This is a genomic window from Streptomyces antioxidans, assembly GCF_000968685.2.
GTDB lineage: Bacteria > Actinomycetota > Actinomycetes > Streptomycetales > Streptomycetaceae > Streptomyces > Streptomyces antioxidans.
Map to the genome: position 1 here is coordinate 1 of NZ_LAKD02000064.1, position 55,870 is coordinate 55,870.

Sequence of the window (55,870 nt, forward strand, 5' to 3'; positions counted from 1 at the left end):
GTCCGGGTGTCCGGGTGTCCGGGTGTCCGGGTGTTTTGGTGTCCGGGTGTTCCTGTTGCCAGGTGGCCTCCGCTCTCAGTGTGGGGGCTTGCGGGGGTGGCCGCCCCGTGTGTGTCGCACTGCGCATGCGGCACTGGGCGCTGCGCATGCGGCACTGGGCGCTGCGCATGCGGCACCGGCCGGATTCTGGGCACCCTGGGGGCGGGGGAGCGATCGCGGTGAGGAGTCGGCGATGCCTGTGCGGCGGCTGGTCCTGGATATCGACAAGACGGTCAACGAGCCCGACCTGATCTATCTCGCTTCGGTGATCGAGGCCGTACCCGGGGTGAAGGCGGTGAACATCGCGGTCACCGAGATCGACATCGAGACCGTCGGCACCAATGTCACCGTGGAAGGCGACGCCATCGATGTTCAGGCGCTGACCCGGGCCGTGGAGAAGACCGGTGCCGTGGTGCACAGCATCGACGAGGTCGTGGCCGGTGCGTACATCCTGGAGAACAAGCCACGATCGCGATGACCCGGCGCCTGCGGAGCCTGGCAGCGCAGTCCACCCGGCCGCTCGTCCTGGGTCTCGTGGACGGTCTGTTGAACGCGCTGACCCTCGCCGCGGCCTCGCTGGTGGGCTCCGGATCGCCGGTCAGCTACTCATTGGCGTTCCGGGTGGGGCTGGTGGCGTTGACGACGGCCGCGTTCGCGGTGTTCGTGGCCGACTACGCCGACCGCCGGGCCTATCTGATGCGCGCCTCGCGGCAGCTGAACCTGACCCGGCGGGGGCAGTTGGCCACGACCCGTCTGGGCCGCCTGGCGGTGGCGCGCTCGCTGCTGGCCACGGTGATCGCCTGCACCGCGAGCTTCACCGGTGCGACGCTGCCGCTGCTGGCCGGAGCCGCCCTGCCGGGCCTGTCGTGGATCGTGGTCGTCCTGGCCGTGCTCGCCCTCACGGGGCTGGGGACCGCGCTGGGGCACTTGTTCGCCAGCAGCCGGGTCCGGTGGGCGGCCACGCTGGGGTGCGGTGGGGTGGCCGTGACCTGGATCGGCGTCTGGCTGCACATTGCCTGACCGGCGGCGCGGTGCGGGCCCAAGCGCGGGCCCGGTGCGGGAACACCGTCCGGCGTACCTTGCAGGCTTTGGAGGCCCTGGAAGCCCTGGAGGTGTGTTCCGGCGATCCGCCGGGCACATTGTGAGTGCGCCGAGCGCGTCGGTGATGGGGCTCACCGCAACCGCGGCACGATGCCGCTGACGGTCCCTGGTCCAACGGATGTGACCAGGAGGAATCATGCCCACGCCCGCCGATCCGCGCTCCCCCGGTACCGACGAGCGGCACCCCACACCCGCGCTGCCAGCTGGCGCCCCCTGTCAGGAGGACACCGTGGAGTTCGACGTGACCGTGGAGATCCCCCAGGGGTCCCGCAACAAGTACGAGATGGACCACGAACTGCACCGCATCCGGCTGGACCGGCTGCTGTTCACCTCCACTCAGTATCCGGCGGACTACGGCTACGTCGAGGGCACCCTGGGCCGGGACGGCGACCCCCTGGACGCGCTCGTGCTGGTCGGCGAGCCGACCTTCCCCGGCTGCACCATCCAGTGCCGGGCGGTGGGCATGTTCGTCATGAAGGACGAACACGGCCCGGACGAAAAGGTCCTGTGCGTACCCGCCCACGACCCGCGCTACGCGGATGTGCAGGACATCGATGACATCCCCGAGTTCGACCGGCTGGAGATCACCCACTTCTTCGAGGTCTACAAGGATCTGGAACCCGGCAAATCCGTCGAGGGCTCCCACTGGGAGGGGCGGCAGCAGGCGTACGCGGAGATCGGCGCCTCCCGCACCCGGGCCGCGGAAGCCGCGACCTGACCCATGAGCGGGCGGCCGCTCCCGGCACCCGACAGGCTGCCGAAGGCCGCCGCTGAGCCCCATCCCCCGCGTCCGCCTGCCGCTGTTGGAGGGAGAAGCCATGACCCTGCGGATCACTCAACTGCAGGCCGTCGAGATCCTCGACTCCCGCGCACGCCCCACCCTCGCCGTCGCCCTCACCACCGGCGACGGCACCCGCGTCCGGGCCGGTGTCCCCTCCGGTGCGTCCACCGGCAGCCGGGAAGCCGTCGAACTGCGCGACGGTGACCCGGCCCGCTACAGCGGGCAGGGCGTGCTGGAAGGCGCCGGGAACGTCAACGGCGAGATCGCCCGGGCCCTGACCGGCCGGAGCTTCGCCTCGGCCACCGACATCGACCGGGCGCTGATCGAACTGGACGGCACCGACACCAAGTCCCGGCTGGGCGCCAACGCCGTCACCGGTGTCTCCCTCGCCGCCTGGCGCGCCGAGGCCGCCGTCGCCGGGCGGGAGTTGTGGCAGCTTCTCGCCCGGGCCGCGGGCACCAGCCCGCGCCTGCCCGTACCGCACTTCAACGTCGTCAACGGCGGCGTCCACGCCGCCAACAGCCTCGACTTCCAGGAATTCATGCTCGCCCCGCTCGGCGCACCGAGCCTGTCCGAGGCCGTCCGGGCGGGCGCCGAGGTGTATGCGCGGCTCAAGGCCCGGCTGTCCGCCGACGGCCACGCCACCGGCCTGGGCGACGAGGGCGGCTTCGCCCCCGCCCTCGACCGTCCCGAAGACGTCCTGCGGATCCTGACCGAGGCCATCACCGACACCGGCCGCACCCCTGGCCGGGAGGGCGTCGCGATCGCCCTGGACCCGGCCGCCAGCGAGCTGCGCGGGCCGGACGGCCGGTACCGGCTGGCGGGCGACCAGCTGAGCGGCGACCAGCTCATCGACCGCTACGAGGCGATCACCGAGCACTACCCGGTGTGGTCGATCGAGGACGGTCTGGCCGAGGACGACTGGGACGGCTGGGTCCGCCTGACCGCACGCCTCGGCGACCGCGTACAGGTGATGGGGGACGACATCTTCGTCACCAACCCCGCCGTCATCGCCGAGGCGGTCGGCAGGAAGGTGGCCAATTCCGCTCTCATCAAGGTCAACCAGATCGGCACCGTCACCGAAACCCTCGATGCCATGCGGACCTGCCGCGAGTCCGGCTACACCCAGATGGTCTCCCACCGCTCCGGCGAGACCGAGGACACCTTCATCGCCGACCTCGCCGTGGGCACCGGCTGCGGCCAGTTCAAGTCCGGTGCCCCGGCGCGGGGTGAGCGAGTCGCCAAGTACAACCGGCTGCTCGAGATCGCCCACGCACACCCCCGGCTGCCGTTCGGCCTCGCGGCGGGCTGACTCCGGGGGCAGCCACCGTCTTGACCCCGGGGCAGCCATCGCCTGACTCCCGGGGTCGCCACCGTGACGGAGAGTATCCGCCACTTATCCTCCCGTACCCCGTGCCGCGAGGGCCACCCCGCCCGGGTCCCGAGCGGGTCCCGGGCGGTTTCCGCTCGACGGCCCCGGCGGGAGACCACGCCGACCTCGCGCTATCCTAGAACCCTGCGGTCCCGTGGAAGGGCCGCACGGCGGTGGGGCTCGCCGTACCCAACCGCGGCAATGTCGCCGCCAACGGTCTCTGATTGCGACGGAGCGCATCCGGGCGTGCCCGGGTGCCGTGCGAGTAGGAGACCCGTATGGGACAGTCTCAATTCCCCGTGCTCAACGATCCCATCGATCCCGATGTCGATCTGCGCGTGCCCGCGCAACGGCGCGCGCTGCGGCGCGGACAGTGGCCGGTCCTCGCGGCCGTGGCCGTCGGCGGCGCCATCGGCGCCTGTACCCGCTATGGCGCGGCCCTGCTGTGGCCGACCGCACCGGGCACCTTCCCCTGGACCACGTTCTGGGTCAACGTGATCGGCTGCGGCGTCATCGGCGTCTTCATGGTGATCATCACCGATGTGTGGGCCGCGCACCGACTGGTACGGCCCTTCTTCGGCACCGGGGTCCTGGGCGGCTTCACCACGTTCTCCACCTACGCCGTGGACATCCAGCGACTGGTCGAAGACGGCCGGGCCACCACCGGCCTGCTCTACCTGGCGGCCACCATGCTGGCGGCGCTGGCGGCGGTGTGGGCGGCGGCGAACCTCACCCGCCGCGCGATCGAATGGAGGCAGTCATGACGAGGCTGACCGGCGCCGCCCTGCGGGTGACCATCTTCATCGGCGAGAACGACACCTGGCACCACAAGCCCCTCTTCTCCGAGATCGTGCACCGGGCCCACAAGGCGGGCCTCGCCGGGGCCAGCGTGTTCCGCGGTGTCGAGGGTTTCGGGGCGACCTCCCTGATCCACACCAGCCGACTGCTGTCACTGAGCGAGGATCTGCCGGTGGCGATCGTCATCGTCGACACCGAGGACCGGGTCCGCGCCTTCCTGCCCGAGCTGGACGAACTGGTCGGGCAGGGCCTGGTGATCCTCGATGACTGCGAGGTCATCCGCTACGCCGGAGGCGACAAGACAGGACGCGACAAGAAGGAGAGCACGTGACCTGGCCGCTGGTCATCGTCGGCGCGGCCGTCGGAGCCCCGCTGCGCTACCTCACCGACCGCACGGTGCAGTCCCGACACGACACCGTCTTCCCCTGGGGCACCTTCATCGTCAACATGGTCGGCTGCCTCGCCCTCGGTCTGATCACCGGGGCGGCGCTCGCCGGCGGGGTCTCCTCCGACGTCGAGCTGCTCCTCGGCACAGGACTGTGCGGAGCCCTGACCACGTACTCCACCCTGTCCTACGAGACGCTGCGACTCGCGGAGGAAGGCGCCCGTTTCTACGCCGTGGCCAATGCGATCGCCAGCATCACCACCGGTCTCGGCGCGGCCTTCACCGGAGCCGCCCTCGCCCAGGCGATCTGGTCCTGAGGACCGCCCAGTCCGGGCCGTCCAGTGCAACGGCTGCCGGTCCCGAGGGCCTACGGGGGAAGGTCACCGGGACCGGCAGCACTCCTGCGCCTTACGGCGTGTAGGTGGCGTCGCTGCCGTACAGCTCCCTGGTGAACGCGGAGACGTCGGCGCTGCGATCGGAGCCGTCGAGGTTGTACGTCAGATAGACGCCGTATCCCTCGCTGACGGTGCGGCGGGCGAGGTCGGCGGCCGTGCTCTGCGAGGTGCGGCCGATCTCGACCGCCGCCGGTGACAGCTTCGACTTGGGCAGTGCCATGCCGGGAACCTGCCAGGTGCCGTAGTACGGGTTCCAGGCGTAGTCGAACTTGGACGAGACGTCGACGCCGCCGTAGGAGAGGCGTGACGCCGCCGGGCCGATGTTGTAGAGGCTGATGATCTTGTCTGGCATGTTCGTGCGCAGCGCCGTCACCAGGTGCACGAACGAGCTGTCGTTGGGCTGGCCGGTGCCGTTGTTGCCGTACTCGGCGTACTCATCGTCGAAGTCGACGCCGTCGAGGCCGTACTTGGCCACGGTGTCCGACAGTTCCTTCGCGAACGCCGAAGCCTGCTGCTGGGAAGGGAAGTTGGCGAAGCCCGCGCCCTGGTGGTTGCCGAGCACCGAGAGGACGACCTTGATGCCCTTCTGCTGCAACGGCCGTATCTCCGTGGCGGCGTTGTCGAGGACGCGCTGCACGTTCTCGTTGAAGTGCAGATACGCCGCCTTCGTACCCGTGTCGTAGTTGATGTTCGCCGCGAAGATCACGGCGACGTCGAAGACGTTGTCGCCGCCGTTGGCGAGGGTGTACTTGCCGACGTTCAGCATGCTGTTGTTGTTCACCTCGACGTACGCCACCGAGGTCGGCCCCTGTTTCGCGGGAGCGGGGGCCGCCGCCGCGCCGGTCGCGGCGGTCGCGGCGGTCCCGGCGATGGCGAGGGCCGCGACCGCCGAGAGTGCGAACACGGCCTTCCGTACTCTGCTCCGCACCAGAGTGAACATCGTTGACCGGTCTCCCCTCGCATGGGTCGGCGCCCGACCTGTTCGAAAGCGCCGAGTGAGCTCCCCAAGTCTTCCGCTCATGTAACCGAATCCCGATGATCGCGCACCAACTCTTCACGATTCCCACGCACCGGGTAGGGGACGAGAGCATGCCGATCGGGGTGGCGATGTGCGGCCCCGTCGTCGCGGTGCCCTCACGGCCGAGGGCCGTTCCGCTCCTGGCTGCGCAGCAGATAGGTGTCCATGATCCATCCGTGCCGGTCACGCGCCTCGGCCCGCAACCGCCGGATGCGGCCGGACACCTCGCGCAGGGGGCCCGCGACCAGCAGTTCGTCCGGGGTGCCGAGGTAGGCGCCCCAGTAGATCCAGACGTCATCCCCTTCGACCCGGGTGAACGACTCATGTGCGTCGAGCATCACCACGATGTCCCCGTCGTCGTTCTGGGCCACGTCGGAGAGCCGGCGGGCCGGGGTGATGTGCACCGGCCTCCCCACCTGGTTCAGTGGAACGCGGTGCCGCGCGGCGAGCGTGGAGACGCTGCTGATGCCGGGGATGACCTCGATGCTCGGGGAGACGGAGCCGCGTGCCTCGATGTCGGCGAGGATCCCGAGGGTGCTGTCGTACAGCGACGGGTCGCCCCATACGAGGAACGCGCCGGTCTCGTCGGCCGTCATCTCCTCGCGCAGCAGGCGCTCGAAGATGTCCGCGCGACGGGTGCGCCAGTCCCGGACGGCGGAGGTGTAGTCGCTCCGGCCCATCGGACGCCGGTCCCGGCCCGGGTCGTCCACCTCCACGACCCGGTGGGGCGCCCGGGCGTGCTCGTCCAGCATGCGGTGGCGAAGATCCGTGAGGGCGGACTTGTCGTCGCCCTTGCCGACGATGAAGAAGACATCGGCGCGGCCCATCGCCTTCACCGCCCCGAGGGTCAGGTGGTCGGGGTCACCCGCTCCGATACCGATGACGAGAATCCGGCGTTGCTGCGTGGTCATGGGATGCATTCTCGCAGGCGGGGGCCAGGTGGCAGAGGTCAGTCGGCTACGGAACGGTGGGCACGGGCCGCTGGCCGGGGCCGGTGTATGAGGCGAGCGGGCGGATGAGCGCGTTGTGGGCGAGCTGTTCGGTGATGTGGGCGGTCCAGCCGGTGATGCGGCTCATCACGAAGATCGGGGTGAAGGTGGGGGTGTCGAAGCCCATCAGGTGGTAGGCGAGTCCGGCCGGGTAGTCGAGGTTGGGATGGATGCCCTTACGGGTCAGCACGGCGCGGCGCAGGGACTCGTGCAGAGTGGCCAGGCGGGTCGCCTCGGAGTCGGTGGCGCGGGATACCAGGCGGTCCAGGGCATCTTGCATCATCGGCACCCGGGAATCGCCGTGCCGGTAGACGCGGTGGCCGAAGCCCATGATCTTCCGCTTGGCGGCCAGGGCCCCGTCCAGCCACTCCCCGGCCCGGGCCGGGTCACCGATCTCCTCCAGCATGTGCATCACGGCCTCGTTGGCTCCGCCGTGCAGCGGGCCCTTGAGGGCTCCGATAGCCGCCGTCACCGCGCTGTAGAGGTCGGAGAGGGTGGAGGTGACGACACGGGCGGTGAACGTCGAGGCGTTGAAGCTGTGCTCGGCGTACAGGACGAGCGAGATCTCGAAGCAGCGCACTACCTCCGGCTCGGGCACGGCGCCGAAGCACATCTGGAAGAAGTTCTCCGCGTAGCCGAGGTCAGAGTCGGGTGGGATCGGTGACAGGCCGCGGCGGCGGCGCTGGTCGGCGGCCACCACGGTGGGCAGCTTCGCCAGCAGGGCCAGGGATTTGGCGCGGTTGGCCGCCGTGCCGTCGTCGTCCTCGATGGGGTCCTCGGCGCCGAACAAGCTGACGGCGGTGCGCAGCACGTCCATGGGGTGGCAGGTCTCTGGCAGCCGGGCCAGCAGTTCGGAGGTGGTGCGACCCAGGGGCCGCAGGGCGCGTTCCCTGGCCCGGAACTCCCGCAGTTGGGCCGGGTCGGGGAGGTCACCGTGCCACAGCAGATGTGCGACCTCCTCGAAGGAGCGGCTGGCGGCGAGGTCCTGGACGGGATAGCCGCGGTAGGTGAGGGAGTTGGTCTCCCGGATGACGGTGGAGATCTCGGTGGTGTCTGCGACGACACCGGCCAGGCCGCGGCGGATCTCGGGCACGGTGGTGGTCATGGGCGAATGCCTCCGGGGGTCAGGTGCCGGGCGGGAGGGTGAAGTCGAAGACGGCCGAGTCGAAGGCCGAGTAGTCCTCGTAGCCGAGGAGTTCGTACAGCCGGGAGCGGGTCTGCATCCGGGGCAGCAGGGACTCCTGGGTGCCCTCCGCGGCGATGGTGCGCAGGCCGTCCTCGACGGCTCCCATGGCCAGGCGCAGCAGGGTGACCGGGTAGAGCGCGATGTCATAGCCGAGGTTGTCCAGGGTGCGCGCGTCCAGCAGGCGGCTCTTGCCGAACTCGGTCATGTTGGCGAGCAGTGGGACGGGGACCGCCGTGCGGAACACCTCGAACTCGGCCTCGTCGGCGAGGGCTTCGGGGAAGATCGCATCGGCGCCGGCGTCCACGTACGCCTTTGCCCGGTCGATCGCCGCGGCCAGCCCCTCGACGGCGCGGGCGTCGGTGCGGGCCATCAGCAGGAAACCGGGGTCGCGGCGGGCGTCGACCGCGGCCCGGATCCGGCGGACCATCTCCTCGCGGGGCGTGATGGTCTTGCCGTCGAGGTGGCCGCACCGCTTGGGGTTGACCTGGTCCTCCAGATGCAGTCCGGCCAGGCCCGCGTCCTCCATCAACTGCACCGTGCGGGCGGCGTTCATCGGCTCGCCGAAGCCGGTGTCGGCGTCGATGAGGACCGGCAGATCGGTCGCCCTGGTGGTCTGCTGGGCGCGGGCGGCGATCTCGGTGGAGGTGGTCAGCCCGATGTCGGGCAGGCCCAGATCGGCGGCGAGAACGGCACCGGAGAGATAGGCGGCCTCGAAACCGGTGTCCTGGATGAGCCGGGCGGAGAGCGGGTTGAGGGCACCGGGCATGAGCAGGAGACGGCCGGTGGCCAGCCGCTCGCGCAGGGCACGGCGGCGCTCGGCCGGGGTGGTGCGGGTGTGGAGCATCAGAACAGGCCCTTCGGGAGGGTCGCGTCGTACGCGGCGACCGCCTCCGTGTCGACGGCCGGGAACAGCCCGTCCAGGTCGGCCGCCGACAGCTGGGCAAGCCGCTCGGCGGTGTGCAGGAACTCGTCCTGTGCGGCCCGGGTGACCACGCCCTCGGCGAGGGTGCGGAACTTGCCCGCGTAGGCCGGGCGGTCGAACGGCCGGGCCCCGGCCGGGTGGGCGTCGGCGACCGCGAGCTCGTCCTCGATCACCGACCCGTCCTCCAGGGTGATCACGGCGCGTCCGCCGAAGGCACGGCGGTCCGGATCGGGGTCGTGGTAGCGGCGGGTCCACTCCGGGTCCTCGACCGTGGTGATCCGCCGCCACAGCTCCACGGTCCGCGGGCGCCGCGCGCGCTCGGGCGCGTACGAGCGCTCGTGGTGCCAGGTGCCGTCCTCCAGGGCGACCGCGAAGATATACGGCACCGAGTGGTCAAGGGTCTCGCGGCTGGCCGTCGGATCGTACTTCTGCGGATCCATCGCACCGGAGCCGATCACCTGGTGGGTGTGGTGACTGGTGTGCAGGACCACCGAGCGCACCCGCTCCAGCGGGCCGGTCTTCTCGCGCAGCCGCCGCGCCAGATCGATGATCGCCTGCGCCTGGTACTCGGCGGAGTGCTCCTTGGTGTAGGTGTCGAGGATCGCGCGCCTCGGCTCGCCCGGCGCGGGGAGCAGCACCCCGTATTCCGATTCCGGGCCGTCCAGCAGCCAGGCCAGAAAGCCGTCCTCACCCTCGTAGATGGGGGACGGGGAGGTCTCGCCGCGCATCGCCCGGTCCACCGCCTCGATCGCGGCCTTCCCCGCGAAGGCGGGTGCGTACGCCTTCCAGCTGGAGATCTCGCCCTTGCGGGACTGCCGGGTGGCGGTCGTGGTGTGCACCGTCTGCTGGACCGCCTGGTAGACGGTCTCGGTGGGCAGCCGCAGCAGGGCGCCCAGACCGCAGGCGGTGGCCGCGCCGAGGTGGGCCACGTGGTCGATGCGGTGCTTGTGCAGACAGATGCCCTTGACCAGGGCGACATGGACCTCGTACGCGGCGACGATGGCGCGCAGCAGATCGGCGCCGGTGCGGCCGGTGTGCTGGGCGACGGCGAGCAGGGGCGGGATGTTGTCACCGGGGTGGGAGTAGTCGGCGGCGAGGTAGGTGTCGTGGAAGTCCAGCTCACGCACGGCGGTGCCGTTCGCCCACGCGGCCCACTCCGGGGAGACCCGGCCGCGCGCGCCGAAGACCGAGGCACCGGGCTCGGCGGCCGGATGGGCGGTGGCCTGGGCGCGGGCGACGGCGACCGGGCGGCGCGGCAGGGACGCGACGGCGACCGAGGCATTGTCGATCAGCCGGTTGACGGCCATCGCGGCGCTCTCGGCGGCCAGCTCCTCAGTGCCCGTGGCCACGGACGCGAGCTTCCAGGCGAGCTGGTCCTCGCGCGGCAGCCGGTCGGCGCTGGGGTGGACACGGACGTGGTGCTCGATCACGGGACTCCTCGCACGGTCGGGTGGTGGTGCCGCTGACGTGACTGAGCCTTCCCGCCGAACGGCCGCCAGGCCACCGCTCCAAGCGGCGGAATCCATACATGGCAGACGTGCGAATCTGCGAAAGCTGCGAATTGTGCGGATGCTATCTTCGCAAGGAGACAGCTGAGGACGAGGGGGTGTGCCGATGGCCCGACGCCCGGCCGAGCGGAAGATCTACGCCCATGCGAAGCTGCGGCGGCTGCGGCGCGAGCAGGGCATGAACCAGGTCGACATGGCCCGTGCGCTCTCCATCTCCACCAGCTACGCCAACCAGATCGAGCAGGGTCAGCGCCCGCTGACGGCGCCGGTGCTCCTCCGCATCGCCGAGGTCTTCGGCGTCGACGCGGAGTTCTTCTCCGAGGCCGACGAGGACCGCCTCGCCGCCGATCTGCGGGCCGCGCTCGCCGACGAGGCGTGTGGGGCGGAGCTGCCCGCCGATGTGGAGATCACCGAGGCCGCCCGCGACCATCCCGAGGTGGCCCGCGCCCTGGTCGCCCTGCACCGCCGCTACCGCGACACCGCCGAGCAGGCGGCCGCCCTGGCCCCGCCGGACACGGAAGCGTGGCTGCCGCCCTCCGAGCCGCACGACGAGGTGCGGGACCTCTTCTACGCCCACCACAACCACTTCGATCCGCTGGAGACCGAGGCCGAGCGCACCGCCGACGTGCTGGAGCTGAGGCCGGGCCGGGCCGCCGACCCGCTCGCCGCCCATCTCGCCGACCGGCACGGCGTCACCGCCATCCAGGTGTCCCAGGGCCGTTCCGCCGACGCCCGGCGCTTCGACAAGGACACCGGGCTGCTGTTCCTCTCCCCCTGGCTCAGCGACGGCCAGCGCGCCTTCCAACTCGCCACCCAGCTGGCCCTGCTGGAACACGGCCCGCTCATCACCCAGCTCGCCGACGGCGCGACCGGGCTGACCTCACCGGAGTCGCGGGCGCTGGCCCGCATCGGGCTCGCCAACTACTTCGCGGGCGCCCTGCTCATGCCGTACACCACCTTCCACACCACCGCCGAGGACGTGCGCTACGACATCGAGCTGCTGTCCGCGCGCTTCGGCGTCGGCTTCGAGACCGTCTGCCACCGCCTGAGCACCCTCCAGCGCACCGGCCGCCGGGGCGTTCCCTTCTCGTTCCTGCGGGTCGACCGGGCCGGAAACATCTCCAAGCGGCAGTCCGCGACCCCCTTCCACTTCTCGCGCATGGGCGGCACCTGTCCGCTGTGGACGGTGTACGAGGCGTTCTCCGCGCCGGGCCGGATACTGACCCAGGTGGCGGAGATGCCGGACGGGAAGAAGTACTTCTGGATCGCGCGCACCATCACCCGTGGCGGTTTCGGCCATCGGGCGCCACGCGCCGAGTTCGCCGTGGCCCTCGGCTGCGAGCTGCGCCACGCCCAGCGGCTCGTCTACGCCGAGGGTGTCGCCCTGGACGACCCGCGCGCCGCCACGCCGATCGGCCTGGGCTGCCGCATCTGCGAGCGCCGCGACTGCGCCCAGCGGGCCCGTCCCCCGGCCGGGGGACGGCTGGCCATCGACCCCGACCGGCGTGCGTATGTGCCCTATCCGGTGGAGACCGGCGCCCCCTGACCCCGCCGGGCCGGTACCACCGCCACCCGGGGGAGTCCCGCACGGCCGGGACCGGCCATCTGGCGTGATGTCGCTCGCGCACCAGATGGCCGGTCCAGTGGGATCGCTGGGTCAGCGGTGGCCGAACTCGGGCGGCCGTTTGTCCACGAAAGCGCCCATGCGCTCCTTCTGGTCGGCGGTGGCGAACACCGCGTGGAACAGGCGCCGTTCGAAGCGGACGCCCCCGGCCAGGGTGGTCTCGAACGCCCGGCCGACCGCCTCCTTGGCCATCATCGCCACCGGCAGCGACGTGCCCGCCACGGTCTCGGCGACGGCAAGGGCCTCGCCGAGCCGGTCATGTCCGCTCTCCGCTCCGCTCCCTGATGGTCCGGACGATGCCAGAGAAGTCCTTCCCCGCGCCGCCGCCCTCGGCGAAGGCGGCGTACAACTCGGCGGCACGCAGGCCGAGTTGCGCGTGCACGCCACCCGCGCGGGCGGCGTTGGCTGCGAGACCCAGGTCCTTGGCCATGAGGGAGGCGGCGAACCCCGGCCGGTAGTCGTGATCGGCCGGGCTGGTCGGGACGGGGCCGGGGACCGGACAGTTGACACTCAGCGCCCAGCACTGCCCGGAGGCGGTCGAGGCCACGTCGTACAGCGCCTGGTGGGACAGGCCAAGGCTCTCACCGAGGACGAACGCCTCGCTGACGGCGATCATGGAGATGCCGAGGATCATGTTGTTGCAGATCTTCGCGGCCTGCCCGGCGCCCGAGCCGCCGCAGTGGACGGCCTTCTTGCCCATGGCCTCCAACAGGGGTCGTGCCTCGGCGAACTCCTCCTCTCCCCCACCGGCCATGAAGGTCAGCGTGGCCGCCTCGGCGCCCACGACCCCGCCGGAGACCGGGGCGTCCAGGGCGCGCATTCCGGCCGCCGCGGCACGCTCGTGGGCCGTGCGCGCGTCGGCCACGTCGATGGTGGAGCAGTCGATGAAGAGGGTGCCGGGGCGGGCCAGCCCAAGGATCTCGCCGTACAGACCGAGGACATGGCGGCCCGCGGGCAGCATGGTGATCACCACCTCGGCGTCACGGACGGCCTCCTCGGCGGATCCTGCCGGTTCGACGCCCGCGCCGGTGGCGTTCTTCAGTGCCTTGGCGTCGAGGTCGTGGCCCCGCACGCGGTGACCGGCCTTGATGAGGTTGGCGGCCATGGGGCCGCCCATGTGTCCGAGTCCGATGAACGCGACGATTCCGCTCACCAGGCCACCTCCGGTGTGGTGTCGGGTCCGGCCAGCCCGAGTTCGCGCGGGCCGAGTGAGGCGAAGAAGCCCGCGACGTCGGCCCCGGTGACCTCGGCGAGCGTCGCCGGGGACCACCGCGGGTCGCGGTCCTTGTCGATGACCTGGGCGCGGATGCCCTCCACCAGGTCGGGAGTGGTCAGGGCCCGGCAGGAGACGCGGTACTCCTGGTCCAGGACCCGCTCCAGCGCGCCCAGCCGCCGGGCGCGGCGCAGAGCCGCCAGGGTGACCTTGAGGGCCGTGGGCGCCTTGGTGAGCAGGGTCTCCGCGGCCTCCTTGGCGGCCGGGTCGCCGTGGCCGGAGAGCCGGTCGACGATCTCCTCGACGGTGTCGGCGCCGTAGCAGGCGTCGATCCAGCCCTGCCGCTCCGCCAGTTCTCCTGGCGGTGGCGGCTGCACATAGCGGGCGAGGACGTCCCGTACGGGCGTGTCGGCGAGGTCGGCGATGAGACGGGGAAGCGAAGCGGACGGTACGCAGTGGTCGGCGAGCCCGCACAGCAGGGCGTCCCCCGCGCCGATCGGCGCGCCGGTCAGCGCCAGGTGGGTGCCCAGCTCGCCCGGGGCGAGGGCGAGCAGATAGGTGCCGCCGACGTCCGGGACGAAGCCGATGCCGGTCTCGGGCATCGCGATCCGCGAGCGTTCGGTGACCACGCGGACGGCGCCGTGGGCGGAGATCCCGACCCCGCCGCCCATGACGATGCCGTCCATGACGGCCACATACGGCTTGGGGTAGCGCGCGATACGGGCGTTGAGGTGGTACTCGTCGCGCCAGAACGCGGCCGACGCGGTGCCGTCACCGTCGCGGGCGTCGTCGTGGACGGCGCGGATGTCGCCGCCCGCGCACAGCCCGCGGTCGCCCGCGCCGGTGATGACGACGGTCTCGACGGCCGGGTCCTGCGCCCAGGCGGTGAGGGCCGCGTCGATGCCGCGCACCATCGCGTGGGTCAGGGCGTTGAGGGCCTTGGGGCGGTTGAGGGTGATGTGGGCGGCCCGGCCGTCGGTGTGCAGCAGGACGGGTTCGTCGGTGTGCGGCAGGACTGGCTCTTCACGGGCGGTCATCCGAACGCCTCCGTCAGGCCGCGGGCCACGATGACGCGCATGATCTCGTTGGTTCCTTCCAGGATCCGGTGGACCCGCAGATCGCGGACGATCTTCTCGATGCCGTACTCGCTGAGGTAGCCGTAGCCGCCGTGCAGCTGGAGCGCCTGGTCGGCCACGTCGTAGCCGGTGTCGGTGGCGAACCGCTTGGCCATCGCGCACAGGTACGGCGCCCCCGGGTCGCCGCGGTCCAGGGCCTGGGCGGCCTGCTGGACGAGGGCGCGCGCGGCGGCGAGTTCGGTCGCCATGTCGGCGAGTCGGAAGCGCAGTGCCGGTGCGTCGAGGAGCCGGGCGCCGAACGCCTCCCGGTCCGCGAGGTGGGCCAAGCTGCGGTCCAGGGCACTGCGGGCGCCGCCCAGCGAGCAGGCGGCGATACCCAGGCGGCCGCCGTTGAGGCCGTTCATGGCGATGCGGAAGCCCTCGCCCTCGCGGCCGAGGAGCCGGTCGGCGGGCAGCCGGACCCCGTCCAGGATCACCTGACGGGTGGGCTGGGCATTCCATCCCATCTTCCGCTCGTTGGGTCCGAAGGACAGTCCGGGGTCGTCCTTGTCGACGACGAAGGCGGAGATGCCGCGCGGACCGTCCTCGCCGGTGCGCGCCATGACGACGTACACCTGGGAGGTCCCGGCGCCGGAGATGAACTGCTTGGCCCCGGTGAGCCGCCAGTGGCCGCCGTCGCGGACGGCCCGGGTGGTCAGGGCCGCGGCGTCCGAGCCCGCGCCCGGTTCGGTCAGGCAGTAGCTGGCGAGGTCGTCCATGGCGCACAGTCGGGGCAGCCAGCGTTCGCGCTGTCCCTCGTCGCCGTACTGGTCGATCATCCAGGCGACCATGTTGTGGATGGAGAGGTAGGCGGCGATCGCCGGGCAGCCGGAGGCCAGGGTTTCGAAGACGAGGACGCCGTCGGCCCGGCTGAGGCCCGAGCCGCCCGCCGTCTCCCGGACGTAGACACCGCCGAGGCCGAGCCCGGCGGCCTTGCGCAGGACGTCGACGGGGAAGTGCTTGTCACGGTCCCAGTCGAGGGCGTGGGGCGCGATGTGGTCCTGGGCGAAGTCCAGGGTGGTCTCGACGAGGGCCTGCTGGTCCTCGGTGAGCAGGGTGGTGGTCATCGTCGGTCAGCCCATCGTGGGGATCGTGAAGCTGGCGCCCTCGCGCAGCCCGGCGGGCCAGCGCGAGGTGACGGTCTTCGTGCGGGTGTAGAAGCGGATGGCGTCCGGACCGTGCTGGTTGAGATCGCCGAAGCCGGAGCGCTTCCAGCCGCCGAAGGTGTGGTAGGCGACCGGCACCGGGATGGGCACGTTGACGCCGACCATGCCCGTGTTCACCCGGCGGGCGAAGTCCCGGGCGGTGTCCCCGTCCCGGGTGAAGATCGCCACGCCGTTGCCGTAAAGGTGCTCACTGGGCAGGCGCAGGGCCTCCTCGTAGTCCTCGGCGCGTACGACGCACAGGACCGGACCGAAGATCTCCTCCTGGTGGATCCGCATGTCCGGGGTGACCCGGTCGAAGAGGGAGGCGCCCGCGAAGAACCCGTTCTCGTGGCCGGGCAGCACGAAGTCCCGTCCGTCCACGACGAGTTCGGCGCCCTCCTCGACACCGAGGCCGACGTAGGCGCGGACCCGGTCGACGGCGTCCCCGCCGACCAGCGGGCCGAAGTCGGCGTCCGGGTCGTCGCTCCGGCCGATCCGCAGCCCGGCGATGCGCTCCTTGAGCCGGGCGACCAGCGCGTCGGCGGTCTCCTCACCCACGGGGACGGCCACGGAGATGGCCATGCAGCGCTCGCCCGCCGAGCCGTACCCGGCCCCGATCAGGGCGTCGACGGCCTGGTCCAGGTCGGCATCGGGCATCACGATCATGTGGTTCTTGGCGCCGCCGAAGCACTGGGCGCGCTTGCCGTGGGCGGCGGCCGTGGCGTAGACGTGCGCGGCGACGGGCGTGGAACCGACGAAGCCAAGGGCCTCGACGCGGGGGTCCTCCAGCAGGGTGTCGACCGCTTCGCGTGCCCCGTTGACCACGTTCAGGACCCCGGGCGGGAGACCCGCCTCCAGGAAGAGCTCGGCCAGCCGCAGCGGAACGGAAGGATCGCGCTCCGACGGCTTGAGGATGAAGGCGTTACCGCAGGCCAGCGCGGGCGCCGCCTTCCACAGGGGAATCATCGCGGGGAAGTTGAACGGGGTGATACCGGCCACCACACCGAGGGGTGCGCGCAGGGAGTGCACATCGATGCCGGTCCCGGCGTTGTCGGTGAACTCGCCCTTGAGCAGATGGGGGATGCCCGCGGCGAACTCGACCACCTCCAGGCCGCGCTGGATGTCGCCGTGTGCGTCGGCCACGGTCTTGCCGTGCTCGGCGGACAGCAGCCGGGCCAGGGAGTCCTTCTCCCCCTCCATGAGCTGGAGGAAGCGGAGCAGGACGCGGGCGCGGCGCTGTGGATTCCATTCGCCCCACTCGCGCTGCGCGCGGGCCGCGTCGGCGATGGCCGCCTCGGTCTCGGTGCGGTCGGCGAGGGGGACCCGGGCCTGGACCTCGCCGGTGTTGGGGTCGTACACGTCGCCGTACGCGCCCGAGGTTCCCGGGGTGCGTTTGCCGCCGACAAAGTGGGTCAATTCGCGCACGTGGGCGCGTTCGTGGCCGCGGACCATGGGTGCCTGCTCTCATCAGGGAATGCGGGATGGCGCGCCGTTCCCGGGCACCGACGCACGAGGCGTGCGGGTGCGGGCGGCGCGGATCGCGTATGGCCTTGAAGCCCCGTCAGATGACAGGCTCACCAGGGTCATGGGGATACACCGGTGCCATGCGTGTCAGCTCCATCCTCGTGGACAACACGGAACATCCCGCGGCCGGTATCCTGACTCCCGGATCAGCGTGCGCCGTCCGCCTTCCCGACATCCAGCTCGTCAGTGGCGTTGTGCTCGACGGCGTACTCCCCGGTCACAGTGGCGGGACCGTGCCGGAATCACACCGGCTTCCCTGCACCGCGGGCCTTTGCTTCCCGACTATATAGTCGGACGTCCTAGCAAATCCACCAGGCGCGCTCACCTCCGCGATTCACCGGGTCAACGTGGTTCGAATTCGGCCGTCCGGTGTGCTTCGAAGCACACCGGAGCCCGGAAGCGGGCGCGGCGGGCGGCGCGCCGGAAGGTGGTCAGCACGGCCGGTCCCGCCAGCAGGACGCAGACGAAGTTGGTGACGGCGCGTCCGGTGTCCCAGCCCAGGGACGTGGCGAGGTCGAAGGCCACGTAGCGGTGCCACTGCTCGGTGAAGGGCAGTCCGGGCAGATAGGCGATGGAGCTGTTCGGGTCCAGGGAGAACGGCCAGAAGGAGAGGTTGAGCAGGAAGCCGAACAGATAGCCGGAGAGCGACCCGTAGACCGCGAGCAGCAGCACCTCGCGCCGCCCGGTGGCCCGGGGCAGGAACCCGGCGAGCATGCCGACGAACGCGCAGCCGAACATCTGGTACGGCATCCACGGCCCGACCCCGCCGGTGATGAGCGCGGAGGCGAACAGCGAGGTGCAGCCGAGTACGAAGCCGAAGCCGGGCCCGTAGACGCGCCCGGCCAGGACCAGGACGAAGAAGACGGTCTCGACACCCGCCGTCCCGGCGCCCAGTGGGCGCAGGGCCGCGTTCACTGCGGACAGGACGCCCAGCATGGCCAGCGCCTTGGAGTCGATGCCGCCCTCGGCGATCTCGGAGAGCACCACGCACAGGACGAGCACCAGCAGCACGCCGAAGATCAGCAGGGGTGCGTAGGTGGAGCCGAACGTGCCGGGGGCGACGACGAACGGCCAGAAGAACGCGACCAGTCCGAGGAAGGCGGCCAGCGCCATGACCACTCCGGCGCGCGGGGTCAGCCGGACGGCCGTCGCGGTACGTGAGGTCATGGGCCCGTCTCCCGTCCGTCTTCCGGCAGCAGCGCGTCCTGGACCTGCCCGACCGTCAGATAGGGCAGCGGAGCGAGGATCTTCGCCGTCTGGGGCGCGAAGACGGGCGATGCCACGATGACGTCGGGCGTTCTGCCGTCGGCCACGATGTCCCCTTCCGCCATGACCACCACACGGTCGGCGGCACGGGCGGCGAACTCCACGTCGTGGGTGGAGATGACGACCGCGCGCCCGTCGGCCGCGAGGGCGTCGACAATGCCGATGAGTGCCGATTTCGCGCGGTAGTCGAGGCCGCGGGTGGGTTCGTCCAGCAGCACGATCCGCGGTGCGGCGGTGAGCTGGATGGCGAGCACCAGGGCCAGCTTCTGCCCCTCGGACAGGTCGCGGGGATGCGTGGCGCCGTCGATACCGGGCGCGAGCCGGTCCAGGACGGCACGGGCCCCCGGTCCCGCGGCCGATTCGGTGTCGGCCTGGTCGAGTTCCTGTGCCACGCTCTCCAGGTAGAGCAGGTCGGCGGGGGTCTGCGGGACCAGCCCGACCAACCGGCGGGCCTGGTCCGCGGGCACGGTGTGCGGGTCAGCGGCCGTGCTCCGGTGCGGGTCGGCCACCTCGACGGTCCCGGCCCGGCGCGGGCCGGTGCCCTGGAGGGCCCACAGCAGTGAGGACTTTCCGGAGCCGTTACGGCCCATCAGGGCGGTGACCTCACCGGTGTGCAGTTCGAGGTCCACCTCCCGTACGGCGGGGACGCCGTGGTACGTGACGGTCACGCCACGGGCGGCCAGCAACCGTGGCCGGTCCTGGGCGGACAGCGGGCGGACGGGACCCGGTGTGCGGCCGGTCAGCCGGGAGCGCAGATGTGCCGCGGCCCGGCGGGCGTCTCGGATGGACAGCGGCAGCGGTGACCAGCCCGCGGCCCGCCCCAGTTCCACGATCGGTGGCGCGATCGTGGACGTCCGGAGGATGTCGGCGGGCGTGCCGATGCGGGCGTGGCCGTCGCCGGGCAGATGGATGACACGGTCGGCGTACTGGACGACCCGTTCGAGGCGGTGCTCGGCCATCAGGACGGTGACACCGAGGTCGTGGACGAGGCGGGTGACGGCGGCGATGACCTCCTCGGCCGCCGTGGGGTCGAGCGCGGAGGTCGGCTCGTCCAGGACGAGGACGCGGGGATGGGCGGTGAGGACGGAGCCGATCGCGACGCGCTGCTGCTGGCCGCCGGAGAGTTCATACAGGGCGCGGTGGCGCAGCTCGGCGAGGCCGAGCAGGTCGAGGGTCTCCTCGACGCGCTTGCGCATGGTGGTCGGTGGGATCGCCAACTGCTCCATGGCGTAGGCGAGTTCCTCCTCGACGGTGTCGGTGACGAAGCCGTCGATGGGGTCCTGGCCGACCACGCCCACGACGTCCGCGAGTTCCCGGGGCGGGTGGTCGGCGGTGTCGCGGCCGTCCACGGTGACGCGGCCGTACAGCGTGCCGCCCGTGAAGTGCGGCACCAGGCCGTTGACGGCACCGAGGAGGGTGGACTTGCCGACGCCGGTGTGCCCGACCACGAGGCAGAGTTCGCCCTCCTCCACCGTGAGGTCGACATCGCGCAGCGCGGGTTCGGCCGCGTCGTCGTAGTGGACGGTGACCTGCTCGAAGGTGATCACGAGGCATCGGCCTTCCGGACGGGTCCGGGCGGCGGTGCGAGGAATCCGGCGGTCCCGGCGAGCAGGATCACGGCGGTGGGCACCAGGGGCAGCCCGGGCCAGGTCAGCGGGTAGAAGGTGGGGTTGAGCTGGGCGGGGTCGTAGCCGAGGTCGGTGAAGAGCAGGACGGCGGAGAGCACACCGCTCCCGGCCACGGCCCACTCCGGCAGCCGCCACGGATCGGGGCGGTAGGTGGTGCGGGTGACGCGCCGTCCGCCCAGCCGCAGACCGGCCACGCACAGCACCGCGCCCACCGTCATCGCCGGTATGCCAAGGAAGGCGGGCGCGGTGGCGTCCAGCAGACCGTACGCACCGGTACACAGTCCGCACATGCCGAGCAGCATCAGCGCACCGGTGGCCCGGCGGGAGCGGCGGGTCGCGGAGCCCGCCCGGCCGTAGCCACGGGAGTCCATGGCGGCGGCCAGCCGCAGCGAGCGCTCGAGGGCGTCCTCCAGAACGGGGACCACGATGCCCCGCAGCGCCCGCATCCCCTGTGCGCGCCCTGCGCGCAACTTCCTTGCCCTGGCGACGCGTTGGACGCTCTGCACGAGCTGCGGCGCCACGCTGATGGCGACGGTGACGGCGACCCCGAGCTCGTAGAGGGCGCCCGGCAGGACCCGCAGCGCTCGCTTGGGGTTGGCGAGGGTGTTCGCCGCGCCGACGCAGCACAGCATGCACGCCAGCCGCAGCCCGTCGGTGGCCGAGGAGAGCAGCGCCTCCAGGGAGACCGGGCCGCCGATGCGGATGCCCGCGTACCAGTCGGGGGTGGGGACATGCGGCAGTGAGAAGAGGAAGTGGTCCCGTGGGGTGATCCCGGTGGCGAACACGGCCCGGAAGACGACACGGATCGCGACGACCGTCAGGGCCAGATACAGGTAGTACGCGAAGCCACGCGCCCACGGAGCCTCGGTGCGCCGGGCCGTGATGACGTAGCCGAGGACGGCGAGGACCAGGAACAGCAGCAGCGGGTTGTTGGTGCGGCTGACGGCGGTGGCGAGGGCGAGCGCCCACACCCACCAGGCCACCGGGTGGAGCGCGCGCGGCAGGCGGCGGCCGCCCCGGTCCGGACGCGGTGCGGAAGGGGCGGCCGCGGGCTCGACGGTCGTACGGGCCACCGCGGTCACTCGGTACGGCGGCGCCGCCGCGCCACGAACGCCGCCGCCGCGCCGATCAGCGCCACGAGGGACACACCGGCGGCCACGGGCACGATCGAGCCGGGGTCGTGCTTCGCCTCGCCCGCGGGGGCCGCGTCGACCACCTTGGTCTTCGGGCTCGGTGCCGCTTGGGCCGAGGGGCTGTCGGTGGGACCGGCCGTATGCGACGGGGTCGGGCTCTTGCTCGGTTTGGGCTCCTTCGGCTCCGGCTTCGGTGAGCCGGATCCGGCCGGTGTGGTGGCCCGGCGCTCGGGGGCGGGGCCGGTGTCGACGTCCGGGGGCAGCGGGGGTGCCTTCGCGGTGGAGGAGGGCCTGGTCCCGCCCCCCTGCGGGCGGGTGTTGTGGGCGCGCAGCTGGTCGGGGGTGACGGTGGGCCGCCCCTCGGTGCCCTCGATATTCGTACCGCCGAAGATCCACAGGTCGACGCTGCCGGGCTTCGGCTTGTAGAGCATCGCGCCGAGCTGGCTGTACTGCCAGTCGTTCGTCCCGGGGTCCGCGTGCCAGTACGACCAGTACGCCGACGCGGGCGGGGTCAGGACGCAGTCGTCCTCGCCCGGGGTCGGGTACTGCTTGCCGTTCTTGTAGCCGCTGTAGCCGATGCGGCAGATGAACGCCGGTCCGTCGTGCCCGGTGCCGGTGGTGCGCCAGCCGCCCTGGTTGAGCAGTTCGTAACCGGTGGTGGGGGCGGTGCCGCAGGAGCGGAAGAGGGGGCCGCCCCAGTCGCTGAAGTCCACGGCGAGCACCACTCCGGAGGTGGTCGTGCAGCGGCCCATGGGCTGGGGGGCCGCCGCGGCCGGGGCGGCGGTCACGCCGAGGGCGGCGGCCGTCAGGCCGAGCGCCGCCGCCACGCGGACCGCCGCGTGTGCGAGACGTGCGGGGATCACCTCGCGCTCCCGGCGTCCGGGCGGCCGGTGCGCCTGCGCGCGACGACCGCGGTGCGCCACCCGGCGACCACCAGCAGCGCGGCGATGACGGCCAGGGTCCCGAGCCGCACCCCGGTGGAGGCCAGCGCACCGCCGCCGTCGTCACCACTGCCGCCGTCGGCCGTGTGTCCGCCATCGGCACCGCCCGTGTCGTCAGGGGTGACGATGTCCGGGCCGCTGTCGCTGGGGCTCGGCGTGGGCTGCGGCGACGTGTCGGCCAGGCTGCGCTTCAGCTCACCGAAGGGGATGCCCGTGGCACCGCCGACCGCCTGGGTGGAGGCCCGCAGATCGGAGCCGCGCTGGCCCTCCTCCGCCACGTTGAAGCCGCCGTCGGTGTTCTGCTGCGAGGCCAGGAACGTCCGGGCCTTCGTGATCTCGTCGGTGTACGTCGCCGCGTCCAGCGACAGGCCCTGCACCGCGAGCGCCGCGGAGTTGACCGAGTTGCCCGCCGCGCCCGGGAAGCCGCCGTCGGAGAGCTGCTTCGAGGCGATCCACTTCAGGGCCTTGCCCACGGCCGCGTCCGCCTTCTCACCACCGGCCAAGTCCAGGGCCATGGCGGCGATGGCGGTGGAGTCCACATCGGAGTCGCCGGTGGCGGGGATCAGGCTCGGCCAGGCCCCGCTCGTGTGCTGAAGGCTCTCCAGATAGGCGATCGGCTCCTCCGCCACCGTCTTCTCTCCCGCGCGCACCTGTGCCATGACCGCGAGCGACTGGGCGAAGACGGACGGGGCGTAGGCGTAGGCGCCCTTGGCGGCGCAGGAACGGTCCGGTGGAGCACTGGGCTCCGCGCAGACAGCCTTGCCGAGCGCGGCGATGAGGTCATGGCCGCCGAAGTCGCGCGGATCACGTCCGACCACCTCGGCGAGCAGGGCGGTCTTGCCGAGGGAGCCGCCCGCCGCGTACGCGGTGCCGATGCCCGTCCAGTCGTCGACCGTGCGCCCCTCTCCGTCCTTGCCGCCGTGGTCGAGGTGGTCGACGATGCCGCGGAGCTTGGCGTTGTTCAGGCCGGTGGCGGCCAGCGCGTAGGCGCCGTCGATGGTGAGGCCGAAGTCGGCGCGGGATGAGGAGGGTCCGGCGGTGTAGTACTGGCCCTGCTTGAGGTTGGCGGCACTGGTGAGATACGCGACGCCCTTCTTCAGATCGGGTCCGACACCCGGCGGCGGGGTGGTCGGGGTGCCCGGTTCCGTGGTCGGCGGCTGGGTGGGCCCGGACTTTTTCGCCGTCAGGGTGACCAGGCTGGTGCGGGCACCGGCGAGCACCGCCACCGCGGCCGGGTAGACGGCCGGTTCGGCGGCGCCCTCCTCGAATCCGAAGCCGCCGCCGTCGAGTTGCTGCCTGGACAGCCAGCCCACCGCCGCGTCGGCGCGGTCGGTGTCGCCGAGCGCGCGCAGCGCCTGGGCGGCGTAGGCGGTCGCGGTGACGCTGCCGGTGGTGGCCCCGGAGTAGCCGGGGAAGGAGCCGTCCTCGCGCTGGGCCTCCGTCAGGTAGGCACGGGCCCGTGTCACGGCTTCGCCGTGACCGCCCGCCTTGTGCAGCACCAGGGCGACGATACCGGTGGTGGCGGGGTCGCCGTCGCAGTTCTCGCCGGGCCGGATGAGGATGCTGGTGACGCCACCGTCCTTGCACTGGAGCTGCGTCAGCCGGTCGACGGTGGCGGCGGGGGGCGTCGCCCCGGCGCGCAGCAGGGCCAGCACGGACAGCGCCTGGCCCTCGGCGTAGGTGGCGTTGCGGACGTCGCCCTTGGCGGTGCAGCCGGGAGTCGGCTCGCCGGACTCGGGGCCCGCCGCGCACACGTTCTTCCGCAGATCGCCGACGAGGTCGTGGCCGCCGAAGTCGGCCGGGTCCGCCCCGGTGATCTCCGCGAGGAGGGCCAGGCGGGCGGCGGCGGGGGCATCGGGCGCTTGGTCCCGGCCCCCGGGGTAGGCGTAGTCGGCGGTGTGCGCGGCCAGGAAGGCGGTGACCTTGTCGAGGTCGGCGCCCTTGCCGTCGGCGGCGGCGAGGGCATACCCGGTCTCAGCGGTCAGCGCGTAGTCGGGGGTGCCGTCGTTGTCGATGCGTGTCCCGTCGGTCAGACGGCCCTTGAGCCACGTCGCGGCGGCGGTGATGTCGACCTCGCCGGACGGCCCGGTGGGCGTGCCACCGCCGGGGCCGGGGGTGCCCCCGCCACCGCCCGCGCGGACGTCGTCGGGACTGAACTCCGGCTCGCCCGTGCTGCCGCCGACATCGGTGCCGCCGAACACCCAGGCGTCGACGTCGCCGTTCTTCAGCTTGCGGTCCATGGCGCCGTAGGGGCTGTAGGTCCACTCGTCCTGGCCGGGCGGGGCGGTCCAGTACGACCAGTAGGCGGTGGCGGGCGGGGTGAGGACGCAGGACTCCTTGTCCGGAGTGGGGTACTGCGTACCGGAGTTGAACGGCCCGAAGCCGATGCGGCAGATGAAGGCGGGACCGTCGTGCTCGGTCCCGGCGGTGCTGAAGCCGCCCTCGTGGAGCAGCTCGTAGCCGGTCGTCGGAGTGGTGTCGCAGCCGCGCTCGACCTTGCCGCCGAACGGCCCGAAATCGACGGCGACCACCGCGCCCTTGGTGGCGGTGCAGTCGCCGATGGGGTCCGCGGCGGCGGATGTCGGCGTGAGAAACGCCAGACAGGCGCCTAGCAGTACAAGCGCCAGGGACAGCGCCGCCAAAGGCCCCGGTCTCGCACCCGTCCGCGCGCTTGTTCGTCCGTAGGTCCCCGCCACGGCCCCCGCCCCCTCGCTGTGTGACCGCCGGGGGTCGAGCGTGGCTGAGGGGCCTCCCGCGCGGGGAGACCCGCGTGGGGAAGCTGTCGAACCACGCCGTAGTCCGCGACGGCGTTTGTCGCTGAAGAACACGTCCCAGGCATTCCGGCTCGCCCAGCGGTGCCGGGCCTACGGTTGCGGGTCAGCGCCGGACTTCGACCGGCTTCCCCTGGAACGACTCGTGTGTCAGCCGGATTTGAGCACGGTTCCCAAGCGGCGTCAAGGTGGTGCCGGGGCGGCGCTGGGGCGGCGCCGATCCTGCCGCGCGACCGCTGGCGGGGCGGGGGCGCGTCCTGTACCGTCCCGCACTGCCGAGTGGGGGAACCCGGTGGGAGTCCGGGGCTGACGCGCAGCGGTATGGGACGGCAGGGGGCCGTCCCGAGCCCGAATGCCCAAGCGGTGACGCACCTTCGGAAGCCGGTCCACGCGATTTCGGACGGCGGCCACACCCGCTGCTCCGCAGGCCGCCAGGGCCCGGCACGGGCCGGTCGGCGTCCCTCACCACAGGAGCAGGCCATGTCCTCCCGTCCCGTGTCCCTCCGCCGCCTCGCACTCACCGCGGCGGCGTCCCTCAGCGCATTCGCCCTCTCGGCGCTGCCCGCCGTGGCGACCTCCAGTCCGGCACAGATCGCCACGTCGAAGACGAACGGCGTCACCTACCTCAAGTCCCTCCAGGCTGCGGACGGTTCGTACGCCGGGTCCGGGCTGTCCAACGAATGGGCCTTCAGCGCGCTCGCCGCGGCCGGAACCGCCGCCGTGGACGTCACACCGGACGGCGATACCAGCAAAAATGCGAGATCCGTCTACCGCGGTCTGCTCTCCACCAGTGGCTGGCCGTCCTCCTCCCCCGTCGTCACCGACTACGAACGCGCCGCGCTCAACGCGTACGCGGCGGGCATCGACCCGGGCCGGGTCTCCGCCTCCCGCAACCTGATCGCCGACATCTACGGCTACTGGCAGACCGCAGAGACCGGCTACTTCGGCCCGTCGGCCAACTTCAACGGCACCGTCTTCGCCGCGCTCGCCCTGAACGGCGCGAAGACCCGGTCCGGCGGCATACGTGTCCCCCAGGCCCTGCGCGACGCGATCGTCACCCGCATCCGCGCCAACCAGCACAACGACGGCGGCTGGAACTACGGCAAGGCCGAGGGCAACGCCACCGAACTGGCCACCCCCGGGGACATCGACATGACCGGCGCGGCGATGGCCGCGCTGTGCGTCTCCGGCGTGCCGAACACCGACACCGACATCGCGCAGGCCAGGGCGTTCCTCAAGAGCAAGCTGATCGCCAACAGCGGCGCCTTCAACGCCATGTTCGGCGCCAACACCGACTCCAACGGCTGGGCCGTCTCGGGCCTGAACGCCTGTGGCGTCAACCCGCAGACCGGTGACTTCCTCACCTCCCTGGGCAAGACCCCGGTCGACTTCCTGATCGCCCAGCAGTTCAACCCAGGCGGCGGCTTCAAGTACCTGCCCAGCGACACCACACCGTCGGCCTACGCCTCGATCGACGGGCTGCGGGCGGTCGCGGGCGGCGGCTTCACCGCCACCCCGCCGACGCCCACCACCGCGGGCGCTCCACAGTGGGTGAGCCAGGGCTCCTTCACCTCGGGCACGGCGGCGAAACTGGCGCTGACCGTGGACGACGGCACCGGTCGGCTGAAGGTGTGCTCGGTCGCCCTCACTCCGACCGGCACGACGACCACCCTGGGCGCCGTCCTCGACGCGGCCACCGGCGCGGCCACCCCCGCGGGCTGCGTGACCTCCGTGACCCCGTCGTCCGGCACGGGCGCCATCACCTCGCTGAACGGCAAGGCCAACAGCGGCTCGAACACCTGGAAGGTCAGCACCGACGGCTCGGCCTTCACCGCGGCCACGCGGGGCAAGGCCGTGGGGGTCGGCGACACGATCGCCCTGCGCTGGGGCGCTTGAGGGGGCGGTAGTCTCTGTGCCCAGCTGGATGTTCCACCGGGCAGTCGAAGGGTACGGGGGCGATGGGCGTCGCGCGGCAGGTCAGGACGCGGATGGGGGCGAGGCCGGGGCCGGGGTCGGAGCGAGCTCCGAGTCCGCTGCCGGTCCTCGGGCTGTTCATCGTGGGGGTCGCGGTGCTGGAGCGCTGTCTGTCGCTGATCGATGGACCGGAGACGTACGTACTCTGCCCCGACGTCGCGGACCTGTCCGCACGACTCGACCGGGAAGAAAGCGTCAACCGGTGGCTCCTGCTGGCCGCCATCGTGCTGGCCGTGGCGGCACCGGCCGTCTCACGCGTACGCCACGGACGAGTCCTCCCCGTGCTGACGCTGTGCTCGGTGCTGATCCTCGTGGTCCTGGCGGACGGCTACGCGACGCGCGCGGATGCCGTCGCACTGCGGATCTTTACATCCCAGACGTGCGACGAACCCACGGACCTCTACGACACGTCCCGGGGCTGGTTCGACTGGAGTCCACTCGGCTAGCTGCCGTGCCGAACCCCTGGTCTCAGCCCCCGTCGCCCCGTGCGCCACAATGAGCCCACGAGGCGACGGGGGCCAGGAAGCCGGTGCGAGTCCGGCGCGGTCCCGCCACTGTGACCGGGGAGCGGTCCTCCCGCATGTCACTGTCCGCGGACGCGGATGGGAAGGCGGAGGTGAGCGACGATCCGGGAGCCAGGAGACTGACCCGTCGCCGGTCCGATGGCAGGGGCGAGGACACCCCGGAGAGGATCGACTGTGACGACGCATGCCCGGACGGGGCCCGGCAGACGAGCGGTGCTTTCCGCGGGGGGCGCCCTGGCGCTGGCCTCCTCAGGACTGCTCACCGGGTGCGGCGCGGACACGAAGGACGGGGGTGGCGGCGACCGGTTCCGGGCCGCGTTCACCGCCGGCGGCTCGCAGGAGACCCTCGATCCCCATGTCGCCCCGAACTTCGTCGACCAGGCCCGCGCCAAGGCCCTGTACGACACCCTGGGCACTTACGCGGACGACATGTCCGTGCGCGGGCGGCTCGCGGAGTCCTGGGAGAGCGACGCGTCCGGCACCCGGTGGCGGATACGGCTGCGCACCGCGGAGTTCCACGACGGGAAGCCGGTCACCGCCAGGGACGTCCTCTACAGCTACCGCCGCGCCGCCGACCCCGCCACCGGCTCCCCCTCGCAAGTGCTGCTCTCCGCGATCGACTTCGGGGCCAGCAAGGCCGATGGCCAGCGGTCCGTCGTCTTCGTGCTGAAGGCTCCGAACTTCGAGTTCCCCACCGTCTTCGCGGGCCCCGGCACCGAGATCATCCCCGATGGGACGACGGACTTCGGCAAGCCCATCGGCTCGGGCCCCTTCACCCATGTCTCGTTCACGCCCGGTGGCACCGCCCGCTACCGGCGCTGGGCGGACCACTGGGACGGCGCCCCGCACATCGCCGAGCTGGAGATCGTCCCCGCGAACGACGAGTCGGCACGGCTCAACGCGCTGCTGTCCGGACAGGTCCACTACGCCGCCGACATGGCCGGGGCCTCCGTGAACCGGCTGAAGCAGGACGGCTCCACGCGGCTGCTGACCGTGGAACGGGCCACCGCCCAGCAGTTGCTGCTGCGCACCGGCCGCAAGCCGTTCGACGACCCGCGGCTGGTGCGCGCCGTACAGCTCGGGCTCGACCGGGAGGCGCTGGTGCGGGTCGCCCTCGCCGGTCACGGCGAGCCGGGGAACGACCTGTTCGGCATGGGCCTGCGGGGCTACCCCGACGATCTGGAGCCGCGCGAGCGCGATGTCGACGAGGCGCGGAGGCTGGTGAAGCGGGCCGGTGCGGACGGGCTGAGGATCACCGTGGAGACCAGCCCGGTGGACGCCGCATGGGAGCCGGCCGCGGACCTGATGGCGCGGCAGCTGCGCGAGGTGGGGTTGCGGCTGACCGCCAACACCCGCGCCGCCAGTACGTACTTCAGCGAGATCAAGACGAAGGGCGTGGCCGCCTTCAACACCACCTCCACGCTGCCCGTCTCCGACTTCCTCCAGCAGCGGGTGCGGGGCGGAGCGGCCCGCAACCAGACGCAGTACGCCTCGGAGACGTTCGACGGGCTGCTGGAGCGCGCCCGCACCACCCGCGACGAGCGGGACCGGCTGGCCCTGCTGACCCGCGCCCAGAAGCTCGCCCGTGCCGGGTCCGGGCTGCTGGTGTGGGCGTTCTCCGATGCCACCGACGCCATCGGCGCGTCGGTCCGCGGTCTGCGCGCCGCCCCACCGAACTCGCACGACTGGGCGCGGTTCGACCGGGTCCGCGTCGGCTGACGTGCGTGGCTACGTCCTGCGGCGCACACTGCTGGCCGTCCTCCAGTGCCTGGTGGTGCTCGTCGCCGTGTTCGCCGTCGGTTCGCTGCTGCCCGGCGACACGGCCGACGTCCTCCGCGGCGAGCTCGGCACGCCCGCACAAGTGGCGGCGCTGCGCGCCCAGTTGGGGCTGGACGAGCCCGCCTGGGCGCGCTTCGGCCACTGGCTCGGCGATCTGCTCACCGGCGACCTCGGGAACTCCCTGACCACCGGGGTGCCGGTGGGCGACGACATCGGCCGCCGCGTCGGGGTGACGCTGCTGCTGGGCGTACCGGCGCTGGTGCTGGTCACGGTGGCGGCGCCGCTGCTGGGCACGGTGTCGGGGCTGCGGGAGGGCAGCCGCCTCGACCGGACGCTGAACACCGTGGCCCTCGTGCTGCACGCCGTCCCGGAGTTCGTGCTCGGACTGCTGCTGGTCGCCTCGGTGTCGCTGGCGGCCGGGCTGCTCCCGGCCACCGCCGTCGGCATGGACACGGCCGCGCTGCTGGCCCAGCCGGCCGTTCTGGTGCTGCCCGTCACGGTCCTGGCGGCCCGGCACCTGTGTGATCTGGCGCGGCAGATCCGCGCGGGCGTGGCGGCCGAGCGGCACGGGCCCGTCGCGGAACACCTGCGGCTGCTGGGGATGCGGGAGCGGACGGTGGTGCTGCGCCATGTGCTGCCGGGTGCCCTGGGGCCCGCCGCGCAGCAGTACGCCCGCTGTGTGGAGGGGCTGCTGGGCGGTGCCGTGCTGGTGGAGGCGGTGTTCGGCTTCCGCGGGCTGGGCAGCGGTTTCGTCGAGGCGGTGCAGAACCGGGACATGCCGCAGGTGCAGACGTACGCGCTGCTGTTCGCGGGCACCGCCATCGTGGTGAACCTCGCCGCCGACCTGGCCGCCCACCGGCTGGCACCGGGCCGGGAGGTGACGGCGTGAGCTCGGCCGAGGAGGCGGGGGCGCGGCCGGAGGGGCCCGGGGCCGTACGCGGCGACCGGCCCCGCCGTCCGTGGATCGCTCTGGTGCTGCTCGGCGTGCCGGTGCTGGTGGCCCTGCTGGGACCGTGGCTGGCCGGGGATCCGGCGTCGGAACAGGGCGCGCTGCCGTCGCGGCCGCCCGGTGCGGGGCATCCGCTCGGTACGGATGTCCTGGGCCGCGATGTGCTGTGGCTCGTGCTGCACGGCGGGGCCTCGGTCCTGGGGAGCGCCCTGGGCGCGCTGCTGATCGGCATGGCCGCCGGGGTGCCGCTGGGACTGCTGGCCGCGGGGCCGCGGCGCGGGCTCGACGAGACGGTGATGCGCGGCCTCGACCTGCTGCTCGCCTTCCCCGGACTGCTGGTGCTGATGACCCTGGCCGCGACGGGACACCGCGATGGGTACTGGCTGGTGACGGTGGCGGGGGTGCTCCAAGTCCCGGCCGTGGCACGCCTGGTGCGCGGCGCCGCGCTCGCGCCGGGCACCCGGTCGGTGGTCGAGGCGCTGCGGATGCAGGGGCGCGGCTGGGCGTACATCCATCTGCGGCACCTGGCGCGGCAGTTGGCCGCTCCCCTCGCCACGGACGCGGGCGGCCGGTTCTCCGTGGTGCTGTACCTGCTGGCGTCCGCCAACTTCCTCGGTCTGGGGCTGCCCGTGTCCTCGCCGGACTGGGCGGTGCTCATCGAGCGCAACAGCGACGCCCTGTTCACCCAGCCCGCGGCGGTGCTGGTGCCCGCGGGTCTGCTGACGGCGCTGTGCGTCGGCGGCAATCTGCTCGTGGACCGCGTCGTCGCACGGAGGAGGGGCCGGTGACCGGAGAAGGTGAGCAGCCGGTGGCCGGGGGAGGCCGGGGACCGGTGACCGGCACCGCGCATGTCCTCCCACTGCACATCCCGGAGATCTCCGCGCACGCCGACGGGGCGGAGCGCCCGCTGCTGGACCGGGTCGGGCTGACCGTTCCGGCCGGTGCCGTCACCGCCGTCGTCGGGCCGTCGGGCAGCGGCAAGACGACGCTCGGGCTGGCGGCGCTCGGTGCCTCCCGCAGCGGTGTGCGGCTGACCGGACGCGTTCTGCTGGCGGGTACGGACCTGCTGCTCCTGGCACCGGCCCGGCGCCCCGCGGCACGGGCGGGCCGGGCCGCGCAGCTGCCCCAGCACCCGGAGACGGTTCTGGATCCGGTCCGCCGGGCCGGTGGCGCGCTGATGGAGCTGGCCGCCCTCGGGCACCCGCTGCGGGCCGCGCGCAAGCCCGCAGCGCGCCGGGCACTCGCCCTGGCCGGGCTGGAGTGGCAGGCCGTACGCCGACGCTTCCCGCACCAGCTCTCCGGCGGCCAGCAGCAGCGTCTGGCGCTCGCCTCCGCCCTGGTGACAGGGGCCCGGCTGCTGGTGCTCGACGAGCCGACGAGCGGTCTTGACCCGGCCCTCGCGCACGCCCTGGGCCGTACGGTACGGGCGCTCGCGGACGGCGGCGCGGGCGTGCTGCTGCTCAGCCATGACCTCCAGCTGGTGCGGGAGACGGCCGACCGGGTCATCGTGCTGGAACACGGCCGGGCCGTGGACGACGGGCCGACGGCGGACGTCCTCGGCACCGGTGGCCCCGCACCCGACGGCCGCCCCACCACCGCCGGGCCTCCGGCCTTCCGCCACCGGGCCACCCGGGAACTCCTCGCCGCGGAACGCCACCCCAGCACGAGCGGGGAGGCGGTCCCGACCACGGCGGCCCCGGCCGCGGTGGCCCCGGCCGCGGTGGCCCCGGCCGCGGTGGCCCCGGCCGCGGTGGCCCCGGCGTCGGAGGGCCGTGAGGGGGTCGCCGCCACGGGGCTCGCCGTCCGCCGCCGGTCCGGCGATCCCCTGGCCGGGCCGGTGTCGATGGCGTTCCCGCCCGGCCACACGATCGCGCTGCTCGGGCCCTCCGGCTCGGGCAAGACGACCTTCGCCCGGGCCCTGGCCGGGCTGACCACGCCGTCCCGCGGCGAGGTGCGGCTCGACGGCCGCCCCCTCCCCCGCCGTATCGACCGGCGCACGCCCGCCCAGCGCCGCGCCATTCAGTACGTGCACCAGAACAGCGCGGGCTCCTTCGAGGAACACCGTCCGGTCCTCGGCCAACTCGCGGACACCGCACGGCTGTTGCGCGCCCTGCACCCCGAGGAGGCGGCAGCGGAGGCGATCGAGGTGGCCGGTGCGCTGGGCCTCGACCGGGCGCTGCTGCACCGGACCCCGGACCGGCTCTCCGGCGGCCAGCTCCAGCGCTGTGCGCTGGTACGGGCGCTGACGGCGCGTCCTTCCCTGCTCGTGTGCGACGAGGTGACATCGGCGCTGGACACCGTCTCCCGACAGCGGCTCCTCGACGCCCTGCCCGGTCTCCTCGCCCCGGCCGCGACCACCTTGCTGCTCATCAGCCACGACCTGCCCGCGGTCCGCGCCCTGACCGAAGAGGCCGCGCTGTTCGAGCACGGCCGCTGCGTACGGCGCGGACCCGTCGCCGATGTCCTTCCCGCCGCGTGGTCCGGCGCGCCCGGCTTAGGCGGCGCCGACGCATGAGGAGATGCTTCAGCTCAGCAGCAGCGACCTGGGCTGAGCGGACAGGGTGCGGTCCAGGACCAGGGATGCCGCGCCGATCGCCGCCACGTTCTCGCCCAGGGTGGTCGATGTGACCGTCGTCGGGTGGGTCGGTCTGACGAAGGGGCTCCGCTCCACCATCGGCTCGATCGTGGCCAGGAGGCGGTCGGACAGCAGCTGCCACACCGGACCGCCGAACACCACCGTGTCCACGTCCAGGAGTGTCGCCGCCGCGCAGACGCCGCGGCCGATGCGGATGGCCAGGCGCTCGATGGTGCCGTCCGCCGGTGCGTCCCCGGCGGCGGCCAGCGCCGCCAGGCGTTCCAGCCCGCGCTGGGCGTCGGCCGGGTCGAGGCAGGTGTACTCGGTGCCGAGCACGCCCAGGCCGATGGCCTCGTCCACGAGCGTGCGGGCCGAGAAGGACGCGCCGAGGCCGCCGACCTCGCCCGCGTTGCCCGACACCCCGCGCAGCACCGTGTCCTCCACCGCCAGGCCCATGCCCGAGCCGGTGCCGAGGTAGAAGAAGAGCAGGTTGCGGCTGTCGGTGGCCGCGCCCGCCCAGCGCTCGGCCACCACCGCCGCCGTCACGTCCTTGTCGAGCAGCGCCGGGAAGCCGGTGGCCTCGCTCAGGCGGTCGCGCAGCGGGTAGCGGCCCCAGCCCGGCAGCTCCGGCGGGTCCACCACCCAGCCCGACGCCGCGTCGATGGGGCCGGGGGCGGCGATGCCCAGGCCAAGCACCCGGGCGTCGTCGATGCCGGACTCGGCCAGCAGCGCCGACACCGACGCCGCCATGTCGGCGGTGGTCCGGTCGGTGTCACCGCCGCTCGGGGTCTGCCGGCTGCGCTGGGCGACGACGGTACCGGCCAGGTCCACCACGACCGTGGTGATCACGGCGGGGTCGAGGTGCACGCCGATCGCATGGCGCGAGCTCGGCACGACCTCCAGCAGGGTGCGGGGCTTGCCGCTGCCGGTGTGCTGCTTGCCCGACTCGCGCGCCACCCCCTGGTCGAGCAGCCGGCGCGTGATGTTCGAGACGGTCTGCGCCGACAGGCCGGTGGCCTGGGCGAGTTCCACCCGGCTGAGGCCGTCCGCGTGCCGGCGGATGGCGTCCAGGATCACGGACTCGTTGAAGTCCGCCATCCGCGGCAGGTTGGTACCGCGCCTGATGGACGGCTTTTCGGGCTTCGCGGTCGTCAACGTGTCTCCCCCTGGCTCCTCGGGGGCATCGTAGGCCGCGGCCGCGGCGTGCGGATCGGGAACGGGCGGAACCCAAGGGCCACGGCCCCGTCCTCGGACGCGGCCAGCCGCGCGCCCGGCCGCTCCGGCAGATCGCAGTCGTACGCGGTGGCAAGCCCGAACCCCGCCGTGAGCCGCCCCGCCACATCCCCGATCAGCGCCTGAAACTCCTCGCGGATCTCCCCGTACTCCCGCCCGGCCCGCTGGTGTGGCACGGGCTCCCCGGCCACGGACCAGCCGCTGAGCGAGAGCGACCTGGGGCAGGGCGGCGGGACCGGCGCGACGGCGCCGGGACCAGCCGGACCGTCTCGGCCAGCTCATCGCGCGGCTCCGTCGGCAGGACGAGACCGGCGACGCCGGGGTCCGTCGCGCACACCGCGGTGGGGCGGTCCGCGCGTGTCGCTGGGGCAAGTCATCGCGAATCCGGTCCTCTCAGGCGCGTGGCAGCCGCAGGGTCACCATCTGGAACGGCCGCAGTGTGAGCGCCACGCCGGCGTCGGCCGGGGTCGGCCGTTCGGCGCCGGGGAGCGGACGTTCCAGCAGGTCCGTGAGTGCGGCCCGGTCGGCGGCGAAGCCGTCGACGCGGATGGTGGCGCGGGCGCGGGCGCCGTTCGCCTCGTAGAGGCGGACCACCAGGTCGCCGCTGCGGTCGTCGGCGAGCTTGACCGCGCTCACCACCACGGCGTCGTTGTCGACCCCGACCAGGGGCGCCACCTCGGCGGCTGCGCCCGTGACACGGCGCTCCGGCAGGTTGGCGCGGTAGCCCTCGCGTACCGCGTCGCCGACCGTGGCGCCCGGGACCAGCGCGTGGTGGAAGCGGTGTACACCCTGGTCCGTCTCCGGATCCGGGTAGCGGGGCGCGCGCAGCAGCGACGCCCGTACGGTGGTGGTGGTCCCCGCGTCGGCGCGGGTCCGTACCGCGCGGGTCACATCGTGGCCGTATGTGGCGTCGTTGACGATCGCCACGCCCCAGCCCGGCTCGTCGACGTGCACGAAGCGGTGGTTGCAGGCCTCGAACTTCGCCCACTCCCAGCTGGTGTTCTGGTGGGTGGGCCGGTAGACGTGCCCGTACTGCGTCTCCGAGGCGTACCGGTCGGCCTTCACGTCCAGCGGGAAGGCGAGCTTCAGGAAGCGCTCGGTCTCGTGCCAGTCGACCTCGGTGTCGATGTCGAGCCGCTTGGCGTCCTTCGGCACGGACAGGAGCTGGCTGACGCGGGAGCCGCCGAAGGTGCGCACGATGCGCACCGAGGTGCCCTCGACGTCCAGGGCGGCCACCTCGGTGAGGTCGCTGCTGGTGTTGCGGTAGAAGGCGTCGACGTCCCAGGCGTCCCACTGGTTGGGGAAGTCGGGGTGCAGCTGGAGCAGGTTGGCCGCCTGTCCGGGGGCGATCGCCTCCCGGTCGGCGGCGCGGTCGTACGCGGAGACGACCAGACCGCGGGCGTCGATCTCGACGCGCAGCAGGCCGTTGTCGAGTACATAGCCGCCGCCGTCGCGCGGGGCCGGGTCGACGCCGCCCTCGTCGGCCGCGGCCGACGCGCCGCCGGCCGGGACACCGCGCCGGGTGTGCGGCGCCGAGTTGAAGACCAGCTCCCTGGTGCCGCCCGCACCGGCCAGCGCGCGCTGCGCACCCCCGATGATGCCCTCCAACTCCTCCGCCACCCGCGCGTACGTCGCCCGCGCCTCCCGGTGCACCCAGGCGATCGACGAGCCCGGCAGGATGTCGTGGAACTGGTGCAGCAGCACCGTCTTCCAGATCCGGTCGAGCTCTTCGTACGGATACGGGGCCCCCGCCCGTACCGCCGCCGTGGCCGCCCACAGCTCGGCCTCCGTCAGCAGGGACTCGCTGCGCCGGTTGCCGCGCTTGGTCTGCGCCTGGCTGGTGAGGGTGGCGCGGTGCAGCTCCAGGTAGAGCTCGCCGACCCACACCGGCGGGTCGGGGTATTCGGCCTCGGCCCTCTCGAAGAAGGCGGTGGGAGATTCCCACCGGACCGTCGGCGCGCCCTCCAGGCTGCGCAGCCGCGCCGCCTTCGCGACCATCTCGCGCGTGGTGCCCCCGCCGCCGTCGCCGTAGCCGACCGGGGCGAGGGACCGCCTGGCGACCCCCTTCTCCTTGAAGTTGCGCGCGGCGTGCGCGAGTTGGGCGCCGGTCAGCTCGCAGTTGTAGGAGTCCACCGGCGGGAAGTGGGTGAAGATCCGGGTGCCGTCGATGCCCTCCCAGTCGAAGGTGTGGTGGGGGAAGGAGTTGGTGGTGCTCCAGGAGATCTTCTGGGTGAGCAGGCGGTGGGATCCGGCGGCCTTGATGATCTGCGGCAGACCGGCCGCGAAGCCGAAGGTGTCGGGGAGCCAGGCCTCGTCGTTCTCGATGCCGAACTCGTCGAGGAAGAAGCGCTTGCCGTGGACGAACTGCCGGGCCATCGCCTCGGAGCCGGGCATGTTGGTGTCGGATTCGACCCACATGCCCCCCGCCGGTACGAAGCGGCCCGCCGCGACCGCCTCCTTGACCTTGGCGTAGACCTCGGGGCGGTGCTCCTTGATCCAGGCGAACTGCTGGGCCTGCGACATGGCGAAGACGAAGTCCGGCTCGTCCTCGATGAGCTTGGTCATGTTCGAGGTGGTACGGGCGACCTTGCGGACCGTCTCGCGCAGTGGCCACAGCCAGGCGGAGTCGATGTGCGCGTGGCCGACGGCGCTGATGCGGTGCGCCGCGGGGCTGGCGGGCGCGGCCAGCACCTCGGCGAGCGCCTCCCGCGCGGCCCGGGCGGTGCCGTTCACGTCCTGAGTGTCGATGGCGTCCAGCGCGCGGCCGACGGCGCGCAGGAGCTCCCAGCGGCGGGCGCCGTCGACGGGCAGCTCGGCCATCAGCTCGCCGACCACCTCCAGGTCCATGACCAGGTTCCACACCGTCTCGTCGAAGACGGCCAGCGCCATGTCGCCGAGGACGTACTGGGGCGCGTCGCCCGCGGTCGACTTGTCGCCGAGCCGGGTCGGCTGGAAGGGCACGCCGCCCGCCTCGAGGTCGGGGTTGGAGGCGGCCTCGACGCGCCAGTGGATCCGCTCGCCGCCGACGGCCGGGGCGCCGACGCGGACGTGGGTGTTGCGCGGGTGGAGGCCCTTGACCGGGGTGCCGTCGGGCTCGTAGACAAGGCCCTCGCACTGGAAGCCGGGGGCACGCGGGGTGAAGCCGAGGTCGAGCACGGCCTCGACCGTCCTTCCGGCCCACTCGGGCGGCACCTCACCGGTCACCTTGAACCAGCTGGTCCCCCAGGGCGCGCCCCAGGGGGTGCCGGGGGCGATCGGGCGGGTCGGTGCCGCCAGCCCCTCGGCCACCGGGACGGGCTCGTCCGCGGTGGACCAGATCTCCACGGTCAGGGGTGTGGTGGCGGGGTGGACGGCGGGCCGGACGCGTTCGTTGAGGACGCGCTCCAGGCGGGCTTCGACCAACTTCCGGTCGTCGTGCATCCAGGGCCTGTCTTTCGGGTCGTGTCGCCTTCGGGTCGTGTCGGCGCGTACGGGGTGTAGGTCAGCGGGTGACCGGGGCGGGCCGCTCGCAGCTGCTGGTGACCGGCAGGGCCCGGCCCTGCTCCGCCGCGTCCATGAGCGTCAGCATGACGTCCAGGACGTGGGCGGCGAGTTCGGCGGACGCGCGGTGCGGGCGCCCCGCCGACAGGGCCTCTGACAGGTCGGCGAGGGCCGCGCCGCGCCCCGCGTCCGGGTAGCCGGCCGAGACCGGCAGCGTCTCCCAGCCGTCGCCGCGGTTCAGCTCGACGGCGCCGTCGAAGGTGTTCGGGTCGGGTACGGACAGCGAGGCCACGGTGCCGTGCACCTCGATGCGCGGCAGGCGCGCGGCGCGGATGTCGAAGCTCATGATGAGCGTGGACAGGGCGCCTTCGGCGTGCTCCAGGGTGCCGGTGATGTGGGTGTCCACCTCCACCGGGAAGCTGTGCCCGGCGCGCGGGCCGCTGCCGATGGTGCGCTCGGCGCGCGAGCGTGAGGACGCGCCGGTCACCCGGACCACCGGGCCCAGCAGGTGCACCAGGGCGGAGAGGTAGTACGGGCCCATGTCCAGCAGCGGGCCGCCTCCGGGCCGGTAGTAGAACTCCGGGTCCGGGTGCCACGTCTCGTGTCCGGCGCCGGTCATGAAGGCCGTGGCGGCGACCGGTCGGCCGATCAGGCCGTCGTCGACCGCCTTGCGCGCGGTCTGGGTGCCGGTACCGAGGACGGTGTCGGGCGCGCAGCCGACCCGTAGGCCCCTCTCACGGGCGGCGGCGAGCACGGCGTCGGCTTCCTCGCGGCTCGCGGCCAGGGGCTTCTCGCCGTAGACGTGCTTGCCCGCGCGCAGCGCCTGGAGCGCGACGTCGGCGTGGGCGGCCGGGACGGTGAGGTTGAGGACGGCGTCCACGTCCTCGCGCGCCACCAGGTCGGCCACGGAGTCCGCCACGGCGATGCGGCCCCCGTGGCGCGCGGCGACGGCCTCGGCGCGGCCGCGGTCGAGGTCGGTGACGGCGGTGAGCTCCACCGAGGCCAGCGTGGTCAGGGTGGCGAGGTAGGCGCCGCTGATCTTTCCCGCGCCCACGATGCCCACCCGCAGCGGTTTCAGCGGCTCGCCCACAGCGGCCCCCTCCCGGTCAGCGTCCGGACCTCCGGCACGTCGAAGCCGTCGGGCCCGGCGACCATGGGGTGGTCGGCGGGAGGTCTCGACGGTGAAGCCGTGATCCTTGAGGGCGCCCGCCGGGTGTCGGTGGTCAAGGTGGATGCACGCTCCCCTTCGTCACCGCGTGGCAGGACGCGGCTTTCGGGATGGTCTGGACCGCGCCCGGCGGGTCTGGCAGGAGAGGGGACGCGCCGCCGATCGGCGGCGCCGGTCGCGAGGTTGCGAACGTATGAACCACCTCGGCTCTTTGTCAATACGCTGTACTAACCTGCCGCCTTCGGCGGGACGTAAGGGGCCGGGCCGTCGGCTCAACTCCCCCGTGTGCCCGGTGAATACGGCCCGCCGACCGCATTGATGTAAGTCAATCGGATGGACTTTGTCATCGGAGGCGTCCCGAGAGGCTGGCGCACCGACGCCAATGCCAAGTCCGGCTTCGGCCCCCACCGTGCCGATCCCTCCGAGGCTCTGACCGAACCGCGCGGCGTCAGCGATCGCCGTGGCGTCAGCCTCCGTGGGCCGCGTCCTCCTGGTCCGGGATGACGCTGCCATCCTGTCGCCGCACCGGGCCCAGTGTGCCGTCGGGGTTGGTGTAGCCGGTGGTGGAGCAGGGGTAGGGGGCTTCCTTGCGCGGCAGGGGCTCGATGAACATGGGGTTGACCAGCCAGGTGCCGTCCGCGTTGTCGTAGGCCCGGCACATGATCTCGTTCTTGTTCCGGTTGAGGACCAGGCCCGCGCCGGTGGCGTCGCCGACCATCGTCACATCGGTGTCGGCATCGCCCGCGCCGATCACCAGGCGCTTCTCAGGAGGCTGCCGCTTCCAGGCAGCGGGTCCCTTGACGCCGAACGCCTTCTCGTTGAGCCAGCATCGCTTGCCCTCGATGTACGGCATGACCGTGCCCTTGCTGTCGGGTTCACCACCGCACCCCTCCTGGGTGTAGGTGATCCGCCCCCGGCGGTCGAGCAGGTTGCGGATGGCGAGGGTGTGTTCGCGGTCGACGCCGACACCACCCGCCCAGGCGTTGGTGACCGGAGTGCTTCCGGCGGAATCCACCCACACCTCGAAGCCCGCCTTCTTCAGCACCCGGATCAGATCCTTGATCTGCGGGTTGTAGCGGGCGTAGGCGTGCAGGGTGTGGCTGCCGACCCGCTGCGTGGCGCCGATGGGCGCGGCCAGCGCCTCGGCCCGGGACTTCCGCGCGTAGGAGGTGACCTCGGCCTCGGTGTGACCCGCGAACAGCTGGGGCACCCAGGCGTATTGGGGAAGGGTGCGGCGGCTGTTCCACTTCCCCGCGAACGCCTTGTGCCCGTTCATCAGGGTGGCCTCACTGCGGACGGAGAAGATCTCGTCCGTACAGGCGGTGTTGGCGGACGTCGGCAGTGGCGCGCCGACGGGCACATCGGTGCCGCATGCCTCGGTCAGCGTCCACTCGGCTTCCTCGGTCAGCCAGGGGCTGGTGTCGGACCAGCGTGCCGGTCGCAGGATCTTGTCGTGCTTGAGGGCCCAGGCGATGGCGAGGTCGGTGATGTCGTTCTTGCTGACGGTGTTGTCCCAGTCGAAGGCGGCGACGGGCCGCTTGTCGTGACCGACCCGCGGATTGCCGCAGGTTCCGTACTTGTCGATCACCCGCTGAAGCCGCTCCCTGTTGTCGCCGTACCACGCGAGCGAGGAGGAGAGGCGGGGGCAGTGCGCACGTGCGGCGGCGGTCTCCGCCGCGTACGTCGTGCCCGCTGGAACCAAGGACGTCAGTACGGCGGCCGATGCCAGCCCGAGGACGGCACCCAGGGAAGCAGTGCGCATGCGGTGGCTCTCCTTCGCGTTGAGGACGGTGAGGACGGTGAGGGCGACACGTTCGTGCGGCCGACGGCAGGACGTCTCGTACCGTACGCGCAACGATCACCCAGGTACACCTCTGAGCAGTGAGACACTGGTCGTCAGACGACCGGCATCCCCCGGCCCCGCCCACCAGCACCGTGGCCGGTGCCCAGCCCGGCGCGGGAGACGGAGGGCGAACTGTCCGCCGGCCGCTCCGGTTTTGCCAGGTGACACCGGCTGGCTCAGCCTCCGGCGGTCGAATCCGCCAGGTCCAGGGCGATGTCGGTGATCATGTCCGCCTGGCCGCCGACCAGGCGGCGCCGGCCGACCTCGACCAGGATGTCGCGGGTGGGCACCCCATAGCGCTTGGCCGCGCTCTCCGCGTGCCGCAGGAAGCTGGAGTACACCCCGGTGTACCCGAGGGTCAGGGTTTCCCGGTCCACGCGCACCGGCCGGTCCTGGAGCGGGCGGACGACATCGTCCGCGGCGTCCATCAGCGGGAACAGCTCACAGCCGTGCCGCCAGCCCAGGTCGGCGACGGCGATGAACGCCTCCAGCGGGCAGTTGCCCGCGCCGGCGCCCTGGCCCGCCAGCGAGGCGTCCACCCGGAGCGCGCCGCTCTCCACCGCGACCACGCTGTTGGAGACGCCCAGGCCGAGGTTGTGGTGGGCGTGGATGCCCATCTCGGTCGCGGGATCCAGCACGTCCCGGTACGCGCGGAAGCGGGCCCGGACGTCGTCCATGGTCAGCCGGCCGCCCGAGTCGGTGACGTATACGCAGTGGGCACCGTACGACTCCATCAGCCGTGCCTGGCGGGCCAGTTCGGCGGGCCCGGCCATATGGGACATCATCAGGAAGCCCGCCACGTCCATGCCGAGCTCGCGCGCGGCGCCGATGTGCTGTGCGGAGATGTCGGCTTCGGTGCAGTGGGTGGCGATACGAACGGAGCTGACCCCGGACGGCACGGTCGTTGGCGCGCTGTCCGTGTCGGGGCTCGCCGGACGCATCAACCTCTCACGGCTGGACGCGGCCGTGCGCACCACCGCACTGGCCATCAACCGCGATCTCGCCGAGGCCGGGCTGGTCGTGCGACCGGTCCTGCGCCACCCGTGACCCCGGGCCGCGCGCCCGCACCTCGGACGGACTACCCGAACAACACTCCCTTGAGTTAGGTTAGGCATGCCTAAGTAGCCCTCCTCGTGTCTCCCCTATCGCGCCTGGAGCACCCGAATGCGTTTCTTCACCGCCCGTGCCACCACGCCGACCGCCGCCGAGCGCGTCCGGTCGATCCTGGCCGCCGCCCATTCGATGACAGTGGTGTGCGACGGGATGCACACCGAACTGCGTCGTCTCGACGGCACGGGGACGATGGGCCACTTCCACCTGCACGCGCCGTCCGAGGACACCGGCGCCCAGAACGCGATGCGGGTCCCGGTCCGCCTGGAGTTCACCGACATCGCCCCGACCCCCGTACGCGACCGGTTGCGGGCCCGCGTCACATTGACCGGGCTGCTGGCCGCGCCCTACGACGAGGAGGCCACGGAGAGCGTCTGCATGGCGTTCGGCCAGGCGGTCCTCGAAGATGCCCAGGGTCGTGCCTATGTCACCATGCACGCCCTGGGGGCAGCCCAGCCCGATCCGATCGCGACGAGCGAGGCGAGCATGCTGACCCACCTCGTCGACGACCACAGCGAGCTCATTCCCCTGCTGCTGCGCCTCGTCCGCCCCCAGCCGGACAGCGGCCTGCAGCGTGCCCTTCCGGTGGCGATGGACCGCCATGGCGTGACCCTGCGGCTCGAATACCGGCACACCCACCGCGACGTCCGGCTGCCGTTCAAGACGGCCGTGACCGACATCGACCAGGCCGGGCCCCAGATCCAGGCCCTCCTGTCCACGGCGCGCCGCCTCTCCCGCGCGGGCCACCTGCTGCCCTGACGCCAACACCAACTGAGCCCCACGAGCACATGAGCAGATCGCCCGAGACCTCCCCCGCACCTGGCGCACCCGCACGCCTGCCACCACGTGCCCGCACGCTCCTGCGCGGCGGTGGCCTGTTAGTGATCGGCGGAGTGTTGCTATCGCTGGTGGTGGTCAGCACCTGGGTCGGCGCCAAGGACACCCCGCCATCCCAGGTGTGGTCCGCGCTATGGACCGACGACGGCTCCTACAGCACTGACATCATCCGTGAACTCAGGCTGCCGCGGACCGTCGTGGGCCTGATGGTGGGCGCCGGGCTGGGTGCCGCCGGGGCGGTGATGCAGGCGCTCACCCGTAACCCGCTGGCGGACCCGGGGTTGCTGGGCGTGAACGCGGGCGCCTCGGCCGCGGTGGTGTTCGGCACCGGAGTGGTGGGTCTCGCGACCTTCACCTCACTGGTGTGGTTCTCCTTTCTGGGGGCGGCCGGCGTCACCGTGCTGGTGTATCTGCTGGGCGCCTCCGGCCGGGGAGGGCCCACCCCGGTGAGACTGGCACTCGCCGGTGCCGCTGTCAGTGCCAGCCTCACCGGGGTGATCGCCGGGCTGACCGTCTTCGACGCGGCCACCTACGACTACCTGCGGTTCTGGATGGTCGGTTCGTTGGCGGGCCGGAAACCCGAACTGGTGCTGGACCTGCTGCCGTTCACGGCGGTCGGGCTGGTGATGGCCCTGCTGCTGGCCAGACCTCTCAACTCGCTCGCCCTGGGGGAGGAACTGGGCCGCGCCCTGGGCACCAAGCCGGCTCGTACCCGGATCGTGGGGTTGATCGTGGTCACCCTGCTCTGCGGTTCGGCCACGGCCGCCGCCGGGCCGATCGGCTTCGTCGGGCTGGTGGTACCGCTGGTGGCGCGCTGGCTGACGGGGCCCGATCTGCGCTGGGTCATTCCCTATTCCATGCTGCTGGCACCGGTGTTGCTGCTCACCTCGGACATCCTTGGCCGGGTGGTGTCGCCCGAGGGGGAACTGGAGGCGGGCGCGGTGACCGCGCTGGTGGGCGCCCCGGTGTTCATCGCCATGGTGCGGCGCCGTAAGGAGGCTTCGTTATGAGCGCCGAGGAGACGTGCGCCGGAGCGCCGTCCGGAGCGCGCCGGGTGTTCCTGGGCACCCGCCGGGTCCGGCTGTTGCTGGGCGCCCGCCGGGTCAGCTTCCGGCTCCACCTCCGTACCCTGAGGGTCAGCCTGCTGGCCCTGCTGCTCTCGGTGCTGTTGTTGGGAGTGGGTCTCTGCACGGGGGCCTATCCGGTCTCCCCGGGCAGTGTGGTGCGGGCCCTGTTCTTCGGCACCGGGGAGCGGCTGGCGGTCCACTTCGTCAACCAGGAGCGGCTGCCCCAGGCCCTGTTGGCGATCCTGGTCGGCTGCGCCCTGGGGATCAGCGGAGCCATCTTCCAGAGCGTCTCCCGCAATCCGCTGGCCAGTCCCGATGTGATCGGCTTCAACTCCGGTGCGGCCACGGGGGCCATCGCGGTGATCGCCGCGGGCAGCGAAGCGGCGACATCGGTGGCCCTGGGCGCGATCGCCGGAGGGCTCGCCACCGCCGCCGTGGTGTTTCTGCTCTCTTCCAAGGGAGGTCTCCAGGGGGCGCGTCTGGTGCTGATCGGACTGGGGGTGACCGCCATGCTGGGCTCGGTCAACTCGTACGTCCTCACCAGAGCCTCGCTCAACAGCGCGCAGAGCGCTCATATCTGGATGATCGGCACCCTCAACGGCCGTACCTGGGGTTCGGCCCGGGCGATGGCTCTCGGCCTCTTCGTGCTGCTTCCCGCGGCGGCCCTGCTGGGCCGTCAGCTCCGGATGCTGGAGATGGGCGATGAACTCGCCGGAGGGCTGGGAGTGCCGGTCAACCGGGCGCGGATCGCCCTCGCCCTGCTGGGCATAGGGCTGTGCGGGACAGCCGTCGCCAGCGCGGGTCCGGTGCCGTTCATCGCTCTGGCCGCGCCCCAGATCGCGGCCAGGCTCACCCGCTCGCCAGGGGTGAGCCTGCTGGCGTCCGGGGCCGTGGGGGCCGCCCTGCTGTCGGCCGCCCACCTGTTGTCCGGCCAGTTCTTCCTGGTGGGTGCCTGGTTGGGGGAACGGGTCAGCTGGCTCACCGTGGTGGATGAGAGCCAGCGCAACAGCCAGCTCCCGGTAGGGGTCACCACGGCCGTCCTGGGCGGCGTCTATCTGACGTGGGTGCTCTTCCGCAGGCGGGAGACCCGCCGTGCCTGAGACGGCACCGTACTGCCCGTACCGCCGTCCCCTGGCAAGGATGTGGTGTCCGCCGGGAGCGCGGCTCCTCCCGGGACACACCACACGTCTCACACCTCCTTCAGCATGTTCTCGATCTCGTCCAAGGCGCCGAGGGCGAAGCGGTAGGTACACATCGTGTAGTGCTTGATGGGGAAGGCCGCTCCCGCCTTGACGGCGGGCACGCCCTTCCAGAGCTTGCTGTCCAGCAGGTCCCGGGTGGGCGGAGGGGGCTTCCCGTCGAACTGGGTGGGGTAGATCAGCGCGGTGCAGTCGTCCAGGACTTCCATCTGCTCGTAGCTCTTCTGCTGGAAGTCGGCACCGTGTTTGATGCCGGCGCCTATCCGCAGACCCAGATCTCGCATCACTGTCAGCAGGGGGCCGCCGAGTTGGAACGTGCCGTTCTGACCACCGCTGAGAATGGCCCATCTCGTGCCGGAGATCTGCTTGCGGTAGGTGGCGTGGAGTTCCTTCAGCCGCGCCCGGTACTTCTTCTTCTGAACGTCCAGCCTCTCCTCGCGGTTGACCGCCTTGGCGATCTTGGCGAGTTGTTCGTGCCACAGGGCGCCGCTGTGACTCCAGTCGTAGTAGGCGACCGGTGCGATCTCGCGCAGCCCCCTGGTCTTGTCCCAGGAGAACTGATCGATGATCAGGTCGGGCTTGGCCGCGGCCACCGCCTGGGCGTTGGGGCTGCCGGATGCACCGGTGGTCCTGACACCTTCGAGCTCCTTGAACAGGTCCTCGGGCATCAGCAGCCTGTTCGCGGTGCCGTCAGGTACGGCGATCGGGAGCAGATCCAGCTCCAGCAGCATGAAGGCGTCATAGTTCCAGCTGGCGGCCACCCTCTTCGGGTGCAGCGGCACCTTTATGACGCCCTTGTCCGTCCTGAGAGAGCGTTCCTCCGCGGCGTCCCCCTCCTTCTCGTCCTCGTCCCCCGACTCACTCACGCCACAGGCGGACAGCGCCAACAGGGCAGCCGTACCGGTGAGTCCTCCCAGGAACCGTCTCCGTCCCCAGGGATCGGAGAAGCCACGCGAACGGGTCATCTTCACTCTCCTTCATCGTGATGCCAGCTCGGAGCCCGCACATCACACCCACGGGCGCCATTAGGCAAGGCTTGCCTAAGCTATAGCCTGCGAGCAAGATCTGGGGAATCACCGACAGAACAGCGGCGAGGAGTCGACCACCATGAGCGGGGCGTCAACCCATGAGCACCGTTTCCAAGCCCACCGGCCAGGACGGCTCCATGTAACGCGGGTGCGAGGCGTCCAGCGCCTCACCCCACGCATGGCCCGCATCACCTTCGGCAGCGAGGACTTGACCGGCTTCCTCAGCAACGGCACCGACCAGCACGTGGCGATGTACTTCTACGAGCCCGGTGTAACGCTCCCGAGGCCCTTCACCACCGAGGCGGCCAAGGAGCTACTGCCACGCGCGCGGCCCCGGCTGCGCCGCTACACCATCCGTGCCCACCGCCCCGAAATGGGCCAGGTGGACATGGACTTCGTCCTGCACGGCGGCGACCAACTCGCCTCCGGCTGGGCCGAGAAGGCCGCGCCCGGCGACGAGGCCATCTGGTTCGGCCCGTCACCCGCCTACCCCCTGGCCGAGGGCAGCCGCTGGACCGTACTGATCGGTGATGAGACCGCGTTGCCCGCCATCGCCGTCATACTGGAGCAGCTTCCCGCCGGCCACCCGGTACGGGCCCTGATCGAGGTTGCCGACGCCGGGGAGGATCTGCCCCTGTGCACCGGGGCCGATGCCCGGATCAGCTGGCTCCACCGCGGCCAACTCCCCCACGGGCAGCTGCTGTTGGAGCACGCTGCGCGGCTGGGAACACCCCGCGGACCAGGCCGGGTGTGGGGGGCCGCCGAGCGCTCCGTGGTGCGCGAACTGCGGCGTCACTTCGTGCGTGACCGGGGACTCGACCGCGCGGACACCCATCTGACCGCCTACTGGACCAAGGGCAAAACCCAGGACAGCGATGTCTGAGCCGATGCCCCGTTCCCTGCCCGGCCAGCTCGCCGGATGTGCGGCATGACCCGCCAGCGCGTCCCCGGCCGTTCCACCGCCCCAACCGATCCGTACCGCCGCGCGGCGACCGAACCCGGCACCCGGGACGCACTGCGACTGCTGCGCTCCTGCCTGCGCGGCAACGCCGGACGCGTGAGCCTCGCGGTGCTGGGCGGACTGTGCTACCAGCTCGCTCTGATATCCCTGCCGAAGTGCGTCGAGAGGGCCGTGGACCAAGGTATCGCCGGCGGCGACCACGCGTCGTTACGCATATGGTCCCTGGTGATCGTGCTGATCAGCATGGCCGCCCTCATCGGAGAGATCGTGCTGGGCTGGTTCTCCACCACGTCCGCCACCCTTCAGGGCAACCGCCTCTACATCGCGCTGGCGGACCGGGTGTCCCTGGCGGGCACCCGCGCGCTGAACCGCTTCGGTGAGGGGGACCTCAGCCTGCGCGGCACCCGTGACGTGGATCTGATCCGCACCTGGCTGATGGGCTTCGCCTCCTTCGTCACCGGGCTCTTCGGCTTCATCGTGATGATCGTCGCCATCACGCTGCTCGACCCGCTGCTGGCCGTGGTCGGCATGGTGTGCGTCCCGCCCCTGGTCTGGATCAACAGCCATGTGTTCCCGAAGCGGTTCGGAAGGGTCACCACCGCCTTGTCCGCCGCCCACGGCAGGCGCGCCGACGCGGTGGAGGAACTGCTGTCCGCCAGTGTCGCGGTACGGGGGCTGGGCGGCGAACCCGCCCTGGTGAACCGGCACCACCGGCGCAGCGCGGAGGTCACCGAGCGCACCCTGGCCACCGCACGGGTCTCCGCCGACTGGACCGCCCTGTCCCCCTTCGTGCCCGCCCTTGCCGTCGGAGCCGGACTCGCGTGCGGCGGTCTCGCGGTACTGCGGGGAACCATGCAGGTCGGCGGCATTGTCGCGTTCACCAGTTGGATGATGATGCTGGTGGTGTGGGTCGGCGTGCTCACCATGCGGCTGAGTCAGCTCAGCCAGGCCCTCACCGCCGCCCGCAGGCTCCAGGAGGTACTACTGCCCTCCCCCGGCGAGCCAGCTGCCGGAACCCAACCGCTGCCCAGGAGTGGCGAGTTGGCCGCCGACGCCGTGGTGGTGCGATCCGACGGGCGTGATGTCCTGGTCCTCGGGTGCCTGGCAGTCCGGCCCGGCCAGATGGTGGCCGTCACCGGGCCCATGGGAAGTGGCAAGACCACCCTTCTCCGGGTACTGGCCGGGCTCGTCACCCCCGACGCGGGCACCGTGCGCTTCGCGGGGGTTCCCCTGGAGGAGGCCGTGCCCGAGCAGCTGCACCGGCGGGTCGCCCTGGTTCCCCAGCGTCCCGTCACACTGAGCGGAACCCTCGCGGACAACCTCCGCCTCGGCGGCGACTTCACCGATGACCAGCTGCGCGACGCCTGCCGGCTCGCCGCGCTGGACGGCTACCTCGACTCAACTCCCGAGGGGCTTCACACGCGGGTCGGCGAAAGGGGCAACACCCTCTCAGGTGGCCAGCTACAGCGGCTGGCCCTCGCCCGCGCGATACTCCGCCGCCCGGCCGTGCTGCTCCTCGACGACATCACCTCCGCGGTGGACAGCGACACCGAGCGGGCCATCGTGGAACACCTGAGGGGATGGCGCACCGAGACCGCGGTCGTCTGGGCCACCCACCGCCGGGCCGTCTTGGACGCGGCGGATCAGGTGCTGGCCCTGGAGGCCGCGGCGGCGACGGCGCGGGCGGACGAGCGGGTGAGCACCGATGGCTGACCAGCGGGGGCTCAGCGCCTCCCCCGACCAGAAGGCCGTACTCCGCCGTGCCTGGCCCCATATGCGTCCCCATCGGAGGGGCATCGTGGGCGCGTTGGCCCTCAGCGCCCTGGCGACCGCCATCTCCGTGGCCGTACCGGCCGTCATCGGGGCGGCGGTCGACCAGCTGCTGGCGGGCGACCGCGGCGGGCTGGCGGTGGCCGTGGCGGCCGTGTGCGTACTGGCCGTGCTGCGGCTCGTGGCCTTCCGGCAGTCCGAGATCCAACTGGCCACCGTGGGCGAACGCGTGGTGCGCCAGCTGCGGGACCTGGCGGTGACCCGCCTGTCCCGCGCCCCACTGCGCTTCCTGGAGGCCCACCCCTCCGGCGACCTGTTGCGGCGCACCACCACCGAGATCGCCGACCTGGCCAATTTCGTCCGCGGTCAGCTGCCCGAAGCCCTCACCGTCGGTGGCTATCTGGTGTTCACCACCGTGCTGTTGCTGGGGTACTCCCCGCTGCTGACACTGGCCCTGTTCGCGGTGTTCGTGCCCTCCGTGGTGTGGGTGCTGCGTACGTTCAAGAAGGCCGCCGACCCCGCCTTCGCCGCTGAGGCCGCCGCGGCCGGAACCGTCGCCTCCACCTATCGGGAACTCGTGACCTCCCGCGAAATGCTGCGGACCTCCGGGGGTGTCGGCTTCTGGCGGACGCGATTCCTGGACGACACCCGACAGCGGTACCGGGCGGCCCGGCGCACCCAGCGGGCGTTGTTCCTCATCAGCCTCTCCCGGGTGGTCCAGGGGATCACCACCGGCACGCTGCTGCTGGTCGGCGCCGAGCTGGCCGCCAGGGGGCACATCAGCGTGGGCACCGTCGTGGTGTTCGTGCTGGCCACCCGCCAGCTGTTCGAGTCCGCCGCCCAGACCTCCAACCTGATCGGCCAGGCCCAGATCACCCTGGTCGGAATGGCGCGGCTGCTGGACCTGCTGGAGGTCACCGCACCTGAGCCCTCCGCACTCCCGCGTCCCACGTGCGGTGGCGGTCCCCGCACCGCGGCACCCGGCGTCCTGGAGGTACGGCGGGTCAGCTACTCCTACGTGGCCGGTACCGAGGTGCTGCGCCGGCTGTCGGTCACGATCGGCTCCGGTGAACGGGTGGGGCTGGTCGGCCCCACGGGCGTCGGCAAGACCACCCTGGCCAAGCTGATCACGGGGCTCTACGAACCGGATGCGGGCCGTGTCCTCCTCGACGGGGTCGACCTGCGCGCGCTGCCCGCCGCCGAGTTGCGCAAACGGATCGTCCTGGTGCCGCAGCGGGTCCACATGATCCAGGGCACCCTGCTGGACAACCTCGCCCTGGTGCCCGACGCGCCCGGCGAGGAGCGGGTACGTGAGGCCGTGAACCGACTCGGCCTGACCGAGTGGGTGGCGGGCCTGTCCTCGGGGCTGTCCAGCCGACTGGGCAGGGGGGAGGGGCAACTCTCCGCGGGCGAGCTCCAGTTGATCGGACTGGTGCGTGCCGCCCTAGTGGATCCTGCCGTACTGGTCCTGGACGAGGCGACCGCCGACATCGACCCGGACACCGCCTGGCACCTGGAGACGGCCATCGACACCCTCCGCGCCGACCGCACACTGATCGTGATCGCTCACCGGGAGGCCACCATCGAGCGATTGCCACGAACGATCCGGCTGGACCACGGCTCAGCCCTGACGGACAGCTGAACGCCCGCTGGTCGCCCCCCAGGACGTGCCGGACCCTGGCCCCGCCGTACCGGCGCTGCTATAAACGAACAGCGCATTGAATCGTTTTAGTTCCCGGTGGTGGCAAGCGGGCGACGCCCATGGCGAGAGGTGCTCCACGTGTTCCGACACAGCCGTTCCACACCGGTCCAAGGCGCTCTCGCGCTCCTCGGTGCCGCCGTGCTCCTGGCCACGGCGCTGGTCACCGGCGACCCGGCGGCCGCCGTGGACAGCGGCCTGCGGGTCCGTGGCGCCACCGTCGACGGCCGGGCCGATCCGCTCGGCGTTGACGCCGCCCGCCCTCTGCTGGGATGGAAGCTGAGCACCGCCTCGCGCGATGTCGTGCAGTCGGCTTACCAGATCCTGGTCTCCACGTCCGCCGGGCAGTTGGCGCACGACCACGGCGACGTATGGGACAGCGGCAAACGGCACTCCGACGAGTCCGTGGGGGTGCCCTACGGCGGTCGGCGGCTCGCGCCCCGCACCCGCTACTACTGGAAGGTCCGCGTCTGGGACGGGCAGGGCAGGGCATCGGCGTGGAGCGCCCCCTCCTCATGGGAGACGGCGCTGAACGCACCGGAGGACTGGGAGGGTGCGCGGTGGATCGGCCCGTCCGATCCCGAGGCCGGGGCTCCCCTGCTGCGCACGGAGTTCTCCCTGGACAAGGAGGTGGCCGGCGCGCGTGCCTATGTGGCCGGTCTCGGCCTCCACGAGCTGCGCCTCAATGGCGCGAAGGCCGGCGACCGCGTCCTCGCACCGGCGAACACGCCCTACGACCGGCGGGTGCTGTACGACACGTACGACGTGACCGGGGCGCTGCGCAAGGGCGGCAACGCGGTGGGGCTGTGGCTGGGCCACGGCTACGGGGAGAACTTCAGCCGGTACGGCTTCCGCTGGAACGGTCAGCGGCAGGCGGTCATGCTGCTCGACGTCACCTTCACCGACGGCACCCGGCGCCGCCTCACCACCGACCCGTCCTGGAAGTGGTCCATCGGGCCGGTCACCGCGGATGACCTGTACGACGGTGAGTCCTACGACGCCCGCAAGGAACAGGACGGCTGGGACGAGCCGGGCTTCGACGACCGTTCCTGGGAGAGCGTGTCCGTGGTCGACGCGCCGCGGGGCCCGCTGCGGTCCACCACCATGCCGCCGCTCCGGGTGACGGACACCCTGGAGCCGAGGAAGGTGACCGAGATCCGGCCGGGCGCGTACGTCTACGACTTCGGCCAGAACATCGCCGGCTGGGCGCGCCTGAGCGCCAGGGGCGAGGCCGGTACCCGCATCACGATGCGTACGGCCGAGGAGCTCGGCGCCGATGGCACGCTGGACACCGCCACCAACCGGGACGCCGCGGCGACCGACACGTTCACCCTCGCGGGAACGGGTCGTCGCGAGAGCTATGAACCGCGCTTCACCTATCACGGCTTCCGCTACCTGGAGGTCGCCGGACCTCCAGGGGCGGCGGACATCGGGGAGGTGCGGGCACGGGTCGTCCACGCGGACGTGGCGTCCACCGGCGCCTTCGACTCCTCCAGCAAGGACCTCAACCGCATCTGGAAGAACAACCGCTGGAGCATCCTCAACAATTCCATGAGCACGCCCACCGATACCCCGGTCCGCGATGAGCGCACCCCGCCGGCCATGGACGTCCAGGCCTACCGGGACGCGGCGACCCGCGAATTCGGCATGGAGGGCTTCTACGCGAAGTACCTGGGGGACCTGCCGCCGGGCACCGCGCTGCCCTCCGACGACGTCAAGGCGCAGTACCCCGACATGGCCGGCGGTCAGGTCTCCCTGGCCTGGACCCTGTACGAGCAGTACCGCGATCGTGATGCGCTGGAGACGGCCTATCCGGACATGAAGCGGTTCGTGGACCGCAACGCCACCGAGGTCCCCGGCCTCATCTGGCCCGCGGACAAGGGCTTCGGCGACTGGTGCCCGCCGGACCACGGGCCGCAGGCCAACGACGGCATGGGCAGCCCCACCGCCGGGGACTGCACCAGCGAGGTCTCGCTGGTCAACACCGCCCTCTCCTACGAGCAGGCCCGGGCCGTGGCGAAGGCAGCGGGCGCGCTCGGGCTCCGGCGGGACGCGCACCACTTCGCGTCCCTGGCGGGCCGCATCAAGAGCGCGTTCAACGCGCACTTCCTCAACGCGGCCGGTGATACGTACGGCAGCGGACGCCAGGTGACCAGCGTCCTCCCGCTGGCGTTCGGTCTCGTGCCCGCCGACAAGGTCAACGCTGTCGGCGACCAGCTCGCCCGGACCATCCTCGAACACGACGCCGGCCATCTGGACACCGGCATCTTCGGCACCCGCTACCTGGTCGACGCGCTGGCCCGCACCGGGCGGATCGACCTGGCGATGGCCGTGCTCCACCAGCGCACCTATCCCGGCTTCGGCTTCCAGCTCGCCAAGGGTGCCACCACCACCTGGGAACAGTGGCTCTACCGCTCCTCGATGGAAACCCATGACCACGCGATGTTCGCCGGGATCAACAGCTCGCTGTACACCGTCCTGGCGGGCATCCGGCCCACCGAGCCCGGGTACCGCGCGATCGCGGTCGAGCCACGGGTCCCCGACTCCCTCGACCGGGTGTCCGCCTCGCAGGAGACGGTGCGCGGCCGCGTCGCCAGCAGCTGGCGGAAGACGGGGAGCGCCCTGCGACTGTCCGTCACCATCCCGGCCAACAGCCGCGCGGTGGTGCGCGTGCCCCTGACCCACCGGGGCGACCGGGTCCAGGCCCCCGCCGAAGCGCGGCAGACGCGGGCCACCGCCCAGGCGGTCTCGTACCGCGTCGGCTCGGGCACGTGGACGTTCACCGTACGAGCCCGTTGACGCCCGCGGGCATCTGCGGAAGGCGCCCCCGTTACCCCCGGGCCGCCCCGAGCGGCAGCTCCGGGGACTCGGCGCCCTCCCAGGTCTGCGGGTCCCACAGCCCCGATCTGCGCAGCGACTGCGGGCAGTGCAGATAGATCTCGTCGATCTCCAGCAGGAGGGCAAGTGCCGGGCGCTGGTTCCTGACCGTCATGGCGTCGAAGAACGGGGCGTCGGTGAGGATGCGGGCGCGGCCGTTGATCCGCAGCACGTCCTTGGCTCCGGGTATCAGGAACAGCAGGCCCGCGCGGGGGTTGCGCAGGATGTTGTGGAAGCTGTCGGCGCGGCGGTTGCCCGGCCGGTCCGGCAGCGCCAGTCGGCCGGGATCGAGGACGTGGGCGAAGCCGGGTCCGTCGCCGCGCGGCGACACGTCGCAGTCGCCGTGCTCGTCGGCCGTGGCGAGCAGGCAGAACGGCGAGCGGCCGAGCAGTTCCCGGTCCCGGTCGTCGAGGCGGTCGTGCACCTTGTCGATCACGATGGGGTGCGGTTCGCCGAGGATCTCGCGCAGCTCCGCCGCGGAGCTCAGCTCCACGAAGCCGTCGCCGGTCGGGGGCGCGAGGGGGTCCGTCGTGTGCAGCAAGCCGACTCCTGAATCCGTAACTGACCTCCGCGGTCGACAGCCGGAAGTCCGCGGAGGTGGTTGCATCACGAACGTTATCCGATGTTAGGTTAGGCTCACCTATGTTCGGAAGCGTCCGTCCGGGCGTTTGCCGCTCCGCGGCCGTGACGGCGAACCAGAAACGTGTTCAGTGCATCTCACCGAGACAAGATCCAAGACGCTGCCGCACGGCGCCGGCCCCGTGGCCCGGCGCCGCGGCGGACCGCTGCTGCTCGGCCTGTTCGGGCTCGCCGTCCTCCTCGTGGCCGCCATCGGGCTGAGCCTCGCGGTCGGTTCGGGCCAGGTGCCGCTCGGCGACGTGCTGTCCGGCCTCTTCCACCCCGACAGGACCCAGCGGGCGCAGCTCATCGTGCGGGAGGTGCGCATCCCGCGCACCGCCGCCGGAGTCCTGGCCGGCGTGGCACTCGGCCTCGCCGGCACCGTGATGCAGGGCGTGGCCCGCAATCCCCTCGCCGATCCTGGCCTGCTGGGCGTCAACGCCGGGGCGTCGGTCTTCGTCGTCTTCGCCATCAGCGTGCTCACCCTGACCGAGCCGCGGCAGTACATCTGGTTCGGCTTCCTCGGCGCCTGCCTCGCCGCCGTGCTGGTGTACGGGATCGGCAGCCTCGGCCGGGAGGGTGCCACCCCCGTGAAACTGGCCCTGTCCGGGGCCGCGGTGGCGGCCGCCCTCGGTGCCCTGACCAGCGCCATGCTGCTCACCGACAGCCGCACCTTCGACCAGTTCCGGTTCTGGCAGGTCGGCTCCCTGAGCGGCCGTGAGTCCGGCGTTCTGTGGCAGGCCCTGCCGTTCATCGCCGTCGGCTGTGTCCTGGCACTCGCCCTCGGCCCCCAGCTCAACACCCTGGCCCTGGGCGACGACACCGCCCGCGGCCTCGGCCAACGCATCGCCCTGGCGCGGCTCGGCGCCGCCGCATGTGTGGTGCTGCTGTGCGGCGCGGCGACCGTGGTCGCCGGGCCGATCGCCTTCGTGGGCCTGGCCGTTCCGCACGCGGCCCGGCTCATCACCGGCCCCGACTACCGCTGGATCCTGCCCTACAGCGCCCTGCTCGCCCCGGCGGCGCTGCTTCTCGCCGATGTCATCGGCCGGTTGATCGCCCGGCCCGGCGAGGTCCAGGTCGGGGTGATGACCGCGGCGCTCGGCGCGACCCCCTTCATCCTCCTCGTGCGGCGCAGGAACGTGGTGGACCTGTGAGCGGCACCCTGCGCCCCGCCCCCACGCCGCTCCCGTCCGCCGCCACCGCGCGGGTCCGTGCCGTCCGCCGTCGCGGTCGCGTCCGGTACGTCGGCGTCGGCACCGGCCTGTGCGCGGCCGCCCTGATTGCGCTGTGCGTCTCGCTCAGCTACGGCGACTACACCGTGCCACTACCCGACGTGGTCACCACGCTGCTGGGCGGGGGTGACGCCGGATCCCGGTTCATCATCCTCGAACTGCGGCTGCCACGCGCCCTGTTGGCCCTGCTGATCGGCTGCTGCTTCGGGCTGTCCGGCGCCGTCTTCCAGACGCTGCTGCGCAATCCGCTGGCGAGCCCCGACATCATCGGCGTCGGCTCGGGCGCGGGCGCCGCGGTCGTGCTGGCAGGCGGGCTGGCCGGGCTCAGCGGCACACCGCTGTCGTTCGTGGCGCTGGCGGGCGCCCTGGCGACCGGGGCCGCCGTCTATCTGCTCGCCTGGCGCAAGGGCGTCACCGGGTACCGGCTCGTCCTCATCGGCCTGGGGGTCGGCACCGGTCTGTCCAGCGTCATCTCGTACCAGATGACGCGCTCGGACGTGACCGAGGCGCAGACCGCGTTCCTGTGGCTGACCGGGAGCATCAACGGCCGCTCCTGGCCCCACTTCTGGCCGCTGCTCGTGGCCGCCGCGCTGCTCGTGCCCCTGACCGCGGCCGCCGCCCGCGCGCTGCCCGCGCTCCAGCTGGGCGACGACACCGCGGGCGGCCTCGGCTCCCGGGTGGAACGAGACCGGCTCGCCCTGCTGGGCTGCGCCACCGGGCTGGCCGGTGTGGCCACCGCGGCGGCGGGCCCGATCGGCTTCGTCGCCTTCGTGTCCCCGCCGATCGCCCGGCGCCTGGTGCCGGGGCAGGGCGCCGCGCTGATGCCCTCCGCGCTGACCGGGGCGGTACTCGTGAGCGTCGCCGACTTCGCGGGCCAGCACGTCCTGCCCGGCACACAGCTGCCCGTCGGGATCGTCACCAGCGTGGTCGGCGCACCGTACTTGCTGTGGCTGCTGGCGCGCGCCAACCGGGTCGGGAAGGGCGGCTGACCATGCCCCGACCAGGACACCCGCGCCCGTACCCGAAGCCGCACCCGCACCCGCACCCGCACCCGCACCGACCCGACGCCCCCGACGCCCCCGACGCCCCCGAC

The 55,870-nt window shown here is 72.2% G+C and carries 46 protein-coding genes, 1 pseudogene and 4 riboswitches; of the genes and pseudogenes, 24 read left to right on the plus strand and 23 right to left on the minus strand.

The window, feature by feature from the left end; all coding sequences use genetic code 11:
• The first annotated feature begins 232 nt into the window (after window positions 1–232).
• From VT50_RS24150 to crcB (VT50_RS24180), 7 genes are all read left to right on the plus strand, one after another.
• On the plus strand, window positions 233–517 hold the full coding sequence (locus VT50_RS24150; protein ID WP_046087057.1) for a DUF211 domain-containing protein: 285 nt from the start codon (window positions 233–235) through the stop codon (window positions 515–517).
• Window positions 514–1,059, plus strand: a complete 546-nt coding sequence (locus VT50_RS24155; RefSeq protein ID WP_046087058.1) for a hypothetical protein — start codon at window positions 514–516, stop codon at window positions 1,057–1,059. The genes VT50_RS24150 and VT50_RS24155 overlap by 4 nt, the downstream gene beginning before the upstream one ends.
• 310 nt (window positions 1,060–1,369) lie before the next feature.
• Entirely contained in the window at window positions 1,370–1,858 is a 489-nt protein-coding gene (locus tag VT50_RS24160; RefSeq protein ID WP_046087102.1) for an inorganic diphosphatase, read from the plus strand.
• 100 nt (window positions 1,859–1,958) lie between these two features.
• Window positions 1,959–3,233 carry a phosphopyruvate hydratase gene (gene eno / locus VT50_RS24165; RefSeq protein WP_046087059.1) on the plus strand — a complete coding sequence of 425 codons (1,275 nt, stop codon included), beginning with the start codon at window positions 1,959–1,961 and terminating at the stop codon, window positions 3,231–3,233.
• A gap of 338 nt (window positions 3,234–3,571) precedes the next feature.
• Window positions 3,572–4,057 carry a fluoride efflux transporter CrcB gene (gene crcB, locus VT50_RS24170; RefSeq protein ID WP_046087060.1) on the plus strand — a complete coding sequence of 162 codons (486 nt, stop codon included), beginning with the start codon at window positions 3,572–3,574 and terminating at the stop codon, window positions 4,055–4,057.
• Entirely contained in the window at window positions 4,054–4,422 is a 369-nt protein-coding gene (locus tag VT50_RS24175; protein WP_046087061.1) for a DUF190 domain-containing protein, read from the plus strand. The genes crcB (VT50_RS24170) and VT50_RS24175 overlap by 4 nt, the downstream gene beginning before the upstream one ends.
• The gene (gene crcB / locus VT50_RS24180; protein WP_046087062.1) at window positions 4,419–4,793 is read left to right on the plus strand and encodes a fluoride efflux transporter CrcB; all 375 of its coding nucleotides are present in this window, start codon (window positions 4,419–4,421) and stop codon (window positions 4,791–4,793) included. Before VT50_RS24175 ends, crcB (VT50_RS24180) begins: the two co-directional genes overlap by 4 nt.
• Before the next feature lie 91 nt (window positions 4,794–4,884).
• Here crcB (VT50_RS24180) and VT50_RS24185 read toward each other — a convergent pair whose 3' ends face one another.
• The 5 genes from VT50_RS24185 to VT50_RS24205 all read right to left on the minus strand — a co-directional run bounded on the left by VT50_RS24185 (window position 4,885) and on the right by VT50_RS24205 (window position 10,416).
• Window positions 4,885–5,811 (minus strand): endo-beta-N-acetylglucosaminidase H, encoded by a 927-nt coding sequence (locus VT50_RS24185; protein ID WP_046087063.1) that lies wholly within the window; start codon window positions 5,809–5,811, stop codon window positions 4,885–4,887.
• 194 nt (window positions 5,812–6,005) lie between these two features.
• Entirely contained in the window at window positions 6,006–6,800 is a 795-nt protein-coding gene (gene cobF, locus VT50_RS24190; RefSeq protein WP_046087064.1) for a precorrin-6A synthase (deacetylating), read from the minus strand.
• Between the two features lie 46 nt (window positions 6,801–6,846).
• Window positions 6,847–7,983, minus strand: a complete 1,137-nt coding sequence (locus tag VT50_RS24195; RefSeq protein WP_046087065.1) for a bifunctional 2-methylcitrate synthase/citrate synthase — start codon at window positions 7,981–7,983, stop codon at window positions 6,847–6,849.
• Between the two features lie 19 nt (window positions 7,984–8,002).
• Window positions 8,003–8,908 (minus strand): methylisocitrate lyase, encoded by a 906-nt coding sequence (gene prpB, locus VT50_RS24200; protein ID WP_046087066.1) that lies wholly within the window; start codon window positions 8,906–8,908, stop codon window positions 8,003–8,005.
• Complete coding sequence (locus VT50_RS24205) at window positions 8,908–10,416, minus strand: MmgE/PrpD family protein (RefSeq protein WP_046087067.1); 1,509 nt, start codon at window positions 10,414–10,416, stop codon at window positions 8,908–8,910. Before VT50_RS24205 ends, prpB begins: the two co-directional genes overlap by 1 nt.
• 184 nt (window positions 10,417–10,600) lie before the next feature.
• On the opposite strand from VT50_RS24205, the gene VT50_RS24210 reads away from it, so the two are divergent.
• Window positions 10,601–12,040: a short-chain fatty acyl-CoA regulator family protein gene (locus tag VT50_RS24210; protein WP_046087068.1), complete on the plus strand. Its 1,440-nt coding sequence runs from the start codon at window positions 10,601–10,603 to the stop codon at window positions 12,038–12,040.
• A gap of 111 nt (window positions 12,041–12,151) precedes the next feature.
• Here the strand turns inward: VT50_RS24210 and VT50_RS24215 are convergent.
• From VT50_RS24215 to VT50_RS24260, 10 genes and pseudogenes are all read right to left on the minus strand, one after another.
• Window positions 12,152–12,370 (minus strand): annotated as a pseudogene (locus tag VT50_RS24215) (enoyl-CoA hydratase-related protein); the annotation flags it as partial.
• A gap of 4 nt (window positions 12,371–12,374) precedes the next feature.
• Complete coding sequence (gene mmsB, locus VT50_RS24220; RefSeq protein WP_046087070.1) at window positions 12,375–13,271, minus strand: 3-hydroxyisobutyrate dehydrogenase; 897 nt, start codon at window positions 13,269–13,271, stop codon at window positions 12,375–12,377.
• Window positions 13,268–14,368: an enoyl-CoA hydratase/isomerase family protein gene (locus tag VT50_RS24225; protein WP_046087071.1), complete on the minus strand. Its 1,101-nt coding sequence runs from the start codon at window positions 14,366–14,368 to the stop codon at window positions 13,268–13,270. Before VT50_RS24225 ends, mmsB begins: the two co-directional genes overlap by 4 nt.
• Window positions 14,365–15,513, minus strand: coding sequence for an acyl-CoA dehydrogenase family protein (locus tag VT50_RS24230; RefSeq protein WP_046087072.1), 1,149 nt, complete (start codon window positions 15,511–15,513; stop codon window positions 14,365–14,367). Before VT50_RS24230 ends, VT50_RS24225 begins: the two co-directional genes overlap by 4 nt.
• A 6-nt stretch (window positions 15,514–15,519) precedes the next feature.
• A complete protein-coding gene (locus VT50_RS24235) occupies window positions 15,520–17,043 on the minus strand; it encodes a CoA-acylating methylmalonate-semialdehyde dehydrogenase (RefSeq protein WP_046087073.1) in 1,524 nt (507 codons plus the stop codon).
• Between the two features lie 179 nt (window positions 17,044–17,222).
• Window positions 17,223–17,396: riboswitch (cobalamin riboswitch) on the minus strand.
• 61 nt (window positions 17,397–17,457) lie between these two features.
• Window positions 17,458–18,282: an ECF transporter S component gene (locus tag VT50_RS24240; protein WP_046087074.1), complete on the minus strand. Its 825-nt coding sequence runs from the start codon at window positions 18,280–18,282 to the stop codon at window positions 17,458–17,460.
• Window positions 18,279–19,928 carry an ABC transporter ATP-binding protein gene (locus VT50_RS24245; protein WP_046087075.1) on the minus strand — a complete coding sequence of 550 codons (1,650 nt, stop codon included), beginning with the start codon at window positions 19,926–19,928 and terminating at the stop codon, window positions 18,279–18,281. Before VT50_RS24245 ends, VT50_RS24240 begins: the two co-directional genes overlap by 4 nt.
• Window positions 19,925–21,091: an energy-coupling factor transporter transmembrane component T gene (locus tag VT50_RS24250; RefSeq protein WP_107424876.1), complete on the minus strand. Its 1,167-nt coding sequence runs from the start codon at window positions 21,089–21,091 to the stop codon at window positions 19,925–19,927. The genes VT50_RS24245 and VT50_RS24250 overlap by 4 nt, the downstream gene beginning before the upstream one ends.
• Window positions 21,088–22,005 carry a hypothetical protein gene (locus tag VT50_RS24255; protein ID WP_078840771.1) on the minus strand — a complete coding sequence of 306 codons (918 nt, stop codon included), beginning with the start codon at window positions 22,003–22,005 and terminating at the stop codon, window positions 21,088–21,090. The genes VT50_RS24250 and VT50_RS24255 overlap by 4 nt, the downstream gene beginning before the upstream one ends.
• Window positions 22,002–24,725, minus strand: coding sequence for a prenyltransferase/squalene oxidase repeat-containing protein (locus VT50_RS24260; protein WP_046087077.1), 2,724 nt, complete (start codon window positions 24,723–24,725; stop codon window positions 22,002–22,004). Before VT50_RS24260 ends, VT50_RS24255 begins: the two co-directional genes overlap by 4 nt.
• Window positions 24,726–24,899: 174 nt before the next feature.
• Window positions 24,900–25,033, minus strand: a riboswitch (cobalamin riboswitch).
• 103 nt (window positions 25,034–25,136) lie between these two features.
• Window positions 25,137–25,212, plus strand: a riboswitch (cobalamin riboswitch).
• 122 nt (window positions 25,213–25,334) lie between these two features.
• Here VT50_RS24260 and VT50_RS24265 point away from each other — a divergent pair.
• From VT50_RS24265 to VT50_RS41030, 6 genes are all read left to right on the plus strand, one after another.
• Complete coding sequence (locus tag VT50_RS24265) at window positions 25,335–26,750, plus strand: prenyltransferase/squalene oxidase repeat-containing protein (protein ID WP_046087078.1); 1,416 nt, start codon at window positions 25,335–25,337, stop codon at window positions 26,748–26,750.
• Window positions 26,751–26,812: 62 nt separating this feature from the next.
• Window positions 26,813–27,274: a hypothetical protein gene (locus VT50_RS24270; RefSeq protein ID WP_079343880.1), complete on the plus strand. Its 462-nt coding sequence runs from the start codon at window positions 26,813–26,815 to the stop codon at window positions 27,272–27,274.
• A gap of 73 nt (window positions 27,275–27,347) precedes the next feature.
• Window positions 27,348–27,474, plus strand: a riboswitch (cobalamin riboswitch).
• Window positions 27,475–27,526: 52 nt separating this feature from the next.
• Window positions 27,527–29,071: an ABC transporter substrate-binding protein gene (locus VT50_RS24275; protein ID WP_240529289.1), complete on the plus strand. Its 1,545-nt coding sequence runs from the start codon at window positions 27,527–27,529 to the stop codon at window positions 29,069–29,071.
• Between the two features lies 1 nt (window position 29,072).
• Window positions 29,073–30,020 (plus strand): ABC transporter permease, encoded by a 948-nt coding sequence (locus VT50_RS24280; RefSeq protein ID WP_046087081.1) that lies wholly within the window; start codon window positions 29,073–29,075, stop codon window positions 30,018–30,020.
• Window positions 30,017–30,868, plus strand: a complete 852-nt coding sequence (locus VT50_RS24285; RefSeq protein ID WP_046087082.1) for an ABC transporter permease — start codon at window positions 30,017–30,019, stop codon at window positions 30,866–30,868. The genes VT50_RS24280 and VT50_RS24285 overlap by 4 nt, the downstream gene beginning before the upstream one ends.
• Window positions 30,865–32,595 carry an ABC transporter ATP-binding protein gene (locus VT50_RS41030; protein ID WP_276207322.1) on the plus strand — a complete coding sequence of 577 codons (1,731 nt, stop codon included), beginning with the start codon at window positions 30,865–30,867 and terminating at the stop codon, window positions 32,593–32,595. The genes VT50_RS24285 and VT50_RS41030 overlap by 4 nt, the downstream gene beginning before the upstream one ends.
• Before the next feature lie 9 nt (window positions 32,596–32,604).
• Here VT50_RS41030 and VT50_RS24295 read toward each other — a convergent pair whose 3' ends face one another.
• The 6 genes from VT50_RS24295 to dmpG all read right to left on the minus strand — a co-directional run bounded on the left by VT50_RS24295 (window position 32,605) and on the right by dmpG (window position 41,320).
• Entirely contained in the window at window positions 32,605–33,753 is a 1,149-nt protein-coding gene (locus tag VT50_RS24295) for an ROK family protein (protein WP_046087105.1), read from the minus strand.
• 53 nt (window positions 33,754–33,806) lie between these two features.
• Window positions 33,807–34,064 carry a hypothetical protein gene (locus VT50_RS39360; RefSeq protein ID WP_046087083.1) on the minus strand — a complete coding sequence of 86 codons (258 nt, stop codon included), beginning with the start codon at window positions 34,062–34,064 and terminating at the stop codon, window positions 33,807–33,809.
• Window positions 34,065–34,281: 217 nt separating this feature from the next.
• On the minus strand, window positions 34,282–37,308 hold the full coding sequence (locus VT50_RS24310; protein ID WP_046087084.1) for an alpha-mannosidase: 3,027 nt from the start codon (window positions 37,306–37,308) through the stop codon (window positions 34,282–34,284).
• A 61-nt stretch (window positions 37,309–37,369) separates the two neighbouring features.
• Window positions 37,370–38,458, minus strand: a complete 1,089-nt coding sequence (locus VT50_RS24315; RefSeq protein ID WP_046087085.1) for a Gfo/Idh/MocA family protein — start codon at window positions 38,456–38,458, stop codon at window positions 37,370–37,372.
• A gap of 544 nt (window positions 38,459–39,002) precedes the next feature.
• Window positions 39,003–40,298, minus strand: a complete 1,296-nt coding sequence (locus VT50_RS24320; RefSeq protein WP_046087106.1) for an HAD family hydrolase — start codon at window positions 40,296–40,298, stop codon at window positions 39,003–39,005.
• 257 nt (window positions 40,299–40,555) lie between these two features.
• Window positions 40,556–41,320: a 4-hydroxy-2-oxovalerate aldolase gene (gene dmpG / locus VT50_RS24325; RefSeq protein WP_420822221.1), complete on the minus strand. Its 765-nt coding sequence runs from the start codon at window positions 41,318–41,320 to the stop codon at window positions 40,556–40,558.
• Here dmpG and VT50_RS38605 point away from each other — a divergent pair.
• The 4 genes from VT50_RS38605 to VT50_RS24340 all read left to right on the plus strand — a co-directional run bounded on the left by VT50_RS38605 (window position 41,244) and on the right by VT50_RS24340 (window position 44,493).
• Entirely contained in the window at window positions 41,244–41,426 is a 183-nt protein-coding gene (locus tag VT50_RS38605; RefSeq protein ID WP_206269475.1) for a hypothetical protein, read from the plus strand. The genes dmpG and VT50_RS38605 overlap by 77 nt on opposite strands.
• Window positions 41,427–41,543: 117 nt before the next feature.
• Window positions 41,544–42,248, plus strand: coding sequence for a DUF2470 domain-containing protein (locus tag VT50_RS24330; protein WP_046087086.1), 705 nt, complete (start codon window positions 41,544–41,546; stop codon window positions 42,246–42,248).
• Window positions 42,249–42,277: 29 nt separating this feature from the next.
• Window positions 42,278–43,336, plus strand: a complete 1,059-nt coding sequence (locus tag VT50_RS24335) for a FecCD family ABC transporter permease (protein WP_046087087.1) — start codon at window positions 42,278–42,280, stop codon at window positions 43,334–43,336.
• Window positions 43,333–44,493, plus strand: a complete 1,161-nt coding sequence (locus VT50_RS24340; protein ID WP_046087088.1) for a FecCD family ABC transporter permease — start codon at window positions 43,333–43,335, stop codon at window positions 44,491–44,493. Before VT50_RS24335 ends, VT50_RS24340 begins: the two co-directional genes overlap by 4 nt.
• 89 nt (window positions 44,494–44,582) lie before the next feature.
• Here the strand turns inward: VT50_RS24340 and VT50_RS24345 are convergent, their stop codons facing one another.
• A complete protein-coding gene (locus tag VT50_RS24345; protein WP_053048617.1) occupies window positions 44,583–45,557 on the minus strand; it encodes an ABC transporter substrate-binding protein in 975 nt (324 codons plus the stop codon).
• A 142-nt stretch (window positions 45,558–45,699) separates the two neighbouring features.
• Between VT50_RS24345 and VT50_RS24350 the strand changes: the two genes are divergently transcribed.
• The 4 genes from VT50_RS24350 (at window position 45,700) to VT50_RS24365 (ending at window position 52,849) form a co-directional block, all read left to right on the plus strand.
• Window positions 45,700–46,503: a siderophore-interacting protein gene (locus tag VT50_RS24350; RefSeq protein WP_053048618.1), complete on the plus strand. Its 804-nt coding sequence runs from the start codon at window positions 45,700–45,702 to the stop codon at window positions 46,501–46,503.
• A gap of 45 nt (window positions 46,504–46,548) precedes the next feature.
• Entirely contained in the window at window positions 46,549–48,294 is a 1,746-nt protein-coding gene (locus VT50_RS24355; RefSeq protein WP_078840768.1) for an ABC transporter ATP-binding protein, read from the plus strand.
• A complete protein-coding gene (locus tag VT50_RS24360; RefSeq protein WP_046087090.1) occupies window positions 48,287–49,993 on the plus strand; it encodes an ABC transporter ATP-binding protein in 1,707 nt (568 codons plus the stop codon). The genes VT50_RS24355 and VT50_RS24360 overlap by 8 nt, the downstream gene beginning before the upstream one ends.
• Window positions 49,994–50,131: 138 nt before the next feature.
• Window positions 50,132–52,849, plus strand: a complete 2,718-nt coding sequence (locus VT50_RS24365; RefSeq protein ID WP_053048619.1) for a family 78 glycoside hydrolase catalytic domain — start codon at window positions 50,132–50,134, stop codon at window positions 52,847–52,849.
• Between the two features lie 31 nt (window positions 52,850–52,880).
• On the opposite strand, the gene VT50_RS24370 is transcribed toward VT50_RS24365, so the two are convergent.
• Window positions 52,881–53,468, minus strand: a complete 588-nt coding sequence (locus VT50_RS24370; protein WP_046087091.1) for an MSMEG_1061 family FMN-dependent PPOX-type flavoprotein — start codon at window positions 53,466–53,468, stop codon at window positions 52,881–52,883.
• A gap of 169 nt (window positions 53,469–53,637) precedes the next feature.
• On the opposite strand from VT50_RS24370, the gene VT50_RS24375 reads away from it, so the two are divergent.
• Together VT50_RS24375 and VT50_RS24380 are read left to right on the plus strand one after the other, a co-directional pair.
• Entirely contained in the window at window positions 53,638–54,699 is a 1,062-nt protein-coding gene (locus VT50_RS24375) for a FecCD family ABC transporter permease (RefSeq protein ID WP_046087092.1), read from the plus strand.
• Complete coding sequence (locus tag VT50_RS24380) at window positions 54,696–55,766, plus strand: FecCD family ABC transporter permease (protein WP_079343881.1); 1,071 nt, start codon at window positions 54,696–54,698, stop codon at window positions 55,764–55,766. The genes VT50_RS24375 and VT50_RS24380 overlap by 4 nt, the downstream gene beginning before the upstream one ends.
• The last annotated feature ends 104 nt before the right edge of the window (window positions 55,767–55,870 follow it).

Bases quoted from the DNA above. Each gene is read 5' to 3' on its own strand.
- VT50_RS24150 (WP_046087057.1), top strand. From the start codon at position 233: ATGCCTGTGCGGCGGCTGGTCCTGGATATCGACAAGACGGTCAACGAG.
- VT50_RS24155 (WP_046087058.1), top strand. From the start codon at position 514: ATGACCCGGCGCCTGCGGAGCCTGGCAGCGCAGTCCACCCGGCCGCTC.
- eno (WP_046087059.1), top strand. From the start codon at position 1,959: ATGACCCTGCGGATCACTCAACTGCAGGCCGTCGAGATCCTCGACTCC.
- crcB (WP_046087060.1), top strand. From the start codon at position 3,572: ATGGGACAGTCTCAATTCCCCGTGCTCAACGATCCCATCGATCCCGAT.
- VT50_RS24175 (WP_046087061.1), top strand. From the start codon at position 4,054: ATGACGAGGCTGACCGGCGCCGCCCTGCGGGTGACCATCTTCATCGGC.
- VT50_RS24185 (WP_046087063.1), bottom strand. From the start codon at position 5,811: ATGTTCACTCTGGTGCGGAGCAGAGTACGGAAGGCCGTGTTCGCACTC.
- cobF (WP_046087064.1), bottom strand. From the start codon at position 6,800: ATGACCACGCAGCAACGCCGGATTCTCGTCATCGGTATCGGAGCGGGT.
- VT50_RS24195 (WP_046087065.1), bottom strand. From the start codon at position 7,983: ATGACCACCACCGTGCCCGAGATCCGCCGCGGCCTGGCCGGTGTCGTC.
- prpB (WP_046087066.1), bottom strand. From the start codon at position 8,908: ATGCTCCACACCCGCACCACCCCGGCCGAGCGCCGCCGTGCCCTGCGC.
- VT50_RS24210 (WP_046087068.1), top strand. From the start codon at position 10,601: ATGGCCCGACGCCCGGCCGAGCGGAAGATCTACGCCCATGCGAAGCTG.
- VT50_RS24225 (WP_046087071.1), bottom strand. From the start codon at position 14,368: ATGACCGCCCGTGAAGAGCCAGTCCTGCCGCACACCGACGAACCCGTC.
- VT50_RS24230 (WP_046087072.1), bottom strand. From the start codon at position 15,513: ATGACCACCACCCTGCTCACCGAGGACCAGCAGGCCCTCGTCGAGACC.
- VT50_RS24235 (WP_046087073.1), bottom strand. From the start codon at position 17,043: ATGGTCCGCGGCCACGAACGCGCCCACGTGCGCGAATTGACCCACTTT.
- VT50_RS24240 (WP_046087074.1), bottom strand. From the start codon at position 18,282: ATGACCTCACGTACCGCGACGGCCGTCCGGCTGACCCCGCGCGCCGGA.
- VT50_RS24265 (WP_046087078.1), top strand. From the start codon at position 25,335: ATGTCCTCCCGTCCCGTGTCCCTCCGCCGCCTCGCACTCACCGCGGCG.
- VT50_RS24270 (WP_079343880.1), top strand. From the start codon at position 26,813: ATGGGCGTCGCGCGGCAGGTCAGGACGCGGATGGGGGCGAGGCCGGGG.
- VT50_RS24295 (WP_046087105.1), bottom strand. From the start codon at position 33,753: ATGGCGGACTTCAACGAGTCCGTGATCCTGGACGCCATCCGCCGGCAC.
- VT50_RS24310 (WP_046087084.1), bottom strand. From the start codon at position 37,308: ATGCACGACGACCGGAAGTTGGTCGAAGCCCGCCTGGAGCGCGTCCTC.
- VT50_RS24320 (WP_046087106.1), bottom strand. From the start codon at position 40,298: ATGCGCACTGCTTCCCTGGGTGCCGTCCTCGGGCTGGCATCGGCCGCC.
- dmpG (WP_420822221.1), bottom strand. From the start codon at position 41,320: ATGCGTCCGGCGAGCCCCGACACGGACAGCGCGCCAACGACCGTGCCG.
- VT50_RS24330 (WP_046087086.1), top strand. From the start codon at position 41,544: ATGCGTTTCTTCACCGCCCGTGCCACCACGCCGACCGCCGCCGAGCGC.
- VT50_RS24335 (WP_046087087.1), top strand. From the start codon at position 42,278: ATGAGCAGATCGCCCGAGACCTCCCCCGCACCTGGCGCACCCGCACGC.
- VT50_RS24340 (WP_046087088.1), top strand. From the start codon at position 43,333: ATGAGCGCCGAGGAGACGTGCGCCGGAGCGCCGTCCGGAGCGCGCCGG.
- VT50_RS24345 (WP_053048617.1), bottom strand. From the start codon at position 45,557: ATGACCCGTTCGCGTGGCTTCTCCGATCCCTGGGGACGGAGACGGTTC.
- VT50_RS24350 (WP_053048618.1), top strand. From the start codon at position 45,700: ATGAGCGGGGCGTCAACCCATGAGCACCGTTTCCAAGCCCACCGGCCA.
- VT50_RS24355 (WP_078840768.1), top strand. From the start codon at position 46,549: ATGACCCGCCAGCGCGTCCCCGGCCGTTCCACCGCCCCAACCGATCCG.
- VT50_RS24360 (WP_046087090.1), top strand. From the start codon at position 48,287: ATGGCTGACCAGCGGGGGCTCAGCGCCTCCCCCGACCAGAAGGCCGTA.